Annotated in this window: 44 protein-coding genes, 2 tRNA genes and 1 pseudogene (2 of these 47 only partly in view); 22 read left to right on the top strand and 25 right to left on the bottom strand. The window is 69.3% G+C overall.

Going from position 1 to position 57,671, the window contains the following annotated elements:
* The 6 genes from HS104_21455 to HS104_21430 form a co-directional block, all read left to right on the top strand.
* On the top strand, positions 1-1,179 hold the 3' portion of the coding sequence (locus HS104_21455) for an N-6 DNA methylase (GenBank protein MBE7482535.1). The gene continues 558 nt to the left of window position 1, outside the view; 1,179 of the gene's 1,737 nt are visible here — the last part of the coding sequence; the start codon falls outside the window, past its left edge; its stop codon occupies positions 1,177-1,179.
* A 167-nt stretch (positions 1,180-1,346) separates the two neighbouring features.
* A complete protein-coding gene (locus tag HS104_21450; protein ID MBE7482534.1) occupies positions 1,347-2,900 on the top strand; it encodes a GNAT family N-acetyltransferase in 1,554 nt (517 codons plus the stop codon).
* Between the two features lie 66 nt (positions 2,901-2,966).
* Positions 2,967-4,373, top strand: a complete 1,407-nt coding sequence (locus HS104_21445; GenBank protein ID MBE7482533.1) for a lysine 2,3-aminomutase — start codon at positions 2,967-2,969, stop codon at positions 4,371-4,373.
* Positions 4,374-4,377: 4 nt separating this feature from the next.
* A complete protein-coding gene (locus HS104_21440; GenBank protein ID MBE7482532.1) occupies positions 4,378-5,667 on the top strand; it encodes an aminotransferase class I/II-fold pyridoxal phosphate-dependent enzyme in 1,290 nt (429 codons plus the stop codon).
* Between the two features lie 49 nt (positions 5,668-5,716).
* On the top strand, positions 5,717-7,057 hold the full coding sequence (locus HS104_21435; GenBank protein ID MBE7482531.1) for a cation:proton antiporter: 1,341 nt from the start codon (positions 5,717-5,719) through the stop codon (positions 7,055-7,057).
* A gap of 45 nt (positions 7,058-7,102) precedes the next feature.
* Positions 7,103-9,325 (top strand): sulfatase-like hydrolase/transferase, encoded by a 2,223-nt coding sequence (locus HS104_21430; GenBank protein ID MBE7482530.1) that lies wholly within the window; start codon positions 7,103-7,105, stop codon positions 9,323-9,325.
* 8 nt (positions 9,326-9,333) lie between these two features.
* Here the strand turns inward: HS104_21430 and HS104_21425 are convergent.
* Together HS104_21425 and HS104_21420 are read right to left on the bottom strand one after the other, a co-directional pair.
* Positions 9,334-9,409: transfer RNA gene (locus tag HS104_21425), tRNA-Ala, on the bottom strand.
* 117 nt (positions 9,410-9,526) lie between these two features.
* Positions 9,527-9,841, bottom strand: coding sequence for a hypothetical protein (locus HS104_21420; protein MBE7482529.1), 315 nt, complete (start codon positions 9,839-9,841; stop codon positions 9,527-9,529).
* 81 nt (positions 9,842-9,922) lie between these two features.
* Between HS104_21420 and HS104_21415 the strand changes: the two genes are divergently transcribed.
* Together HS104_21415 and HS104_21410 are read left to right on the top strand one after the other, a co-directional pair.
* On the top strand, positions 9,923-10,714 hold the full coding sequence (locus HS104_21415; GenBank protein MBE7482528.1) for a phosphate/phosphite/phosphonate ABC transporter substrate-binding protein: 792 nt from the start codon (positions 9,923-9,925) through the stop codon (positions 10,712-10,714).
* 122 nt (positions 10,715-10,836) lie between these two features.
* On the top strand, positions 10,837-12,285 hold the full coding sequence (locus HS104_21410; protein MBE7482527.1) for a serine/threonine protein kinase: 1,449 nt from the start codon (positions 10,837-10,839) through the stop codon (positions 12,283-12,285).
* Positions 12,286-12,309: 24 nt separating this feature from the next.
* Here HS104_21410 and HS104_21405 read toward each other — a convergent pair whose 3' ends face one another.
* The 3 genes from HS104_21405 to HS104_21395 all read right to left on the bottom strand — a co-directional run bounded on the left by HS104_21405 (position 12,310) and on the right by HS104_21395 (position 15,185).
* On the bottom strand, positions 12,310-13,038 hold the full coding sequence (locus HS104_21405) for a translation initiation factor IF-3 (GenBank protein ID MBE7482526.1): 729 nt from the start codon (positions 13,036-13,038) through the stop codon (positions 12,310-12,312).
* On the bottom strand, positions 13,035-15,077 hold the full coding sequence (thrS, locus tag HS104_21400) for a threonine--tRNA ligase (protein ID MBE7482525.1): 2,043 nt from the start codon (positions 15,075-15,077) through the stop codon (positions 13,035-13,037). Before thrS ends, HS104_21405 begins: the two co-directional genes overlap by 4 nt.
* A gap of 36 nt (positions 15,078-15,113) precedes the next feature.
* Positions 15,114-15,185: transfer RNA gene (locus HS104_21395), tRNA-Val, on the bottom strand.
* Between the two features lie 464 nt (positions 15,186-15,649).
* Here HS104_21395 and yajC point away from each other — a divergent pair.
* The 4 genes from yajC to HS104_21375 are packed head-to-tail and all read left to right on the top strand — an operon-like array spanning position 15,650 to position 19,974.
* The gene (gene yajC, locus HS104_21390) at positions 15,650-15,922 is read left to right on the top strand and encodes a preprotein translocase subunit YajC (protein ID MBE7482524.1); all 273 of its coding nucleotides are present in this window, start codon (positions 15,650-15,652) and stop codon (positions 15,920-15,922) included.
* A 3-nt stretch (positions 15,923-15,925) separates the two neighbouring features.
* Positions 15,926-18,034, top strand: a complete 2,109-nt coding sequence (gene secD, locus HS104_21385) for a protein translocase subunit SecD (protein ID MBE7482523.1) — start codon at positions 15,926-15,928, stop codon at positions 18,032-18,034.
* 4 nt (positions 18,035-18,038) lie between these two features.
* The gene (gene secF / locus HS104_21380) at positions 18,039-19,268 is read left to right on the top strand and encodes a protein translocase subunit SecF (GenBank protein ID MBE7482522.1); all 1,230 of its coding nucleotides are present in this window, start codon (positions 18,039-18,041) and stop codon (positions 19,266-19,268) included.
* Positions 19,269-19,290: 22 nt separating this feature from the next.
* Complete coding sequence (locus tag HS104_21375) at positions 19,291-19,974, top strand: tyrosine-protein phosphatase (GenBank protein MBE7482521.1); 684 nt, start codon at positions 19,291-19,293, stop codon at positions 19,972-19,974.
* Here the strand turns inward: HS104_21375 and HS104_21370 are convergent.
* Positions 19,968-21,431 (bottom strand): serine/threonine protein kinase, encoded by a 1,464-nt coding sequence (locus HS104_21370; GenBank protein ID MBE7482520.1) that lies wholly within the window; start codon positions 21,429-21,431, stop codon positions 19,968-19,970. The genes HS104_21375 and HS104_21370 overlap by 7 nt on opposite strands.
* 134 nt (positions 21,432-21,565) lie before the next feature.
* On the opposite strand from HS104_21370, the gene HS104_21365 reads away from it, so the two are divergent.
* From HS104_21365 to HS104_21355, 3 genes are read left to right on the top strand one after another with little or no spacing between them, the layout of a single operon-like run.
* Positions 21,566-22,579: a hypothetical protein gene (locus tag HS104_21365; protein MBE7482519.1), complete on the top strand. Its 1,014-nt coding sequence runs from the start codon at positions 21,566-21,568 to the stop codon at positions 22,577-22,579.
* 11 nt (positions 22,580-22,590) lie between these two features.
* Positions 22,591-24,282 (top strand): hypothetical protein, encoded by a 1,692-nt coding sequence (locus HS104_21360; protein ID MBE7482518.1) that lies wholly within the window; start codon positions 22,591-22,593, stop codon positions 24,280-24,282.
* Positions 24,283-24,287: 5 nt separating this feature from the next.
* Positions 24,288-24,527, top strand: a complete 240-nt coding sequence (locus HS104_21355) for a hypothetical protein (GenBank protein ID MBE7482517.1) — start codon at positions 24,288-24,290, stop codon at positions 24,525-24,527.
* Positions 24,528-24,534: 7 nt separating this feature from the next.
* On the opposite strand, the gene HS104_21350 is transcribed toward HS104_21355, so the two are convergent.
* The 4 genes from HS104_21350 to HS104_21335 form a co-directional block, all read right to left on the bottom strand.
* Positions 24,535-26,235 carry a cation:proton antiporter gene (locus HS104_21350; GenBank protein MBE7482516.1) on the bottom strand — a complete coding sequence of 567 codons (1,701 nt, stop codon included), beginning with the start codon at positions 26,233-26,235 and terminating at the stop codon, positions 24,535-24,537.
* A 13-nt stretch (positions 26,236-26,248) separates the two neighbouring features.
* Positions 26,249-27,205 (bottom strand): universal stress protein, encoded by a 957-nt coding sequence (locus tag HS104_21345; GenBank protein MBE7482515.1) that lies wholly within the window; start codon positions 27,203-27,205, stop codon positions 26,249-26,251.
* A 161-nt stretch (positions 27,206-27,366) separates the two neighbouring features.
* Positions 27,367-27,723, bottom strand: a complete 357-nt coding sequence (locus HS104_21340) for a hypothetical protein (GenBank protein MBE7482514.1) — start codon at positions 27,721-27,723, stop codon at positions 27,367-27,369.
* Positions 27,724-27,836: 113 nt separating this feature from the next.
* A complete protein-coding gene (locus tag HS104_21335; protein ID MBE7482513.1) occupies positions 27,837-28,247 on the bottom strand; it encodes a hypothetical protein in 411 nt (136 codons plus the stop codon).
* A 312-nt stretch (positions 28,248-28,559) separates the two neighbouring features.
* Between HS104_21335 and HS104_21330 the strand changes: the two genes are divergently transcribed.
* A complete protein-coding gene (locus HS104_21330; protein MBE7482512.1) occupies positions 28,560-29,198 on the top strand; it encodes a hypothetical protein in 639 nt (212 codons plus the stop codon).
* A gap of 1 nt (position 29,199) precedes the next feature.
* Here the strand turns inward: HS104_21330 and HS104_21325 are convergent, their stop codons facing one another.
* Positions 29,200-30,363, bottom strand: a complete 1,164-nt coding sequence (locus HS104_21325; protein ID MBE7482511.1) for a thiolase family protein — start codon at positions 30,361-30,363, stop codon at positions 29,200-29,202.
* A gap of 67 nt (positions 30,364-30,430) precedes the next feature.
* Between HS104_21325 and HS104_21320 the strand changes: the two genes are divergently transcribed.
* Positions 30,431-32,101, top strand: a complete 1,671-nt coding sequence (locus tag HS104_21320; GenBank protein ID MBE7482510.1) for a formate--tetrahydrofolate ligase — start codon at positions 30,431-30,433, stop codon at positions 32,099-32,101.
* Here HS104_21320 and HS104_21315 read toward each other — a convergent pair.
* From HS104_21315 to HS104_21290, 6 genes are all read right to left on the bottom strand, one after another.
* Positions 32,094-33,932: a hypothetical protein gene (locus HS104_21315; GenBank protein MBE7482509.1), complete on the bottom strand. Its 1,839-nt coding sequence runs from the start codon at positions 33,930-33,932 to the stop codon at positions 32,094-32,096. The genes HS104_21320 and HS104_21315 overlap by 8 nt on opposite strands.
* A gap of 9 nt (positions 33,933-33,941) precedes the next feature.
* Positions 33,942-34,337, bottom strand: a complete 396-nt coding sequence (locus tag HS104_21310) for a type II toxin-antitoxin system VapC family toxin (protein MBE7482508.1) — start codon at positions 34,335-34,337, stop codon at positions 33,942-33,944.
* A gap of 256 nt (positions 34,338-34,593) precedes the next feature.
* Positions 34,594-36,243, bottom strand: a complete 1,650-nt coding sequence (locus HS104_21305; protein ID MBE7482507.1) for a hypothetical protein — start codon at positions 36,241-36,243, stop codon at positions 34,594-34,596.
* 26 nt (positions 36,244-36,269) lie between these two features.
* Positions 36,270-37,142, bottom strand: coding sequence for a hypothetical protein (locus HS104_21300; protein ID MBE7482506.1), 873 nt, complete (start codon positions 37,140-37,142; stop codon positions 36,270-36,272).
* A 51-nt stretch (positions 37,143-37,193) separates the two neighbouring features.
* Positions 37,194-37,595, bottom strand: coding sequence for a hypothetical protein (locus HS104_21295; protein ID MBE7482505.1), 402 nt, complete (start codon positions 37,593-37,595; stop codon positions 37,194-37,196).
* Between the two features lie 14 nt (positions 37,596-37,609).
* Positions 37,610-39,979 carry a 3-hydroxyacyl-CoA dehydrogenase/enoyl-CoA hydratase family protein gene (locus HS104_21290; protein MBE7482504.1) on the bottom strand — a complete coding sequence of 790 codons (2,370 nt, stop codon included), beginning with the start codon at positions 39,977-39,979 and terminating at the stop codon, positions 37,610-37,612.
* 208 nt (positions 39,980-40,187) lie between these two features.
* Between HS104_21290 and HS104_21285 the strand changes: the two genes are divergently transcribed.
* A complete protein-coding gene (locus HS104_21285) occupies positions 40,188-40,628 on the top strand; it encodes a hypothetical protein (protein MBE7482503.1) in 441 nt (146 codons plus the stop codon).
* 687 nt (positions 40,629-41,315) lie between these two features.
* Here HS104_21285 and HS104_21280 read toward each other — a convergent pair.
* The 5 genes and pseudogenes from HS104_21280 to HS104_21260 all read right to left on the bottom strand — a co-directional run bounded on the left by HS104_21280 (position 41,316) and on the right by HS104_21260 (position 48,153).
* Positions 41,316-41,396 (bottom strand): annotated as a pseudogene (locus HS104_21280) (acetyl-CoA carboxylase biotin carboxyl carrier protein subunit).
* 116 nt (positions 41,397-41,512) lie between these two features.
* Positions 41,513-43,102 (bottom strand): hypothetical protein, encoded by a 1,590-nt coding sequence (locus HS104_21275; GenBank protein ID MBE7482502.1) that lies wholly within the window; start codon positions 43,100-43,102, stop codon positions 41,513-41,515.
* A gap of 38 nt (positions 43,103-43,140) precedes the next feature.
* The gene (locus tag HS104_21270) at positions 43,141-44,772 is read right to left on the bottom strand and encodes a hypothetical protein (protein ID MBE7482501.1); all 1,632 of its coding nucleotides are present in this window, start codon (positions 44,770-44,772) and stop codon (positions 43,141-43,143) included.
* Positions 44,772-46,541 carry a hypothetical protein gene (locus HS104_21265; protein ID MBE7482500.1) on the bottom strand — a complete coding sequence of 590 codons (1,770 nt, stop codon included), beginning with the start codon at positions 46,539-46,541 and terminating at the stop codon, positions 44,772-44,774. Before HS104_21265 ends, HS104_21270 begins: the two co-directional genes overlap by 1 nt.
* 169 nt (positions 46,542-46,710) lie before the next feature.
* Positions 46,711-48,153, bottom strand: coding sequence for a hypothetical protein (locus tag HS104_21260; protein MBE7482499.1), 1,443 nt, complete (start codon positions 48,151-48,153; stop codon positions 46,711-46,713).
* A 134-nt stretch (positions 48,154-48,287) separates the two neighbouring features.
* Between HS104_21260 and recJ the strand changes: the two genes are divergently transcribed.
* Together recJ and HS104_21250 are read left to right on the top strand one after the other, a co-directional pair.
* Entirely contained in the window at positions 48,288-50,003 is a 1,716-nt protein-coding gene (gene recJ, locus HS104_21255; GenBank protein ID MBE7482498.1) for a single-stranded-DNA-specific exonuclease RecJ, read from the top strand.
* A 126-nt stretch (positions 50,004-50,129) separates the two neighbouring features.
* Positions 50,130-50,861 (top strand): Uma2 family endonuclease, encoded by a 732-nt coding sequence (locus HS104_21250; protein ID MBE7482497.1) that lies wholly within the window; start codon positions 50,130-50,132, stop codon positions 50,859-50,861.
* Between the two features lie 23 nt (positions 50,862-50,884).
* On the opposite strand, the gene HS104_21245 is transcribed toward HS104_21250, so the two are convergent.
* The 3 genes from HS104_21245 to HS104_21235 all read right to left on the bottom strand — a co-directional run bounded on the left by HS104_21245 (position 50,885) and on the right by HS104_21235 (position 56,361).
* A complete protein-coding gene (locus HS104_21245; protein ID MBE7482496.1) occupies positions 50,885-51,415 on the bottom strand; it encodes a hypothetical protein in 531 nt (176 codons plus the stop codon).
* Between the two features lie 125 nt (positions 51,416-51,540).
* Positions 51,541-55,062 (bottom strand): chitobiase/beta-hexosaminidase C-terminal domain-containing protein, encoded by a 3,522-nt coding sequence (locus HS104_21240; GenBank protein ID MBE7482495.1) that lies wholly within the window; start codon positions 55,060-55,062, stop codon positions 51,541-51,543.
* Between the two features lie 162 nt (positions 55,063-55,224).
* A complete protein-coding gene (locus tag HS104_21235; protein ID MBE7482494.1) occupies positions 55,225-56,361 on the bottom strand; it encodes a DUF4185 domain-containing protein in 1,137 nt (378 codons plus the stop codon).
* Positions 56,362-56,373: 12 nt separating this feature from the next.
* Between HS104_21235 and HS104_21230 the strand changes: the two genes are divergently transcribed.
* Both HS104_21230 and HS104_21225 read left to right on the top strand, forming a co-directional pair.
* A complete protein-coding gene (locus HS104_21230; GenBank protein ID MBE7482493.1) occupies positions 56,374-57,228 on the top strand; it encodes an ABC transporter ATP-binding protein in 855 nt (284 codons plus the stop codon).
* Positions 57,229-57,321: 93 nt separating this feature from the next.
* A protein-coding gene (locus HS104_21225; GenBank protein ID MBE7482492.1) for an MCE family protein crosses the window boundary here: on the top strand, positions 57,322-57,671 show its 5' portion. The gene runs 817 nt beyond the window's last position; only the first 350 of its 1,167 coding nucleotides appear in the window; the start codon lies at positions 57,322-57,324; the stop codon falls past the right edge of the window.

The raw sequence follows: 57,671 nt of genomic DNA, 5'->3' as shown, positions 1-57,671 counted from the left end.
TTGCTCGCCCTCGACGCCCTCGAGCGCGGCTGGGAGCAGCGCCTCCCCGGCGTGGGCGCGCGCGGCTTCGAGCTGGTGATCGGCAACCCTCCGTGGGTCGCTTACGCGGGGCGCGCGGCGCAGCCGCTCGAGCCGAGCGTGCGGCGCCGGCTGAGCGAGAGCTTCCGCGCGTTCCGCGGTTACCCCACGTTGCACGGCTTGTTCGTGGAGCGCGCGGCCGAGCTCGCGCCAAACGGAGTGCTCGCGCTGATCGTGCCCAGCCCGCTCGCCGATCTGGAAGGCTACCGCCCCGTGCGCCGAGCGCTCGGCGCCACGCACGCGCCCTGCGAGCCGCTGCTAGAGCTCGGGCAGGACGCGTTCGAGGGTGTCACGCAGCCGTGCTTCGCGCTGGTCGCTTCGCCCGGCGGCGGCGCCGAAGATGGCCGCCCGTTCCGGCTCGTCGAGCGGCAACGCGCCCGCGGCGCGGCCAGCGAGGTCCAGGCGCCGGAGGTGCTGACGCGCATCGCCAGTCTGCCGAGCCTGCCGCGCGAGCTGTTCGGAGAGCTCGGCTTCCAGAGCGCGGGCGACGTCGCGAAGACGCTGTTCTTGCGGGCCGACGCGCCCGACGAGCGGCATACGTTGCCCTTGCTCGAGGGCAAGCGCGTCAGCGAGTTTCGCGCCGCGCCGCCGAAGCTGTTCCTGAACCCCGACCCCGGCGCGCTGGCGCGAGCGCGCTGCCGGGTGCGCTCCAGAGAGCAGTACCTGCGCGCGCGCTTCGTCGTGCGCCAGACCGCCAAGTACCCCATCGCGGCGCTCCACGACGGGCTGCCATTCCGCAACACGCTGCTCGCGGGCTTCGAGCACGAAGAGATCTCACCCGCGCTGGCCGTCGCGCTCTTGAACAGCACGCTCTACCGCGCGCTGCACCTGGCGCTGCGGCGAGACGCACGCCAGGCGGTGTTCCCTCAGGTCAAGGTCGGGCACCTGCGCGCGCTGCCGCGGCCGCCGCACGACCCGGGCGCGTTTCGGGCGCTCGAAGGGCTCACTCGGCGCGCATCCGCGGACAGCTCGGTGGCGGGCCTACGGCCAGAGCTCGACGGGTTGGTGTTCGGGCTGTTCGGCCTGACGAGCGACGAGCGCGATGCCGTTCGGAGGTTCGTGCTGCGGTGCGCGCCGGAGCTGGCTAGAGCTGGGATCTGAGCGCGCGCAGCGTGGGCGCCACCCAAGCACCAGCTGGGGGTGGCTCCGGGCGGTCGACGTCCCTACCTCTCCGTGATGACATCCAAGTTTCCTGACGACGTCCTGCGCTGCTCTGCACGTGCGGCGACCGCTACGCCGAGGCGCGAGCCTCATGACAGGTGAAAGACATGGCGAACAAACTGGACCTGGCTAGCTTCGAAAAGAAAGTCCGCGTGCGCCGCCTGCGAGCGCGCGACTACGACAGCGTCGTCGCCCTTCAGCTCGCCTGCTTCCCGAGCATGAAGCCGTGGTCGCGCGAGCAGTTCGAGAGCCAGCTGACGACCTTCCCGGAGGGTCAGCTGGGTGTGACCGTGAACCAGGCGCTCGTGGCGTCGTCGTCCAGCCTCATCGTGGACTTCGACATGTACAGCGAGTGGCACGATTGGATGAAGCTGTCCGACAGCGGTTTCATCCGCAATCACGACCCGAAGGGCGACACCCTGTACGGCATCGAGATCATGGTGCACCCCCAGTTTCGTGGGATGAAGCTCGCGCGCCGCCTGTACGAGGCACGCAAGCAGCTCTGTCGTGACCTGAACCTCGCCCGCATCGTGATCGGAGGTCGCATCCCGGGATATCGGGAGCACGCCAAGCGGATCACCGCGCAGCAGTACTGCGACCGGGTCGTTCGCAAGGAGCTCGTCGATCCGGTGTTGACCACTCAGGTCGCCAACGGCTTCGTGCTGCAGCGACTGATTCCGGATTACCTGCCGTCGGACGAGGACTCGTCGGGCTGGGCCACCCACATGGAGTGGGTGAACCTCGACTACCGTCCCAGCGAGCAACGGAACCTGCGCGCGGTCCAGAGCGTCCGCATCGGCGCGGTGCAGTACAAGATGCGCGCGATCTCGAGCTTCGAGGACTTCGCGCAGCAGGTCGCGTTCTTCGTCGACGTCGCCAGCGACTACCGCTGCGACTTCGTGGTGTTCCCCGAGCTCTTCACGCTGCAGCTGCTCGGGTTGGCCAGATCCAAACGCCCCGGTCTGGCCGCGAGAAAGCTCGCGGATTTCACGCCCAGGTACCTCGAGCTGATGACGGCGCTGGCCATCAAGCACGACGTGAACATCGTCGGAGGCAGCCTGTTCAGCATCGAACATGGCAGGCTCTTCAACATCGCCTATCTGTTTCGTAGAAACGGCACGCTCGGCAAGCAGTACAAGCTTCACGTGACCCCCTCGGAGCGCAAGTGGTGGGGCGTGGAAGGTGGCAGCCGGGTCGAGGTCTTCGAAACCGATCGCGGGCGCGTGGCCATCAACGTCTGCTACGACGTGGAGTTCCCGGAATTGGCCAGAGTTGCCGCGAAGTCCGGGGCTCAGATCCTGTTCGTTCCGTTCAACACGGAGGGGCGCCACGGGTACCTGCGGGTCCGGCACTGTGCGCAGGCCCGGGCCATCGAGAACCACTTGTACGTGGTGATCGCAGGTTGCACGGGCAACTTGCCGAACGTGGAGAACGCGGACATCCACTACGCGCAGTCTGCCATCCTGACGCCGGTGGACATCCCCTTCGCTCGCGACGGGGTGGCCGACGAGTGCCAGCCCAACGTGGAGACCATCGTCATGCACGACGTGGATCTCGAGCTCCTGCGACGACACCGCTACACCGGCACCACCACCAACTGGGCAGACCGGCGCACGGATCTCTACGAGATCAGATTCCTGCCCGATGGCTCCGTCGTCTGAGCATTGCGTCCATCTTCCGAGGCTGGTGCTTTGACAGCACCAGGAGCGCGTGTCATTGGGTGAGAGATGGCTGGCCGAGCCCGAATCCGCGCTCGCAAGTACCGCGCGTTGCAGCGCGGCGACATCGATCGAATGCCGGAGCTCGCGCGGCTGAGCGCGGAGCAACGCCTGGAGATGAAGGCGGTGTCCGCGGTCCTACCGTTCCGCGTGAACGAGTACGTGGCCGAAGAGCTCATCGATTGGAGCAAGGTCCCGGACGATCCGATCTTCCAGCTGACGTTCCCGCAGCCGGGGATGCTCGACCCGGAGGCGCTCCGGAGCATGCTCGAGCTGGTGCGGAAGGGGGCACCGGAGGCTCAGATCGAGGCTGCTGCGCGTCGCATCCAGCGCTCGTTGAATCCCCACCCGGCGGGCCAGATCGAGCTGAACGTGCCGCGCGTCGGCGGCCGGCCGTTGCGGGGCTTGCAGCACAAATACCGTGAGACCGTGCTGTTCTTCCCCAGTCAGGGCCAGACTTGTCATGCGTACTGCACGTATTGCTTTCGCTGGGCGCAGTTCGTCGGCATCGACGAGCTGAAGTTCGCGAGCCGGGAGGTCGAGGGGCTGGTCGCGTACTTGCTCGCACACCGAGAGGTTTCGAGCGTGCTCCTCACGGGTGGTGACCCTCTGATCATGAAGACCTCGGTGCTTCGCCGCTACGTGGAGCCCCTGCTCGCGCCAGAGCTCGAGCACATCACCTCCATCCGCATCGGGACCAAGGCACTCGGGTATTGGCCGTACCGCTTCGTCACAGATCCGGACGCCGACGACCTGTTGCGGTTGTTCGAAGAGGTGCGAGCCGCCGGCCGACACATCGCGCTCATGGGGCACTACACTCACCCGCGGGAGCTGGAGACGCCGGTCGCCCAAGCCGCGATTCAGCGCGTGCGCCGAGCGGGCGCGGTAGTGCGCTGCCAGGCGCCGATCGTGCGTCACGTCAACGACAAGGTCCGGACCTGGGCCAACATGTGGCGCTTGCAGGTCCAGCTCGGGGCGGTGCCGTATTACATGTTCGTGGAGCGCGACACTGGGCCCAAGAACTACTTCGAGGTGCCGCTCGCCAAGAGCCTCGAGATCTTCAATCAGGCTTTTCGCCTGGTCTCCGGCCTAGCGCGCACGGTGCGCGGGCCCTCCATGAGCGCCACCCCTGGAAAGGTGCTGGTCGATGGGGTCGCGGAGGTCCAGGGCGAGCAGGTCTTCGTGCTGAAGTTCCTCCAGGCGCGCGACCCCGACTGGGTGGGCAAGCCGTTCTTCGCGCGCTTCGACCCGGATGCGACCTGGCTCGACCAGCTCGTGCCGGCTTTTGGCGTGTCGAAGTTCTTCTTCGAGTCGGAGTTGCGCAAGATCCGCCGCACTCACCGCCAGCAGGCCTGGGGTGATAGCGTCCCCGATCGGCGGCGATCGGTGGTGTTCGGTCACGTGGAGTGGGAGTGAGCCGATGGACGGGAGCAAGCCGGGGGTTCACCTGAACCTCAATGTCTGGGGCCTGGGGCGCTCGCCGACGATCGCCATCGACGCCCGCAGCCGAGAGCTCGCCGCCGCCGGACACCGCATCTATCGCTTCGGCCTCGGCCAGAGCCCGTTCCCCGTGCCCGCTCCCGTCGTCGCAGCGCTGCGGGAGCACGCGCCGGTGAAAGACTACCTGCCGGTGGAGGGACTGCCGGCGCTGCGCGAGGCAGTGGCGCGCTACTACTGCCTGCGCGGCGTCGAGCGCACGGCCCAGGACATCTTGGTCGGCCCAGGGTCGAAGGAGCTGATGTTCCTTCTGCAGCTCACCTTCTACGGCGACCTCGTCATCCCGACGCCGAGCTGGGTGTCTTACGCGCCGCAGGCGCAGATCGTCGGGCGCCCGATCCGCTGGGTACCCACCACCGCGGAGGACGGCTGGCCGCTCACGCCCGCCGAGCTCGATCGAGTTTGCCGCGACGAACCGGAGAAGCCGCGGCTGGTGGTGCTGAACTACCCCGCGAACCCCACGGGACAGACCTACGACGTCGGTCGCCTGGAGGAGCTGGCCGCCGTCGCCCGGCGCTACCGCGCGCTGCTCCTGAGCGACGAAATCTACGGCGAGCTGCACCACCAGGGACTCCACGAATCCGTGGCGCGCTTCTACCCGGAGGGCACCATCGTCAGCAGCGGTCTCAGCAAGTGGTGCGGTGCTGGAGGCTGGCGACTGGGCACCTTCGCGTTCCCGCCGACCCTGGCCTGGCTTCGAGAGGCGATGGCGGCGGTAGCGAGCGAAACCTTCACCTCGACGAGCGCGCCGATCCAATACGCGGCCGTCACCGCCTTCGAGGTCGGAGCCGAAATCCAGCAGTACCTCCGTAGCGCTCGGCGAGTGCTCCGCGCTTTCGGTGCGCTCGTCCATCGCGAGCTCGTGCGCGCCGGCGCCGAGGTGGCCGAGCCGTGTGGAGGGTTCTACGTGTTTCCGGACTTCGGCCCGCTCCGGCAGAGGCTTCGCGAGCGAGGGATCGAAACCAGCACGGAGCTGTGCGAGCGGCTGCTCCTGGAGACGGGCGTGGCCCTGCTTCCGGGTCTGGCCTTCGGACGCCCGCCGGAAGAGCTCACCGCGCGCTTGGCCTACGTGGACTTCGACGGAGCTCTGGCACTCGTCGCGGCCCGAGCGCTCGAGCCCGAGTCCGAGCTCGACGAGGGGTTCGTCGCCCAGCAGGCCCCTCGTCTCGTCGAGGGGCTCTCGCGGCTGACGGAGTGGTGCGCCGCGCGCTGAGCCAACGTCTGCTGGCCGTACGTCTCGGTCTGGGTGACAATCGCTGCGCATGGGAGTTGCTTCGTTCCTTCTGGCCGTCGCCGGGATCTTCCTGATCGGTGCCGCGGGCGAGGCAGTATTCCGCCGGACCAGCGTACCGGACGTCATCTGGCTGATCTTGGTCGGTATCCTCCTGGGTCCGATCCTGCACTTCGTCACGCGCGAGCAGCTCACCAACATCGCGCCCTACTTCGCCGCGCTGACGCTGGTCGTGGTCTTGTTCGAAGGGGGGAGCAAGCTCGACCTGGGGGACGTGTCTCGCGCGGCGCCGCGCTCGGCGCTCCTCGCGCTCGTGAGCTTCGGGCTCGCCGTAGCGGCCGTCACCCTTCTCAGCATGGGCGCGCGCCTGGTGGGAGTGCTGCCGGGCACGTGGAGCTGGACTCACGGGCTCCTGCTCGGGGCGATCCTCGGTGGCTCGAGCTCGATCATAATCATGCCTGCCATGCAGCAGGCGAAGGTGGCCCCCCGCGTCGCCAGCCTGGTCGGGCTGGAGTCGGCCTTCACCGACGCTTTTTGCGTCGTCGGTGCCAGCGCCCTCATCGACATCCTGGCCGCCAGCGCCTTGCCCGGGCAGTCACCGGCGGCCGCGCTCCTGACCTCGTTCGCGATCGGCGCTGGGATGGGAGCCGTCTCGGGCGCCGCCTGGCTCTTGGTGCTGCGATTCCTGCGCGACAGCGAGCACGCCTACCCGATCACGCTCTCGTCGTTGATCGTGCTGTACGTGGCGATCGATCACGCGGGAGGCAGCGCGGCGCTCGGCATCCTCGCCTTCGCGGTCATCGTCGGCAACGCCAAGGGGATCAGCGCCAAGGTCGGCCTGACGGATCAGCGCGGGCTCGGGCGAGACGTTCGAGGCTTCCACACCCAGATGACCTTCATCATCAAGTCGTTCTTCTTCACGTTCATCGGGGCGATGCTGGGGCCTCCCTTAGGCCTGATCGCCTTCGGTATCTTGCTGGGCGCCACGATGCTCGCAGCGCGCGTGCCCGCCGTGCATGCCGCCATGGTCGGGACCGATTTCGGCCCCGCCGACCGCAAGCTGGTCATGGTTTCTCTGCCGCGCGGCATGGCGGCGGGCGTGCTGGCGACGCTGCCCGCCGCTGCGGGCGTGCCTTCCACCGAGCAGCTGCCCACGGTGGTGTTCGCCGCGGTGTTCACCTCGATCCTGGTGTTCGCCGTCGGCTTCCCGCTCGTCCGTCGCGGCGCGCGGCAGGGGCCAGCGGAGGCGTCGGCTCCGATCCCTCCCGCGGCGGGAACGGAAGCAGCGGCCGCTCAGGAGCCGCCGCCGAACGAACCGGTGGGCGATGGGCCGCCGCCACCGCCCGGCGCTCCAGGCGACGAACAAGCTTGACCGGGGAGGCTTCTACGCACGCATGAGTCCGCCTATCCTGGGCCCTTGCCGGACTCCTCGTACTCAGACGGTGCGCGCGCGTTGCCGCGTCTCGCGGGCGCACCGGAAGAGCCCGACTCCACTCGGGCGTCGGCGACCCGCGATCGCGCGCTGGCACGCCGCGCGGTGCTCGCCCGGCAGGTGGACGCGCTGCTTCTCACCGCCTGCATCTGCGTCCTGGTCGGCCTGGCGTTCGCGGGGATCGACGTCACCTGGCGAGCGCTCGGGGCACGAAGCCCCGACCTCGGCCACTGCGTCGCCGCGCTGGCTCTGTACTCGGCTGCGGCCGCGTTGGCCGGCTGCTTCGCCCACGTGCTCATCGGGCTGGAGGACGCGCTTCACCGGCGCGTCGCCGAACGCCGCCCCCGCCTGGCGCTGGCGCTGCGAACGCTCCTCGCCGGGCTCGCCGCAGCAGGGCTCTCCTCGGGCACTGCCTTCTGGGTCTTTGGCGGCGCCCGAGTCCGGACCACGGAGATGGCGCGCCATGGGCCGTGGGCGCTGATGCTCGGCGTCGGAGTCGGCGCAGCGCTGCTCGCCCTCTCTCTGAGCGTCGCCCTACGTCGCTTCAAGAGCGGCCGCCGCGCCGGGCCCACGCTGTTCGCGCTGCTCTTGGCGGTCGCCGCCGTGCTCGTCACCCAGGTCGATCTCCGGGTGTACGTGGCGCTCTACGCCCGGCTGCACACGATGCTGGAGGTGGTGGCCGCGGTGCTGCTGCTCGCGGCGTTCTCGATCGTAGCCCTCTGGTTGCCGCGCTGGGGCGTCCGGGCAGCCGCCGTCGCGGCGTTCGGGTGTCTGCTCGTGCTGGTAGCCGCGAGCGGAGCCAGAGCTTGGATGGAGCGCGAGCTGCGCGGCGTCTGGGTCGAACCCATCTACGCCGGGCGCCTGCTCTCCAGAGCCCAGTCCCTGGAGAGCTACCTGACCGATCCGGCGGGGTGGCGAGGCAGCTCAGCCTCCGGCATCGCTCGGCTGAAGGAGGACTACGACATCGAGAGCACGACCCTCGATCCGATCTGGAACGCGGCGCCGCCGGAGACGCCGGCCGAGCGCGCAGCGCTCGCGGCGATGCGCAGAAGCATCCCACAGCCGAACGTCGCGATCTTCTACGTAGACACGCTGCGGTACGACGTGGCCTCCGATCCCAAGGTCATGCCCAACGTCAGTGAGTTCCTGCGGAGCAGCGTGTCCTTCACCCGCGCCTACGCCACCGGCTCCGACACGCTGCGCTCGCTGCCGGCGATCACCAGCGGCTCCCTCCTGGCCAGACCGGAGGGGCAGAACGACTTCCTGGAGGTGGCGCGCCGCCGTGGCTGGCATCGCGGCTTGGTGATCCCTCAATCGGCCCACGAGTTTCTGGACAAGGAGGCGCCGGCGTTCGGGTTCGACGAGCGGCTGGGCGTGAAGGACTTCGCGCCGGTGCGGATGGACGTGTGGGGATACGGAGCCGACCAACCCGCCTCCGACCGCGTCGTCGATCGCTCACTCGAGTGGATGAAGCAGAACAAGGACAAGAAGTTCCTGCTCTGGAGCTTCCACTTCGACCTGCACAACTGGCGCGAGCTCAGCGACAGGCGAGTGGCGGAGATGGCTCGCACCTACGACATGCCCGAGGGTGCCGGGATGCTCCGATACGCGGTGGTGGCGCGCGGCATCGACGCCGAATTCGGACGCTTTCTACGCGGCCTGGACCAGCTGGGCCTCGCCGACGACACCATCGTGGTCTTTCTCTCGGACCACGGCGAGGGGGTCGGCCGGGAAGGTTTCTGGGTGCACTCGATCTTCCTCTGGGACGTCTTGCTGCGCGTCCCGCTGGCGCTGCGAGTCCCCGGTCTCGCCCCCCGGGTCGTGGACACGCCGGTGTCGCTCGTCGATCTCGCTCCTACGCTGGCGCGCTGGTTCGAGCCCGAGGTCTCGATGCGGGGTTATCACGGCGAGGACCTGCTCGCGCGCCTACTGCCCGGAGCTCCCAAGCGACGGCGCCCGCTCCTGGCGCACAGCGGGACCCACGATTCAGCGCGGAGACTCGGCGTGATCGACCCCGCTGGAACCTCGAAGCTGGTGGTGCAGCTCGAGAGCGGCGTGCCCGAGCTCTACGACCTGAGCGCGTCGGATCCGGACTGGGAAGACCTGGCAGACGCTCAACGCACCCGCACGCTGGAGCTGCTCAACCACCTGGTCCGCTCGCCCGTGTTCCCCCGCGCCGACGAGGCGACCAGCGCGCTTCAGCACTGATCGCGACTTGGTGGAGTCGAGGGGGATCGAACCCCTGACCTCCTGGATGCCATCCAGGCGCTCTCCCAGCTGAGCTACGACCCCGGGAAGGGACGCGGGATATTGCATGAGGCGTCGCCGAATGCGAGCGCTTTCTGTGCGCGCGCCGGCGACCGCCGCTGCTTTTCGTTTCTTGCCCGCCGACCGGCGGGCTCAGCTGCCTCAACCGCCTTTGGGCATGGGCTGCGCCCCGCCCGGAGCCGGCATCGGCGCTGGGGCGGGTGCAGGTGCCGGGGGCGGCGCTGCCTTGGCCTTCGCTTCCTCGGCGGCCGCTTGGGCGGCGCGCTGGAGCTCCTCCGTCGTCTTGCCGGGGGGCTGGGTGGCCACGAAGAAGATCGCGGCGCTCAAGAACAACACGCCGCCGAGCAGAGGCATCCACCCCGGCGTGCGCGGCTCGTCGGCATCGAGCACTTCCGGTTCTTCCGTAGGGTGGGAGACGACGACGCCGTCGGTCTCGTCGTGGTGGTGGGACGCCATGGCTTGGCTCATAGCACAAGTTCGTGGCCCGTCCGCGGGGTGGGGTGACTTCCCGGGCAAACGGGGGCATACGGAGCCCTGGTGTCCCCGCTCAAGTTCGCCGCCGTTTCCGCGGAGTCGGCTACCGCGGACTCCCTCGCTCGCTTCTGCGAGAAGCTCGGCCGCGCCACCGGGCTATCCGTTCAGCCCCGCCTGCTCGGCAGCTACGCGGACCTCAAGGCGGGCACCCTCGCCGGCGAGCTCGACGTGGTCTGGGCTCCACCCCTGGTGGCCATCGACCTGGAGGACGAGTCCGCGGCCCAGAGCGTGGTCGTCGTCCACCGCTCCGCGCGAGCTGGCTACTACTCCGCCCTGTTCGCCAGGACCGAGTCGCGCTTCACCCGACCGGAGGACCTCCGCGGCGCCCGGGCCGCCTGGGTGTCCAAGGACAGCGCCTCGGGCTACTTCGTGCCCCGCTGGCACTTGCGCTCGATGGGTATCCGCCTCGCCGAAGCGTTCGCCAGTGAAGCGCTGCTCGGCACCCACGAGGCGGTGACTCGGGCGGTGCTCGACGAGACGGCCGACGTGGGGGCGACCCACGTCGCGCTCGATCCGGTGACGGGTAATCTCGCCTCGGCGCCGTGGCTCGCGCAGGGAGTCGCGCCGAGCGCCGTTCGGGTTCTGCTCCTGGTCGGGCCTATCCCCGGCGACGTGATCGCCGTGAGCCAGCGCGTCGATGGCTCGACGCGGCGCAGATTGGTCGCCGCGCTCGTGGCGATGAAAGAAGACGCGTCGAGCCGGAACCTGTTCGAGGCGGGGCAGTTCGACCCCGTTCCGGAGGGGCACCTGGATCTGCTCCGGCGCCTGGCGCGCTTTCGCGAGACGAAAGCGTGAAGTCGTTGCACTCCGCCGAAATTCAGCGAAGATCCTCGTTCTTGACCCCCGCTCCCGCGGGCGCCTAGGCTGCCTTTCGCGCTTGGACTCGAGCGTATTCGTGCTCGACGCTGCACACCGCGATGGCCCAACAACAACGGTACCGAGTCCTCGAGAAGATCGCATCCGGCGGCATGGCCGAGGTGTTCCGCGCGGAGAGCGCGGGTCTCGAAGGGTTCAAGAAGACCGTCGCCATCAAGCGCGTGCTCCCGCACCTGTCGGAGAAGAAGCAGTTCATCGGCATGTTCCTGGACGAGGCGCGCCTCTCCGCGCACCTCTCCCATTCGAACTGCGTTCAGGTCTTCGACATCGGCGTCGGCGACAACACCTACTTCATCGTCATGGAGTACGTCGATGGCGCCGATCTCAAGGCGATCATCGACCAGGCGCGCCGCGGCGGGAAGCCTTTCCCGCTGGAGCTGGCAGCGCTGATCTGCCTGCGCATCTGCGAAGGCCTCTCCTACGCCCACGAGGCCAGCGACGGGCACGGGCACACGCTCGGCATCGTGCACCGCGACATGTCGCCCCCGAACGTGCTCATCACCCGCCACGGCGAGGTCAAGATCGTGGACTTCGGCCTGGCCAAGGCGAACAGCCAGCTCGAGAAGAGCGAGCCGGGCATCATCAAGGGCAAGTTCAGCTACCTGTCGCCGGAGGCGGCCCTCGGTCAGCCCATCGACCACCGCACCGACATCTTCGCCGTCGGCATCATCTTGTGGGAGATGCTGGCCGGGCGCCGCCTCTTTCTCGGTGACAGCGACCTGGACACCGTGCGCCAGGTCCAGGCCGCGCGCATCCCGCCGATCAAGCAGTTTCACCCGCACGCCACCGCTGAGCTCGACCGCGTGCTGGCCAAGGCGCTCGCCCGGGATCCGGCTCAGCGCTACCAGAGCGCGCGCGATCTCGGCCGCGATCTGAACGACCTGCTCTTCCACTCCGGGCACCCGGTGTCGTCCTTCGACATTGCGGCGCTCGTCGAGCCGATCGTCAGGAGCCGCGAAGACGTCAAGCAGCGCGACAAGAAGAAGTCGATCATCGGCTCGCTGATCGAGGAGGCGCTCTTCGAGTTCACCTCGCTGCAAGGGGGCGACAGCGCGGACCGCTCCAGCGCGGAGATCGGCGCGGCGCCTCTCAACATCGGGTCCTTCGACGGCCAGCCGGACTGGGGGAGCCAGATCGGTTTGGACCCGGCCTCGACCCCGGCGCCGGGTGCGTCCCCGGCGTCGTTCGAGCTGGGAAACCTCGCTGCGCTGGAGGACGACACGCTCTCCGGCCGGCACCGCACGCCGTCCGGCGCGCCCGGTCCGATGTCATCGGGCCCGTCGTCGGCGGTGGTGCTGAACTCGCCGCCGTCGGGTCCGCTGCCGCAGTTTCAGCAGCAGCAGCCGTTGTCCATGCCGGTGCCGCCCAAGTCCGGCGGCAAGGGCGGGCTGATCGCGTTCTTCCTGGTCCTGGTGCTGATCGGCGGCGTGGTCGGCGCGTACTTCGCCGGCGTGCTGCCGCCGAGCATCACGGGGCTGCTGAAGCGATAGGCGCGCGGGCGCCGCAGCCTTCCGTCAGGTCTTCTCGCCGCCGTCGCCGTCGTCGTCGTCGTCGTCGTCGTCGTCGTCGTCGTCGGGCTCGTGAAGCTCTTCCTCTTCCTCCTCCGGCGGCTCGTGGAAGGGCTCGCTGAGGCCGGCTTCGCGGGCCTTCTCTCGGTCCTTCTCGCGCTGAGCGCGCTCTTGGGCGACGCGCTGAAGGACGGCCGGCTTCGGCGACACGAGGGCGGCCATGGCGCGGCCTTCCATCGTCGCGTACTGCTCGATGTTGCACAGGTCTTCCACCTGCTTGAGCAGGTACTCGACCTGACGCTGCGCGACCTCGGGGTGGGTGATCTCGCGACCGCGGAAGCGCACGGTGAACTTCACCTTGTTGCCGGCCTCCGCGAACCTGCGCGCGGCGCGGACCTTGACCGCCATGTCGTGGTCGTCGGTCTTCGGGCGAAGCTTGATCTCCTTGACCTCGACCACCGTCTGCTTGCGCTTGGTCTCGCGCTGCTTCTTCTTCTCCTCGTACTTGTACTTGCCAAAGTCGAGGATCTTGCACACTGGAGGCGTGCCTTTGGGGTTGACCTCGACCAGGTCGAGGCCGGCCTCCTGTGCCCGCCGGATGGCGTCGCCGGTGGCCAATACCCCAAGGTTCGAGCCGTCTTCTGCGACGACGCGGACCTCCGGTACTCGAATGCGGTGGTTGATGCGGATCTGGGGAGTCCGCGGATCGCGGCTGAATCTTCGCCCGTTGCTCATGTGCTGATCGTCGAGTCCTGTTCTCGCGGCGACGCCGCGTGAGTCTTCAATCTGGGTGGACGCGCGTCTCCGAGCAGACGCTCGGTGAAGGCGAGAATGGTCAGGCTCCCGAGCTCGCCCTGCTCGCGGGAGCGCACCGAGAGGGTGCCGGCGTTCATCTCGTCGTCGCCAATCACCGCCAGGTAGGGGTGGCGCATGTTGCGCGCGTTGCGGATCTTGGCGCCCAGCTTGTCGGCGCCGGCGTCCACGATCACGCGCAGGCCGGCCGCGCGGAGCTCCTGCGCCACGCGCTCGGCGTATTCGGCCTGCTTCTCGCTGACCGTGAGCAACGCGACCTGCTCGGGAGCGAGCCAGACCGGGAACTTGCCCGCGCAGTGCTCGAGGTACACGCCGTAGAAGCGCTCGAGCGAGCCGAGGATCGCTCGGTGCAGCATCACCGGGCGGTGCGCGGCGCCGTCGTTGCCGATGTACTCGAGGCCGAAGCGCTCGGGCATCGAGTAGTCCACCTGGATGGTGCCGAGCTGCCAGCTCCGGCCGATGGCGTCGGTGACGTGGAACTCGAGCTTCGGGCCGTAGAAGGCGCCCTCGCCGTCGAGCTTCTCGAACGGGAGCTTGGAATCGACCAGCACCTGCTCCAGCGCCGCCTCCGCCCGGTCCCACATCTCGTCGGTGCCGACGCGTTTCTCCGGCCGGAGCGCCAGCTTGATGGCGACCTTGTCGAACGCGAACGCGTTGTAGACCTCGAACAGCAGGCTGTTGAACGAGGCTATCTCCGCCACCATCTGCTCCGGCGTGCAGAAGATGTGCGCGTCGTCCTGGCAGAAGGTGCGGACGCGGGCGAGCCCGTGGACTACGCCCCCGCGCTCGTAGCGGTGCAGGCGGCCGAAGTCGGCGACGCGCCAGGGTAGCTCTCGGTAGCTGCGCTTGCGTTGGCCGAAGATCAAGCAGTGGCTCGGACAGTTCATCGGCTTCAGGCCCGTGCGGACCGAGCCCTCGACCCAGCTCGCGAACCAGTCGCGGGCGCCCTTGGCTTCGATGGCCGCGAGCGCTTCCGGGTTGCCGGCGACGACGTCCTGGTAGGCGTCACGCGTGACGCTCAGGAACATGTTGTCCTGGTAGTTCTCCCAGTGGCCGCTGGTCTCGAACAGCTTCTTGTCGAAGACCTGCGGGGTGATGACCTCTTCGTAGCCGTAGTCCACGTAGAGATCGCGCACGTACTCGATGAGCCGGTGATAGACGCTGGCGCCGCGCGGCAGGAAGAACGGCATGGCCGGCGCGTACTCGTGGAACATCGTCAGCTCGAGCTCCTTGCCGAGCTTCCTGTGGTCGCGGGCCTTGGCCTCTTCCAGCTGCTTCAGGTAGGCGTCGAGCTCCGCCTGGGACGGGAAGGCCGTGCCGTAGATGCGCTGGAGCATCGGGTTGCGCTCGTCGCCGCGCCAATACGCGCCGGCGACGGTGGTGAGCTTCACCGCGCCCAAATGCCCGGCGTGGGGCACGTGGGGTCCCGCACAGACGTCGAACCAGCTGCCCTCTTTGCGGCCCGGGCTACCGTGACGGTACACGCTGATGCGTTCGCCGCGCTGCGCGATGCCGTCGATGATCTCGCACTTGTACTTCTCGCCCATGCCGTCGAAGAGCGCCCGCACCTCAGCGTGTGTCATCTCCTCGCGAGTAAAGGGCTTCTTGCCGGAGATGATCTTCCTCATCTCCTTCTCGATGCGCTCCAGATCCTTGTCGGTGAACGGGCCGTCCGGGCGATCGAAGTCGTAGTAGAAGCCGCTGTCGATCGAGGGGCCGATGGTGACCTGCGTGCCCGGGAACAGCCGCTGGACCGCGTCGGCCATCACGTGCGCGGCCGAGTGGCGGATCACCTGAAGCGCACGCGGGTCACCCACCCGGAGCGGCTCGAGCTTTGCGTCCTCGCCGACCGGCGTATGGAGATCGACGATGGCGCCGTTCGCCAGCACGGCGACGACGTCATCTGCGAGCTCCCCGCGGGCCTGCAAGAGCTCGCGCGGCGTGCGATGCACGTCCGCCATCAGCTCAAGCAGTCCCGGTCAGCATGAAGAAAGTCGTAGGCGCGATTGGGATTGAACCAACGACCCCTACCGTGTCAAGGTAGTGCTCTACCACTGAGCTACGCGCCTGGAAGTTGAAACCCTCAGAAAGCAAGGGGGAATCCAACTACCCTCCGGCTAGGTCAGTGTCAAGGCGGCCGCCCTGGGTCAGCTTCACCCCGTGATGAGCGTCGCCGCTCGTCGCTTCCCCCCGCCCCGCGAGGAGAGGGTGCCACCCCTGCACCGACGTTTAGGCCCCGCCGTCTCCTTGCGGACCCCCCACAAACTGGGTATGAGCCGGCGGCTTCGGCGCTTCGAGAGCTTCGCCGCTCCGCCGGGGAGGCGTCTCGCGCTCGCCGTGCGGTCGCCCGAGGACCCCCCGCGACGCCGTGCGTTTTCATCCAGGAGACATCGCGTTGACCTCTTTCTTCCAGGCAGTCCCTCCAGCCCCGGGTCGTCCGGAGGCGCCGGGCGCCCCGCCGCCGCAGCCGGCGCAACCCGCGCCGGGTCAGACGCAGCAACCGCCGCCAGGCGCCGGCGAGCAGCCGGGCGCCATGTCGATGTTGTTCCCGATCCTGCTCCTGCTCCCGCTGCTCTTCATCATGTTCTGGTCGTCGCGCTCGCAGCAGAAAAAGCAACAAGCCGCGATCGTCGCATTGAAGAAGGGTGACCGAGTGCTTACTCAGTCCGGGCTCGTCGGCAAGCTCGTCGAGATGGGCGACCGCTACGCCAAGGTGGAGCTGGCCCCGGGAGTGAAGGTGGAGCTCTTGAAATCGGGGCTGGTGGGGAAAGACACCGGCGACGTCCAGCCAGCGAAGAAAGACTGAGTCGTGCTCGCGCAGATCAATCCCGTCACGTTCGTCCTAGGCGCGTTCGCGCTGATGTTCCTGGCCCTGGGCTGGGTGAAACGCGCGCACCGCATCTCGCTCTGGCTCGCGGCCGCGCTCGCCGCGTCCGGGGCAGCCGGCGCGTATTTCCACGCCTTCTGGCCGATGGTGATGTTCGGCATCCTGGCGCTCTGGAGCGGCTTCATGGCGGTCGAGCTCGTCGACACGCCGTGGCGCCTGCGCGCCGGGCTGGTCTTCACCCTGGTGGTGACCGGATTCTTCGTGCTCTGGCCCTCCCTCGAGCGGCTCACCGGGGGCAAGTTGCCGTGCCCGTCGTACGTCGAGGAGCACAACAAGTTCCGCCTGGTCGCGGGCCTCGATCTGCGCGGCGGCCTGCGACTGGTCTACACGGTGGACGTCGACGAGGCCGTCAAGGACAAGCGCGATCGCTACTACGAGCAGATGCGGGCGGAGCTGGCCAAGGTCTATGGCCTCCACACCGGCGACGAGCTGCCCAGCGAAGACGCGCTGGTCAAGCTGCGCGAGAAGGTGGCCATCGAGGCCCCGCGCAAGCCCGCCAACGAGATCCGCTTCGACGTCAAGGACGACCCGGCGAAGATCGACGAGCGCTTCCTGGAGAAATTCCGCGGCGACCTCACGTTCACCCAGAGCGAGGACAAGAGGAAGTGGGTGTTCCGCGTCCGCGAGGTCGCCGAGAGCGGCATCCGCGAGCGCGCCGTCGCTCAGGCCAAGGACATCATCCTGCGCCGGGTGGACGACCTCGGCTTGCGGGAGGCCAGCGTCTCGACCCGGAACGAGGACATCATCGTCGAGGTCCCGGGCGAGGACGAGGCCAGCTTCGCCACCATCCGCGACATCATCAGCCAGACCGCGCGCCTCGAGTTCAAGCTGCTGGACGACGAGACGGACTACCTGGGTGAGGTGGCCAAGACCGCGACCAAGGAGAGCCTGCCGGAGGGCCTGGAGTTCGCCCGGGAGGTGGCGCCCATCGGCCTGGACGAGAGCGGCGACCAGAAGAACAAGCAGATCACCTACGCCTACCTGAAGAAGAAGCCGGAGGAGAAGAGCAAGGAGACGCTCCAGCGCTTCAAGGAGTGGGCGGCCACGCTGACTCCTCCGCAGGACCGCGAGCTCGGCTTCGAGATCGTCTACGAGACGAACCCGGACACGCTGAAGCAGAGCGAGGCTGGCTGGCGCACTTACCTGCTCAAGTCGCGCGCGGAGCTGACCGGCGCCCAGGTCACCGAGGCCCAGGCCCGGCCGGACCAGCAGGGCGGCAAGAGCATGGGCGGCTGGCACGTGGCGCTGACCTTCACCGAGTCGGGCGGCAAGGCCTTCGAGCGCATCACCGGCGCCAACGTCAAGAAGCGCTTCGCCATCATGCTGGACGGTCGCGTAGAGAGCACGCCGGTGATCTTGAACCGCATCGCCGGCGGTCACGCGCAGATCACGATGGGCGCGCAGGATCCCGACATTCAGCTGCGCGACGCGCGCAAGCTCGAGCTGGTGCTGCGCTCCGGCGCGCTGCCGGCGCCCATCTCACCCTCGAACGAGCAGCGCATCGGCCCGTCGCTCGGCAAGGAGGCCATCGGCCTGGCCGTGCGCGGCGCGGGGCTCGGCAGCGGGCTGGTGCTCCTGTTCATGCTCTTCTACTACCGGCGCGGCGGGCTCATCTCCGACCTCACGGTGTTGATGAACGTCTTCCTTCAGCTCGCGACCCTGGCGATGTTCGGCGCGTCGATGACGCTGCCGGGCATCGCCGGCATCGCGCTCACCGTCGGCATGGGCGTGGACGGCAACGTGCTGATCAACGAGCGCATACGCGAGGAGCAGCGCGCGGGGAAGAGCCCCCGCGCCGCCATCGACATCGGCTTCGGCCGGGCGCTCTCGGCCATCGTCGACGGCAACCTGACGACGCTGATCTCCGGCATCGTGCTGGCTCAATACGGCTCGGGTCCCATCAAGGGCTTCGCCGTCACCCTGATGGTCGGCGTGACCATCAACCTGTTCACCGTAGTGGTGGCCAGTCGCGTGTTCTACGAGCTCTGGGCTCGCGGCTTCGGGCGCAAGACGCACCTCGACATCGGATGACACCATGAACCTGATTCCGCTCGGCCGCGTGTACGACTTCATGGGGCAGCGCCGCCTGTTCATTGCGCTGTCGCTCATCGCGTTCTTCGCCGCGCTCGTGGGCATCTTCGCGCCGGGCCTCGGTCTGCGCATGGGCACCGACTTCAAAGGCGGCACCGAGATCGAGGTCGGCTTCACCGGCAAGGTCTCGGCGAGCGACGTCTCGTCGGCGGTCAAGGCGATCGGCTTCTCGCACCCGGACGTGATCCGGGTGGACGACCCGAACAACGAGAACCACTACATCATCCGCGTCCAGGAGGTCACGACCATCTCGCCGGAGAAGCAGGCGGAGGTCGAGAAGAGCCTGTGCGTCGGCGACGGCTTGCCCGCCGACGTGTGTACGCCGAACCGAAGCGCCACCGAGGTCAAGTTCAGCCCGGGAGGCGACAAGATCACCGCGCGCTTCCGCGACGCGCCCGACATGGCGTTCATCAAGGAACGCATCGCGGCGGTCGGTGGCTTGGCGCTGCGCCCCGGCGCGAACAACCCCTCGCTCCAGAGCGAGCGTGACAACAAGGTCGAGATCCAGCTGATGAGCAAGGGCGACCAGCTCATGGCGGGTCTCCGCGACAAGCTCGGCGCCGACAAGGTGCCGGCGGAGCCGATGCGGTCCGAGTGGATCGGGCCCAAGGCCGGCGCTCAGCTGCGCGACGCCGCGCTCAAGGCCATCGCGATCTCGATCGTGTTCATCATGGCCTACATCGCCTTCCGCTTCGACCTGCGCTTCGCCCCCGGCGCGGTCTTCGCCATGCTGCACGACGCGGTCACCGTGCTCGGCTTCTTGGTGCTGGTGCGCAGGGAGGTGAACCTGACGACGGTCGCCGCCGTGCTCACCATCGTCGGCTACTCGATCAACGACACGGTGATCGTCTTCGACCGCGTGCGCGAGAACTTGAGCAAGCTCAGAGGCAGGAGCTTCCACAGCCTGATCAACCACAGCATCTCGGAGATGCTGAACCGCACGCTGCTCGCCAGCGGGACCACGGTGTTCAGCCTGGGCGGCCTGTTCTTCTTCGGCACGGGCACGCTCAAGGACTTCGCGCTGACGCTGATCGTGGGCATCGTGCTCGGCACCTACTCGTCGATCTACGTCGCGCTGCCCCTCACGGAGTGGCTGGACCACACCTTCTTCGCCAAGATGGGCAAGGCCAAGAAGAAGATCGGTGAGGCGCGCAAGACGGCGCCGGCGGTCTAGCCCAGTGGTATTCTCCCGGTCGGTGGAGACCGCGGCGTGGTTGCTGTTGCCCTTGGCCGTCGCTTGCGCGACGACGCGGGCGGAGGAGCGGGGCGACGCCTCGAGCGCGGCCAGCGTGAGCCCGGCGGTGGCGCCGACGGCGAGCGCTTCTGCGAGCGCTTCTGCGAGCGCTTCTGCGAGCGCGGGCCCTGCCGAGCGCCCGGCGAGCTGGGCCGTGCGGGTGGACAAGCCCGGGCTACCGAACCTGCACAAGCTCGGTGACGGCTACTACCGCGGCGCGCAGCCCAGCGCCGAAGGCATGGCCGAGCTCCAGAAGCTGGGCGTGAAGACCGTGGTCAACCTGCGCGCCGTCAACTCCGATCGCGACGAGATCGGCAAGCTGCCGCTCGGCTACGAGCACATCAGCTTCAAGGCCTGGCACGCCGAGGATGAAGACGTGGTGCGCTTCCTGAAGATCGTCACCGATCCGGCGAAGCAGCCCGTGTTCGTCCACTGCCAGCACGGCGCCGACCGCACCGGGACCATGACGGCCATCTATCGCATCCTCGTGCAGGGCTGGACCAAGCAAGAGGCCATCGCCGAGATGACCCAGGGCAATTTCGGCTTTCATTCGATCTGGAAGAACCTGATCGAATACGTCGAGAAGCTCGACGTGGAGAAGATCCGGAAGCAAGCCGGACTGCCGGCGCCTCCCAAGCGTCAGTAGCCGAAGTCCGTGCCTGGCTGCCCGGTGGGCTTTGGCTTCGGCGGAGGAGGCGCGACCGGCGGGGGCGGAGGCGCCTGAGGTGGCTCGGGCGTCGCCGACGGCAGCGGAGGAGCGGCCGCGCCGCTCGGCGCGGGTGGCGCCCCGGGCACTTGTGGTGGCGCGGGTAGACCTGGGCGCGTGGGAACTGGAGTGCCCGCCGCGATCGGGACGGCCGCGGCAGGCGTGTCGCCCGGCGGGGCGGGCAGCTCCGGCACCGCGGGCGCGCCGGGTACGACGCCCACGGCTGCAGCGGCCTCTTCCGCGGACGGCTCCGGCGTCGCGGTCGCGGGCTGTGTGCGCGAGCCGAGACGCGCCAGCGCGACGACGGCGACGGCAGCGACCACGAGCACCGCCGCGGCGGCGCCGATCAAGAGCCCCTTGGTCTTCTTGGGTGGCTGGGCCTCGAAAGCGTGGGACTGCGCCCAGCTGCCCGCGGCCGAGGTGTCGTTGCTCGCGGTGACGCCGGCGACCGGCGAAGCCTCCTGCACCAAGGTGGGCGCGACGATGCCGGCGAGCGCCGGGTTGACGGTGGACTTGGGCGGGACCACGACGGCCTTCCCGCTCGCGAGCCACTCGCGCAGCGCCGTCGAGAAGGCCGCGGCGCTCTCGAAGCGCGACGCCGGATCGCGCGACATGGCCTTCAGGATGATGCTGACGAACCCGTCGTCGAGCTCGGGGTTCAGCGTCTTCGGGTCCGGCAACTCGCCCAGCACGATCTGGAACAGGAGCTGCTGGAACGAGTCCGACTCGAAGGGCCGCCGTCCCGTCGCGGCCTCGTAGAGGATGACTCCGATGGCGTAGAGATCGGTGCTCGCGTTGACCTCCTGCGAGCCGGCGGCTTGCTCGGGGGACATGTAGTAGGGCGTGCCCAGCACCGCGCCGGTCTGCGTCATCTGCATCCCCTCCGGTCCGCCCTTCTGGAACTTGGAGATGCCGAAGTCGATCAGCTTGACGAAGTCGCGCCGGCCGGCCTTCTCCTTGAGGATGTAGATGTTGTCGGGCTTGAGATCGCGGTGGACGATGCCCGCGGCGTGGGCCGCGCCCAGCCCCTCCAGCGTCTGCAAGGTCAGCTCGGCCAGCTCGCGGGCGGGGACCTTGCCCAGCCGCTCGATGCGCATCGCGAGCGGCTCACCGTCGAGGTACTCCATCACGATGTAGCGGGAGCCGTCCGGGAGCGTGCCGAGGTCCAGGACCTCCATGATGTGGTCGTTGCCGATGCGGCCGGCGGCCTGTGCCTCCCGCTCGAAGCGCTGCACGATGGCGCCCATCTCCGCGACGTGCGGGTGGAGGAGCTTGATGGCCACGCGCCGGTGAATGCGCACGTTCTCGGCCTCGAAGACGGCGCCCATGCCCCCTTCGCCGAGCAGCCGCTCGATCCGGTACTTGCCGTCGATCACCTCACCGAGCGTTACCGGCATCTCGACCCCGAGACCCCCGAGTGTAACCGGTACGGCCCCTAGCGTCCCGCATCGAGCCACACCCGGCGAAATCGCGGAGTTTCCCTGCTGCTCTGTGGTAGCCTCCGTGGTTGGGCAAAGGGAGACGAGTGCAAATGCGGGCAGTGCTGTTCGCGGTGGCTCTGGGGGTCCTGGCGACGCCCGCCGCCGCTCAAACGGATGAGCAGAAGGCGGACGCGCGCGCCGCGGCCGAGCAAGGCGCGACCGCCTTTCAGTCGGGCAACTACGCCGAGGCCGCGGACCTCTTCATCCGAGCCGAGTCGCTCTACCACGCGCCGCCACACCTGCTGTTCCTGGCGCGCGCGCAGGTCAAGCTCGGGCAGCTGGTCAAGGCTCGGGAGAACTACCGAAAGGTCGCCCGGGAGAGCCTCGCTGCCAACGCTCCCGCCGCCTTCGTGAACGCGCAGACCGACGCCAAGAAGGAGCTCGCGGAGCTCGAGCCGCGCATCCCGATGCTCAAGGTCGTGGTGAAGGGCGCCGAGGGGAAGCAGGTGACCGTCACGGTCGACGGAGCCGCCATCCCCGCGCAGATGATCGGCGTGGCTCGACCGGTCGATCCCGGCGAGCGCGAAGTGGCGGCCAGCGCCGACGGAATGAACGGCGCGTCGAAGAAGATCAAGCTGGCAGAGGGCGCCAAGGAGTCCATCGAGCTCGAGCTCACGCCCGGCAGCGGCGCTGAAGCGGGCACGGCCCCCGCGGAACAGGGCCCGGCGTCGTCGGCGGCAGCCAGCACCGGCGTCAGCGCCGACAGCGGGAGCGCAGGCGGCAGCGACGGCATGCGCATCGCGTCCTACGCGGCCGTCGGCGTCGGCGTGGTGGGGTTGGGCCTCGGCACGCTGTTCGCGTTGCAGTCCTCGGGCAAGCGCAAGGACGCGGACGCCCTCTGCGAGGGGGGCTGCCCGGTCAGCAAGAAGTCGGAGATCGACGACCTCTACGATGAAGCCGGCCAGAAACAGACGCTGGCGACCGTCGGCTTCATCGCGGGTGGGGTGGGGCTCGCCGCGGGGGTCACGCTGTTCCTGCTCAGCGGCAAGAAGCAGACGAAAGAGACGGCGGGCGTGACGCCGTGGGTGGGTTACCAGGCGGCGGGTCTCTCGGGCCGGTTTTGAGGAGCACCAGCATGAAGGCGAACAGAGTCATCGGCGTGTTGTTCCTCGCGGGCGCGGGTGCCCTGTTGGCGACCACGGGTTGCAGCGCGGACGAAGGGGTCCCGCGGGAACCGGTAGCCGAGCAGCAGCAAGGGCTGACGTGCTACTGCGTCGGCACGCCGGAGACCTGCCCGCCGGACAACGCCTGCGCCGTCTACACGTGCCAACCCTGTTGCACGCAGAACTGCGAGGAGTGCGTCGCGACTTACAGCATGGGCGCTTGCAACGACGGCGATCCCTGCACCATCAACGACACCTGCGACGGCAACGGAACGTGCAAGGGCGTCCCGAACCCCTGCAACGACAACAACGTTTGCACGGTGGACACCTGCAACTCGTCGGCCGGTGGCTGCATGCACACGCCCGAGCCGAGCACGAAAGCGTGCAACGACGGGAACGCCTGCACGACCGGCGATCACTGCAGCGGAACCGCGCCGGGGGCCTGCATCGGCGGCGGCACCGTGAGCTGCAACGACGGCAAGGTCTGCACGGCCGACAGCTGCGACCCGGCCACGGGCTGCAAGTACACGCCGCTCGCGAGCGGGACCGCCTGCGACGACGCCAACCCGTGTACCGTCGCCACGAAGTGCGACACCGCGGGGAATTGCGGCGGCGGCACGCCGCTGAGCTGCGACGACGGCAACCCCTGCACCACGGACAGCTGCGGTTCCGCCGGCTGCAGCTACACGAACAACACCAACGCTTGCTCCGACGGCAACAGCTGCACGCTGAACGACAGCTGCTCCGGCGGCTCGTGCAAGCCGGGGACGCCGCAGGTCTGCAACGACAACAACCCGTGTACCAAGGACTCGTGCGTGGCCGGCGCCGGCTGCGTCTTCGTGAACGAAGCCAACGGTACGGCCTGCGACGACGGCAACTCGTGCTCCACCGGCGACCAGTGTCAGAACGGCGTGTGCGCCGGGACCGGCGGGCTGAACTGCAACGACAGCAACCCGTGCACGAAGAACACCTGCAATTCGGGAGTGTGCACCTATCCGAACGAGACCAACGGCACGGGCTGCGACGACAACAACAAGTGTACGCAGACGGACAGCTGCCAGAACGGGACCTGCACCGGGTCCGGCGCGCTCAACTGCGACGACAACAACCCGTGCACCACGGACTCTTGCGACCCGACCACGGGCTGCAAACACGTGAACAACACCGATTCCTGTAGCGACAACGATCCCTGCACGCAGGACGACAAGTGCGAGAATGGCAGCTGCAAGGGAGGTGCCGCCGTCACCTGCACCGCGACGGACGAGTGCCACAAGGCCGGCACTTGCACCCCAGGTACGGGCCAGTGCTCGGCGGAGACGCTTCAGCCCGACGACACGCCGTGCACCGGCGGCAAGTGCAAGGCGGGCACCTGCGTGCTGACGGGGGACGGCGGAGTCCCCGACGGCGGCACCGACAGCGGGTCCGGCGGCGCGGCTGGGTCCGGCGGCACCGCCGGGTCGGGCACGGGAGGCGGCGGGGGCTCGACCGGCGGCAGCGCCGGGAGCGACGGCGGCGGCACGGGTGGGGCCGAGCCCACCTTCACGCCCGATCCCCAAGGCTGCAAGTGTCGCGTGCCGTCCGGTAGGGACGCGACGCCGGGCGGCTGGGCGCTGGCGGGTCTCGCAGCGCTCGCCTTCGGAGCTCGCCGGCGGCGCGCGGGGTAGTCGTCGTGGAACGCTACGACGCCTGCATGATCGAGTGGTACTGGGCGCCGTCGTCCAGCCAGGATCCGAACACCTTCACGCCGAGCTTCACGGTGTTCTTCTCGAACGGCCAGCGCGAGTCACAGGCGGGCTCGAACGCCGAGGTGACTCGATACTTGGCGCAGCTCGGCGCGCAGGGCTTCCGGGTGACCAGCGCCGTCTCGCACCAGAACTGGATCCTCTGGACGCTCGATCGGAAGCTCTGACCCCGCGCTAGCGCTCGGCCGCGGGGGCGGCGTAGAGACGGCTCCGGATCTCGAAGCGTTGCTCGACTGCTCGGTCCTGGTCCACCTGGTCGTCGGCGGTCACCGCCTCGGCCAGGGCGACGCCGACCTCGGCCTCGCCGGCGGCCACCACGTCCGCGCCGGCGCGGCGTAGCGCGGAGGCGTCGCGCAGGTGGGTGCAGCGCGCGAGCACGCGCAGGTCGGGGTTCGCGAGCCGCGCTTGCCTGATGAGCTCCGCGCTGTCTTCGACGTCCGCGCTGAGGATCAGGCTGCCGGCCGTGGCGATGCCCGCTTCGTCGAGGGTCCCGGCCCGGAGCACGTCGCCGTAGACCGCGGCGAAGCCCTCGGCGCGAAGACCGCGCACCGTGTCCAGGTTGAGGTCGATCACCGTGACCTCGGCCCCACGCTCCGTCAGCAGTCGGTGGACGATCCGGCCGACCGGGCCGTACCCGACCAGGATGCTGCGATTCGGCTCGATCTCCTGGCGCGCTCGGTCGGTGGCCGCGGCGAGGTCGGGTCCCTTCGACGAGACGCGTCGAGCCCAGCGGTATATGACGGGGTTCAGCACGATCGAGATGATCGACGCACCCACCAGCGCGTTCCAGCCGGCGTCGCCGATGAGCCCGAGCTCGCGGGCGACCGTGCCGACGATGAAGCTGAACTCGCCAATCTGGGAGAAGGCCGCCCCGACCGGGACGGCCGTCGCCCACGGGATGCCGAGCAGCCGGACGCTGAGCATGGCGGCGATCGGCTTGACGACGACCACCACCCCCAGCACCGCCGCGATCACGAGCGGGGCCTGTCCGAGGCTCCGCGGGTCGAACAGCATGCCGACCGAGACGAAGAAGAGCACGGCGAAGGCATCGCGCATCGGCACCGCGTCTCCGGCAGCGCGGGCCGCGAACTCGGAGCGCCCGACGGCGAGCCCTGCGAGGAACGCGCCGAGGGCCATCGAGACGCCGAAGAGTCGCGCGGATCCGACCGCGATGCCCACCGCCAGGACCAGCACCGAGAGCGTGAACAGCTCGCGCGAGCGGGTCTTCTCGATGCGTTCGAGCGCGCCTGGGATCACCCATCGGCCGAGCACCACCACCACGGCGACCAGCCCGACGACCTTCACGCCGGCCAGCCCGAGGGCGGCGCCCGCGCTCGAGCTCGCGACCCCGCTCGGCGCAAACAAGATCGGCAAGAGGAGGAGCATGATGACCGTGAGCAGGTCTTCCACCACGGTCCAGCCGATCGCGATGTAGCCAATCGGGGCGTGTAGATCGCGCCGTTCGGCCAGCACCAGGGCCATGACGACGGTGCTGGCCACGCTGATCGCCATGCCCAAGACGAGCCCGGCGGCCCAGCTCCAGCCGAGCGAGCGCAAGAGCAGCGCCAGCGCCAGCGTGGACATCGTGCTCTGGAGCAGCGCCCCGGGCACGACCACGCGCCACATCGCGATCATCTCTTTCAGGTGAAAGCGCAGGCCGATGCCGAAGAGCAGCAGGATGACGCCGATCTCGGCGAACTGCTCCGCGATGGCGCGATCGGCGACGAAGCCCGGCGTGAACGGGCCGACCGCCACACCCGCTAGCAGGTAGCCGACGATGGGAGAGACCTTGAGTCGATGCGCCAGGAAGCCGAGGAGCAGGGCCCCGGTGAGGCCTCCGGCGAAGGTCATGAGGACGCTGATGTCGTGCACGATGCTGCCCTCTCGCTCAGCTCGTCCGAGATCCCGGCTCGGAGGGTGGGACCACCAGCACGTCGCAGGAGACCTCACGCAGCACGTCGCCGGCGGTCATCCCGAAGAATGCGCGGGTGATGCCCGAGTAGCACTCTGCGCCGAGCACCAACAGGTCGGGGTTGGTCTTCTCGACCGTCCTCACGACGACCGTCTTCAGATCGCCGTGCCGCACGTGTGTCCGCCAGGTGGGCGTGCCCGCGGGCGGGACGCCGGCCCGGGCGAGCGCGCTCTGGAGCACGCTCACCAGCTCGCGCTCGACGCGCTCGCCATGGCGTTTGCGGCCCTCCTCGGCGTCGTCCAGGGTGAGGTCGGTCAACCCCTCGAAGGGGACGTCGAAGGCGTGGATCACCTCCACGCGAGTCCGTGGCGGAGGGATCAGCCGCAACAGCCAAGTGAGCGCGTGCGGGACGGCGGGGTCCAGGGTCAGCGCGAGCGCAGGCCGCCGATACGGAGCCTCCACGGGCAGTCGGACCACCAACACCGGGACCTTTCCACGTTGGATGGCGCGTTCTGCCGTCGAGCCGAGGAAGACGTCGCGCAGCGCTCGGCTACCTCCGCGGCCCATCACGGTCAGCTCGGCGCCGGAAGCGTCGGCGTAGCGGGCGATCTCGACCGCAGGGCTGCCGCTCGTCGTCACGGTTTGGATGCGGAGGCTCCTGGGCAACGCCTGCTCGAGCCGTCGCGCGGTGGAGCCGAGCGCCTCGTGAGCCAGCGCCTTCGCCTTGCGCGCGGAGGCTGGCGGCAAGCCCTTGGGCATGACGTGCAGGAGCGTCAGCTCTGCGCTTCGAGCCAGCGGCAAGAGCGCGGCGCGGCCTGCCACGCGGTCTGCGTTCGCGGACAGGTCGAGCGGGACGAGCAACGAGCGGAGGGCGTCGGGTGCGGGTAGGGACTGCTGGTGGTGTGTCGTCTGGTGCTGACTGCGATCGGTCATTGGGAGAGCTCACTCGTTGGTGGCAGATTGGGGAGGTGGTCCGGCGGCGTGACACGCTCCAGGGTCATCACACCGGTCGTTGGGCACTCCGCCGGACGGCGAAGCGCGCGCCGAGACCAGCAGCGAGCCTGGTCCCGTCGGGAGGCTTGGTCGGTCGAGCGTCAGGCGTCCGCGTGAGCTGGCGGGCGGTGCTGGGAACGACGGAGCTGGCGGATCAGCGCGCGGTGATCGACGAGGCGGGATGGACTCTCGGGGGCTACTCCGAGGACGACGACCCGCGCAGGGTCGTGCAGCGAAAGCAGCTCCACGGAGCTCGGCGCGGGCAGCTGGAACGGGCCGAGCCGCTCGTCGAGCCGAAGGCGAAGCGGCGCCCGGGCCGTCGTACACTGCAGCGCGAGCTCCGGCGTCGCGGAACGCGCCGCGATCAGCTCACGCTCGGAGACGACGCTCGCTCTCCCCGACCCCACGCACAGCAGCACGAGCGCGAACAGGTGGAAGAGGGCGGCCAGCCGAAACACACGAAACCATAGGACATCCGACCAATGCGTCAAGGCTCGGGCGAGCTCGTCCTCCACGCCGCCCGCGGGAGAGACGCGGGAGGCGCGGGCGACGTGGAGACGCTCACCCAGGCTCAGAGGCTGCCGGGACACATCAGGCGCACGCCTTGGCGCTCGTCGAGCTTGCGGTACTCGCCGTCGTTGCACGGCGCCGGGATCACGCGGTCCTTGGTCGGGTCGATGACCTCGACCCTGGGAACCGGAGCCTTCGCCGGCTTCGGTGCGGCGAAGCGTTTCACGACCGCCTTGGTCTCGAACTTCTGCGGTGCGGCGGCGATCTCCACCTCGGGGATGCTCACCACTGCGACCGGCGGCGGCACGGCCGGGATCTGTCGAGGCACGTACGGCACCTCGACCACGCGAGGCTCCGAGCTGGTGAAGAGGAGCGGGTTCTTCTGGATGCCGACCGTGACTGCGACCGCGCCCGCGCCGAGCGCGAGCGAAGCGATCGCCACTGCGGCCTTGATGGCTGCGATTGAGTACATGACGGTCCCTCCTGACTCGGGGATGGGTGACCTGGGTTGTCTCGAAGGGGTGCATCCGTCGTGCCATGGATCCACTTGCGCCCTCCGGAGCCGGAGATCATTGAGGTTGTCGGCGCGGGCCTCGGAGCGTTCCCTGGGCCAGGACGGCAATTCGTGCGACCCCGGCCGGGCGGCCCGCATTTCCGGCGCCAATGTGAGCAAAGCTCCGTGAATGCACCCCAAGGTGGGCGCATCGGAGACCGCCGAACACGGGGATCCGGAGGCGCGGGCGAGCGTGAGTCGCCGTCATGCGTCCGGCGAAAGGAGCTTCGGATGATCGGGAGTGGTCTGCCTCGCGCGACCTTGCTGGTGCTGTTGTGTGCTCTGGGCGCGTGCGCCGAGCCGGTGAACGACCTGACTGTCGGCGCGGGAGGTGCCGCGATCGGCTCGTGTCAGGCGCCGACCTGCGGGGTCTGCTCGACCTGCACGGAGATGTGCTTGTGCTCGGGCTCGACGCTCGCGAAGTGCCAGGCCATCTGCGCCAGCGGCAGCGGAGGAAGCGCATCCGGAGGGAGCGGCGGCTACGGCGCGACGGGTGGAAGCGGCGCGATGGGTGGGAGTGGCGCTACGGGTGGCAGCGGCGCCACGGGCGGCTATGGCGCCACGGGGGCGACCGGCGGTTACGCGGGCAGCGGCGGCGCGACCTGCTCGGTCCAGGTCGGCGATCCGACCTGCGACGCTTGCATCGGTAGTCAGTGCTGCAAGGAGGCCGAAGCCTGCGCTTACGACGCGAATTGCGGCGGCCTGATGAACTGCCTGTCGATGGCACCGGAGTGCCAGTCGGCGCAGACGCTGGGTGATCTGCTCGCCTGCGCGGACACCGCCTGTCCGGCCTACGCCGCCGGCAAGACGAGCTTCACCGGCTACCTGAGCTGCATTTCGGTGAGCTGCGCCAGCGCCTGCGGGAGTTGAGTCAGGCGAGCTCGATCAGACCCGCGGCTCCCATGCCGCCGCCGATGCACATGGTCACGATGCCGCGCTTCTTTCCGCGGCGCTCGAGCTCGCGGATGATCGTCGCGGTGAGCTTGGCGCCGGTGCAGCCGAGCGGGTGCCCGAGGGCGATGGCGCCGCCGTTCACGTTGAGCTTTTCCTCGGGGATCCCCAGCTCGCGCTGCACGTAAACGGCCTGCGCGGCGAAGGCCTCGTTCACCTCGAACAGGTCGATGTCGGCCATCGAGAGGCCGGTCTTGCCCAGCAGCTTGCGGACGGCGGGGATGGGCCCGATGCCCATGATGGCCGGGTCCACGCCGGCGGTCGTGTAGGCGCGGAAGTAGGCCTTCGGTTTCAACCCGAGCTCGCTCGCCTTGGCCTTCGTCATCACCAGAGCGGCGGCCGCGCCGTCCGAGAGCGGCGACGAGTTGCCCGGCGTGACGCTGCCGCCGAGCATGAAGCTCGGCTTGAGCTGCCCGAGCGCCTCGAGCGAGAGACCTTCGCGGATCAGCTCGTCGTTTCTGAAGTCGCGCTTGCTGCGCTGCCCGGCCGCGAACTCGATGGCCTGCACGGTGACGACCTCGTCCTCGAACCTGCCGGCCTTGCGGGCCGCCGCGGCCTTCTCCTGGCTCTCGAGCGAGAACTCGTCCTGCTGCGTGCGGCTGATCTCGAAGCGCTTGGCCACGTTCTCGGCGGTGATGCCCATGGGCGTGTAGGCGCTCGGCATGGTCTCCATCAGCTCCGGGCTGGCGCTGATCTTGTTACCCGTCATCGGCACCGTGCTCATGCTCTCGACGCCACCCGCGATCACGATGTCGTGGTGACCGAGCGCGATGGAGCCCGCCGCCAGGGCGATGGCCTGGAGACCGCTCGAGCAGAAGCGGTTGATGGTCATGGCGCTGGTCTCGACCGGGACGCCGCCCAAGATGGCGGCCAGCCGCGCCACGTTCAGGCCCTGTTCGCCCTCGGGCATGGCGCAGCCGAGCACCACGTCGTCGATCTGGGCCGGTGAGACCCCGGGGACCCGGGCGAGCAAGCCCCGGATCACGTCTCCGGCCAGCTCATCCGGCCGCTTCAGCGCGAGGGACCCCTTGTGAGCGCGGCCGACGGCCGAACGGACGGCTTCGATGATGGCGATCTCGGTCATGGTGAAACCTCTAGGGCCACGCTTACGCCGGCGCAATACGGCGAGCAAGCGCGGTATCATCGCCGGAATGAAGACGGACGCAGAGATTGCTCGCTCGGTCACGCCGCGACCCATCGCCGAGATCGCCGACCGGCTCGGCATCTCCCACGAACGCCTGATCCCCTACGGCCGCGACAAGGCGAAGGTCGAGCTCTCCGTGCTGAACGAGCCGCGCCGGCGCACGCGTCCGCCCAAGCTGGTGCTGGTCTCGGCCATCACGCCGACCCCGGCCGGAGAAGGCAAGACCACCACGACCATCGGGCTCGGACAGGCGCTGTCGAAGCTCGGCGAGTCGGTCTGCCTGGCGCTGCGCGAGCCCTCGCTCGGGCCGTGCATGGGCGTCAAGGGCGGCGCGACCGGCGGTGGCTACAGCCAGGTGATGCCGGCCGACTCCATCAACCTGCACTTCACTGGCGACTTCCACGCCATCACGGCTGCGCACAACCTCTTGGCGGCGGTGCTCGACAATCACATCCACTTCTCGTCCGGAGTGCAGATCAACCCGCGCCGCGTGCTGTGGCGCCGGGTCATCGACATGAACGACCGCGCGCTGCGCAACGTCATCATCGGCCTGGGCGGTGTGATGCAGGGCGTGCCGCGCGAGACCGGCTTCGACATCACCGCGGCCTCCGAGGTCATGGCCATGTTGTGCCTCGCCGACGGCTACGACGACCTGCGCCGCCGCATCGATCGCACGCTGGTGGCCTTCACCTTCGAGGGCAAGCCGGTGACCGCCGGGGAGCTCAAGGCCACCGGCGCCGTGCTCGCGCTGCTGAAGGACGCCCTGATGCCCAACCTGGTGCAGACTCTGGAAGGCACGCCTTGCTTCGTCCACGGCGGGCCTTTCGCCAACATCGCCCACGGCTGCAACAGCGTGCTCGCCACGCGCATGGCCATGCACTTCGCCGACTGGACCGTCACCGAAGCGGGCTTCGGCTTCGATCTGGGCGCGGAGAAGTTCTTCGACATCAAGTGCGCCGGGGCCGGTCTGGACACGGCCGCCGTGGTGCTGGTCGCCACGGTCCGCGCCCTGAAGATGCACGGCGGCGTGAAGAAGGACGACCTCGCCGGAAAGAACGTGGCCGCGGTCGAGGCGGGCCTGCCGAACCTGGAGAAGCACATCGAGAACATCCGCTGCTTCGGCGAGTCACCGGTGGTGGCGCTGAACCGGTTTGGCGCCGACTCGGACGAGGAGATCGCCGTCGTCCGGCGCTTCTGCGAGAAGGCTGGCGTGCCCTTCGCGCTCAGCGACCACCACGCGCGCGGGGGCGAGGGGGCGCTCGATCTGGCCAAGGCGCTGATCAAGCACGCCGAGGCGACGCCCAAACCGTTCAAGCCGCTCTACGACTGGAGCTCGCCGGTGGTGGACAAGATCCGCACCATCTGCCAGCGCATCTACGGCGCCAACGACGTCGAGCTTACGGCGGCCGCGAAGCGCGACCTGGAGGACGTCGAGCGCCTCGGCTACGCGGGGCTGCCCGTGTGCATGGCCAAGACCCAGAACTCGCTCTCCGACGACCCGAACCGCCGCGGTCGGCCCACCGACTTCGAGGTCACGGTCCGCAACATCCAGATCAACTCCGGAGCGGGTTTCCTGGTGGTGCTCACCGGCGACATCATGCGTATGCCTGGTCTGCCCAAGCACCCCGCCTCGGAGAACATCGACGTGGTGGACGGGCGCATCGTCGGTCTCAGGTGAGCGGCTCGCGCCACGCCCCGCGCGCGGCGGTCCAGCACAGCGCTCCGCGCTCGAAGCGAATGGTCTCCGGCTCGCGCGGGTCGTCCGGCACGCTCTGATCGGCGACCGGATGACCGAGGTCGCTGGCGAGCCCACCCAGCGACTGCCAGTGCGCGAAGAGCGAGCCGAAGAGCGCGAAAACGCCGTTCGGCCCGCGGTCGAAGAGCACGCCCCGGGTGCACCAGAGCAGGCGGGTGGAGCCGTCGGCAGCGACCTGCACCGGCGCGCTGGGCCAGCCGAGCGGCGAGCGCCCCTGACCGAGCTCGACCCAGCGAGAGAAGGCGCGCTCGCTCGCGGAGAGCACGAACGGACGCGCAGGCGGGGCGTCGGGTGGCGCATCCCAGACGAAGACGCCGCCCTTCTCGAAGCGCACCACGCTCCCGCCCCAGCCGCTATCGTGCATGCGCACCGGCTCGGAGATGGGCGCGCCGAGCGAGCCCGTGCGGCCGCCCTGCTCGCGCCACACCTCTGCGATGCGGTTCGGCAAGCGGGCGACGAGATCGACGCTCGGTGCCGGCGGGGCCGCCGGCGCAGAAGGCGGCGGTCGCGGCGCGGCAGCCGGAGCGGTCGGTTGCGGTCGCGGCGCCACGGCAACCGCGGCCACGGCGACAGCGGCAGCGGCCGTGCCGGCCAAGCCGGCGGCTTCCTCGTCGAAGCCGTCGTCCCAGGGCAGGCGCTCTCGGTGTTGCGTCGTGCCCGGCCCGCGCAGCATCGCCAGGATCTCCTCGCTGCGATCGCGATCGACGAAGGCGCCCCGGTCGCGCCCCCGCACCACGCGCGCCACGCCCGGCGTGAGCCCGGCGAGCAAGCCGCCCGCCAACCCGCCGAGCAAGCCGCTGCCGGTGAGGGCGCCGACCGCGATCTGCGCGCCGACGTTGGCCACCGTCGCCACGGTGCGCGTCGCGCCGGCACCCTCCGGGGGCGCCCGCGGAACCGCAACGGCGTTCACCGCCGGTGCTTGGTGCGGGTCGAAGGCGTCGCGGGTGGTGAGCCGGATCGCCCAGCCGCTCTGCGTCAGGCGCGGGTCGAGCACGTAGTCGTAGGGCATGTACACGTAGCCGCGATCGCCCCAGTCGTCGCCCCACGAGTTCTTCACGACGAACACGCGCCGCGCGTCGTCGTAGCCCACCAAGAGGAGCGCGTGCCGGCCGTGCCGTGGGTCGTCCGCGCCGGCTGGCATGCCGCACATGCCGCTCGGCGGCGTCTTCACGAACGACTCGGTGACGCGGGTGCCGAACGCGACGGGAAACCCCGCCGCTAGGCAGCCGCGCATCGCGTCGCCGTCCACCGGCACGCTCCACCAGTCGACGGCGCGATGCTGACTCGCCTCCCGAAACACCGGCTCCGGCGGCTGCACCGCGAACAGGTCCTTCTGGTAGGGCCAACTCGCCTCGCGCGGCACCCCCACCCGGGACAGCACGCGGATGCCGCTCACCAGCGAGGCGCCGGTGTCCTCCCGCACGCGGTCGTCCCAGAGCCGCTGGTTGAAGTAGACGAACAGCCGCGACAGATCCACGTGCTGCCCGCGCTCGCGGAAGACCAAGTACTCGAGCGCCGCGACCAGGGCGTTGGCCGTGCAGCTGCCGATGGAGCCCTGCTCCTCGACCGGCGTCATCCAGGGGCGGAGGTCCACGCGCTCCGGCAGCCGGCTCGAGGCGAGCGTGGCGCGAAACGGGCGCTTGTCGATGTCGCCGTCGTCGCCGTCGTCGCGGCAGGCGCCGAGGGCGATCTGCCGGCCCAGGAACTCGCCGAAGCGGAGGCCCACGACCTGTCCGACGTAGCTGCCGAGCACGGGCAGAGGCTACCAGATCTCGACGCGCAGCCCCGGGACCCGCAGGAAGTCGTCGCCGTCCCGGGTCACCAGCGTCGCGCGGTGCGCCAGGGTCGTCGCCGCGATGAGCATGTCGTTGGCACCAATCGGCTTGCCAGCCCGGCGACGCTTGCCAGCGCGCTTCGCGTCGCGCCTCAGGCGCCGCGCGATCTCGTCGGGAACGTAGAAGGTGATCTGGGCCACATACCCAAGTATCCGTGGAACCGTGCCCGGGGCCTTCAGCCGGCCTTCCACCGGCAATCCCCGCAGAAACAGGCGCGTCCGCCGAAGCGCGCCAGGTGATGGTCCGAGCGCTCGTCGTAGACCGCATCGTACAGCTCCGCCTCGGCCTTCGAGCGTGGTCCCGCGGCGCGTCGCTCGTGCCAGTGCCGCGACACGATTGGGGCGAGCCGCCTGCGCAGGCCCGAGTCGAGAGCTTCGAGCTCGCGAGCCATGTCGCGGTCACCCTTGCTCATGGCCCGGAGCCACAAGAGCTCGCGGCGAGCCGGCGCGTCGCGAAACAAGCGTTCGAGAGCCTCGATATCGAGATCGTCGTGCATGGGACGTCCTCCGGCGGACACCCTGAGCAAGCCGTGGGCCAGCGCGCATCTTCGGGATTTCCTCCTCCCGACGGGTGGCGAAGTCAGCGTTCGCCGCTGGCGATCGCCACCTGCCGGAGCGCGGTCTCGAAGCGCGCGTGCCTGGCCAGGAGCCGCGTCGCCTCCGCCTCGCTCGGGCTGCCCTTGCCCCGGATGACACGGATCAGGGCGGCCTTGTCGCTGCGGCTGAAGCTTGGCAGATCCGGTACCAGGTCGAGCACGAGCGCGAGCCGCTCGAGGGACGCGCGCTCGTCGTCCGTCCAGCGCGCGAAGTCGCGGACGTCGAGCGCCTTCCGCGCGCGGGCGCTCGCCTTCCGAAGCGCCGCGCTGCGGTCGCCGTCGTGGCGCGCGGCGATGGATCGGCTCACCGCCAGGCCCAGCGCGCCGAAGTCGAAGGGGCGGCGCCGGCCCGCGGAGAGATCCAGCACGGCCTCGGTGCGCGACAGCCGCCGGAGCGTCTTCCTGTCCGAGCGGTGCCCCGGCTCCCGCGACATGCGCGCCTCCTCTTGTCGCGCGAGCGCCTCGACCTTGGGGTTCGTCGGAACGAAGCCGAGCTTGCGGTAGAACCAGAACGCGCCGCTGGCGATGGCGTCGGGGTTGTCTTCGCCCATGCCGTAGCGAGTCAGGTAGAACAGCTCGACGCCGAAAGCGTGGTGCAGAAGCCGCATGAACTGGGCGTAGAAGAAGCGGATCTCGCCGCCGCGAAACTCGGGGAACACGTTGATGCCGAGCTCGCAGGCGCCGAACAGCGGCGCCGCCGGGCCGTAAGCGGCGGGCACCCCGTTCTTCAGCACCATGAAGAAGTAGCTCGCGCCGAGCGGCGCTCGGTGCTCGGGCAGGACGCCGGCCAACACGATGGACACCCCGCGCTCGAAGGGCACCAAGAGGACGTCGTCCGGCGAGGCGTAGATCAGCGGGTGGATCTCCAACAGGCGACTCGAGAGGGCGGCCGTGCAGGCGTCGAGGACCGCTTCGCCGCGCCGGCATGACAGAGCGCGCGGCAGCCTGAGCGGCTTCTCGATCTCTGGGCGGAGCTCGAAGCGCTCCTTGGGCAGGTCTTCGGCCTGGAAGCACGGAGCCCGGTCGCTGATCTCGATCTCCGCGCGCGCGCTGCCGGGCTGGTTCAGCGCGTAGCGGATCGGGACGTCGCAGAGCTCGAACAGCGCGGCCTGCTCGACGGCGGAGCGGCCCGAGGTCTCGAGCAACCTGAGGAAGAAACCGAGATCGCTGCCGCGGCGCGAGTCGGTGCGCTCGAGCCAGTCGGACCAAGCGTAGGGCCAGTACTCGTTGGCTTCACCCTCGGGAGCCGTGAACGAGAGGTCGAGCAACGCGCTGAGGCGCGCCTGGTCCTCGAACTCGTCCCAGTCGATCTCGAGCGCACCTGGAAAGCGTCGCGACAGGCGTTGGAGCACGGCGTACGAATACGGGTAGCGGCAGACGCTGCCCGGTACGCCGGTGTCGGCGAGCTGTTCGCGGACGCCGGCGCGGAGGCCGGAGATCAGCGCTCGGGTGAGGTCCAACACCTCGGCGTCGTCCGGGTAGGCGCGCAGGAACTCGAGCAGGCCACACAGTCGCGGCAGGTCGCGCGCGTCCACGCTGCACAGGGCGCGAAGCAGGCGCTTCTTCTCGCGCCGTGCCTTGGCGCCGAAGGTCTTGTGGATGCGGTCGAGCTCCGAGACGAGGGACGAGGTCATGGCGCGCGCCACGACTCTCTCCCCGCTCAGCGCACCGGGCAAGGTCCGGGTGCGAACGGCAGCGTCGCGTCGAGCCCGCTCACGAGGTTGGCGCCGCCGTGCATCGCTAGGAGCTCGATCTGCGGCGCGTCGGGCAGGCCGGGCAGCGAGCCTTTGATACACGGGTAGGGGTCGGTGCCCGGGTACACGGTCTGTTGCGTGAAGGTCGGGTACTGGGTGCAGGTCACCACCGGCAGCGCGGAGAACCCGGACGTCACCTGCGCGCCCGGCTCGAACGCGGCGACGAAGAACTGACCGGCGACCGACTCTGGCAGCGCGAGGCTCGCGTTGCAGGTGCCGTTCGTACCGTCGGGCCGCGAGGCGACGGAGACGCGCGAGCCCGAGATCGGCGTCACGCTGGCCGCGAGGTCGAAGGTGGCCGCGGCCACTAGGCCACCGGTGACACCGCTGACCTTGGCGCCGCCGTAGCGAGCCATCACATGGAGGTCGACGGGATGGTCGGCCGGGACCTCGACCAGGAAGTCCGCGCAGCCGGCGTGCTCCGCGTCCGCCGAGCCGTGGTCTGCGCTCGCCTCGTGGCAGCCCACCACGAGCACGCCCTCGACCAGCTCGAGCCGGATGTTCGCCTCGACGTCTGGGAACGCGGCCTCGGCATCCGCCGAGTCGTTGGCGACGACGCTCGGTCGCCCGCTGAGGCGCACCCGGGACAGGCCCTGTACGCCGACCACCTCGACGTCGCCGTGGTTGTTGAGCACCGAGATGCGCTCGCCGGCGAAGTCGGCGCTGGCCTCCCGGGTCACCACCCGGTCGGAGACCCAGTCGCGCTCCGGCCCGTCGAAGCGCATGGAATCACAGCCGAAGCCCGCGAGAGCCAGGAACGCGAGAACGAAGCGGGACAAGGAAGCCACCCCGTTCTACGGGGCGGCGGGGCGCGACCTTCCGGGGGAAGGTCAGGGATTCAGAGCGCAGGTGGCGAGGCACTCCCGGTAGCTCTCGCAATCGCCCGTGCAGTTGTTGGTCATGCAGCCGGTCTTGGCCGGGTCCTTGCACACGAAGCACTCCAGCGTGGGCGGGGCCCCGGTGCAGAAGCTGTCGCAAGGTCCGTCGCACGCGGTCGCGGTGAGGCACGCGCAGGTGTTCAGCGCGGCCTTGAACGCCGGCCCGGAACCCAGCGAGCTGTCACACTCGGTTCGGCAATCGGCGAACGATTTCGTCGCACCGCCCCCCGCGGAGCCGCCGCTGCTCGCGCCCGCGGAGCCACCGCTCCCGTCGGGGTTTTCGGTCGTGGACGAACAGCCTCCAGCGAGGGCCGAGAGGAGCACCGGGAGCGCGAGGCAGACCAACGGGCGCATGCCCCGAGCCTAGCTCAGTTCCTGAGCGGCTTGTTGTTCATCAGCATGTGCTGCATGCGGTCGAGCGTGCGCTGCTCGCCGCACAGGGACAGGAACGTCTCGCGCTCGAGATCCAGGATGCGCTGCTCGGGGACCGGTCCCGCCGCGCCCGCCGCGCCGCCGCACAGGATGCGGGCGAGCTTGCGCGCGATGACGCCGTCGTATTCGGTGGCGAAGCCGCCGGCGACCATGGTGTCCACCAGCATCGAGATGGTGGCCACCCCGCTCTCACCGGGCAGCACGTAGCTCCGCGGCGTGGGCGCGTGGTAGCCGGACTCGGCCATGCCGATGGCCCGCGCCTTCGCGTCGCTGGCGACGCGAGCCTTGTCGAAGCTGATGCCGTCCGTCTTGCGGAAATAGCCTAGCTCCTGCGCCATCAGCGCGCTGGTGGCCACGTTTGCGGTGGCGATGTTCTTGAACACCGCGGCGACCAGCGACTGCACGATGACGTCGGCGCCCTCCGGCACGCCCTCCAGGGCGCGCCAGACCAGGTTCAGGCAGCCGCCACCGGCCGGGACCAGGCCCACGCCAACCTCGACCAGGCCCGCGTAGGTCTCCGCCGCCGCCTGGATGGCGTCCGCCGCCAGGCACACCTCCAGCCCGCCGCCCACGGCCATGCCGTAGGGCGCCGCGACCACCGGGACCTTGGCGTACTTCATCCTCTGACACGCCTGCTGGAGCGCGTTCACCATCTTGTCGAGCTCGTCCCACTGCTTCTGCTGCGCGGCCACGACCACGCCGAACAGGTTCGCGCCCACGCTGAAGTGCTCGCCTTCGTTGGCGATGATCAGCGCGCGGAAGTCCCGCTCCGCCCGCTCCGTCGCCTGGTGCAGCATGGCGATGACGTCGGGGTCCAGGCTGTTGGCCTTGCTCCGATAGGTGATGGACAAGACACCGTCGCCCACGTCCCAGGCCTCGGCGCTCGAGGTCTGGAGCACGGGCTTGTCGCCCTTGCGCAGGAGCGCAATCGGCACGCTCTTCGGATCCGTTTTCTGCGCGACGTAGCTGCCCTTCCCGAGGTCGAAGATCTTCCCGTCCTTGTAGAAGGCGGTGGCGCCGCTGGCCTTCATCTTCTTGACGCTCTCCGGGATGGCCAGGCCGTCCTTCTCCATGCGTTCGAGCGCAGCCGTGAAGCCGATGGCGTCCCAGGTCTCGAAGGGGCCGAGCTCCCAGGCGTAGCCCCAGCGCATCGCATCGTCGATGGCGGCCACGCTGTCGGTGATCTCGCCGATCATCTTGGCCGCGTAGAGCAGCGCGCGCCCCGTCAGCTTCCAGGCGAAGGTGCCCGCGGGCCCCGGGTCCGCGAAGAGCTTCCTCACGCGCTCGCGCGGGTTCTCCTCGCTGGCGATCTCCTTGCACTTGGCGCGGATTTCCTTGCTGCCCCCGCGTCCGCGGTAGCCCTTCTCGTACGGATCGAAGGTCTGGATGTCGTCGCCGGCCTTCTTGTAGAAGCCGCCCTTGGTCTTGTTGCCGAGGTGCCCCGCCTTGACCATCTCGCGGATGTACTCCGGGAGCTGGAACACCTCGCGCTCCGGATCGCTGGTCAGCGCCTGGTAGCAGTTGTCCGCGACGTGCACGACGGTGTCGAGGCCCACCAGATCCGCGGTGCGGAAGCTGGCGCTCTTCGGGTGCGCCATGGGCTCACCAGTGATGGCGTCGAGGTCCTCCGGCGCCAGCTTGTCCGCCAGCATCTGCTGGATGCCCAGCAGCATGGCGTGGGTGCCGATGCGGTTACCGACGAAGTTCGGCGTGTCCTTGGCCCAGACGATGCCCTTGCCCAGCACCTCGCGCCCGAAGTGCTCGACGCGGTCCTTCACCGCCTGGCTGGTCTCCGGCCCCGCGACCAGCTCGAGCAGCTTCATGTAGCGCACGGGGTTGAAGAAGTGCATGACCAGGAAGCGCTGCTTGAAGCTCGCGCTGCGGCCTTCCAGCATGTCCTGGATGCGCAGGCCCGAGGTGTTCGACGCCACCACCGCGTCGGGCCCCAGGGTCTTCTCCAGCCGCTCGAACAGCGCGCGCTTGGGCTCCAGCCGCTCGATGATGGCCTCGATGACCAGATCGCAGCCGCTGAGCGCCGCGAAGTCGTCCTCCAGGTTGCCGGTCTTCACCAGCGCCGCGCGGCTCTTGTGGAAGAACGCCGCCGGTCTGGCCTTGATGGCCTTGTCGAGCCCACCCTCGGCGAAGCGATTGCGCGCCCGCGGGTCCTTCTTCTCCGCGTCGCTCAGGTTCGGGGGAACGATGTCGAGGAGGACGACCTCGACGCTGGCATTGGCAAAGTGCGCTGCGATGCCGGCGCCCATCACGCCGGCTCCGACCACGCCGACGCGGCGAATGGGGGTAGTCATGCCGAGGACCGTTAGCCGTCTCCCGAGAGGCTTCAAGCGAATAGGCTGCGCGACCCGTCAGGGCTCCGGGGCCGCCATGCGCGAGACGCTGTCATCGTTTGCTGCGTCGGGTACGCCGTTGGCGTCCACCGCGGGCCGGTCGGCTACGACCCGGAAGACTGAGCCGCTGGAGTCGCCAGGGGGGCGACCGGCGTGGTAGACAGGCGTGATGCGGCGCGGGGTTTGGGTCTTCGCCATCTTCGTCACCTCGGTCTGGGGTTGCGGCGGCGCGGCGAAGCAACCCGAGCCGGCGACGGCAGCGCCAGCTCCCGCGGCGTCCGGTGATGAGCCCGCGGAGTCCTCCGAGGCCGAGCCCGCCGTGCCGCGCGCGAAGATCGTCGAAGTGATGCCCGGCAAGGAGAGCGCGGACGACCGCCGCGTGAAGATCAGCTTTCACAACCCGACCACGAGCTCGTGCACCTTCACCAGCTACACGCTGGTGTGGCCGGGCGGCAGGAAGACGGTCGAGGAGAAGCCCTTCGAGATCCCGGCCGGGGGCAGCCGCCAGCGCGTGCTCCTGATGCACCCGAACGACGGCGACCTCGGCAAGCTCCGCCCCGAAGGCTCGGAGATCGAGGTCAACGCGGGCTGCTCGAACGCTCCGCAGTGATCAGAACGTCCCAGCCAGCGCGATGCGGAAGAACGGCCCGCTGGTCGAGAGCTCGCCCAGATCGAGGGCGGCGGTGCGCTCCGGTGCGCCCGAGTCGGCGTCGGGCTCGAGCAAGAGGTCGCTCGACTGCGTGAAGCCGTAGCCGCCTTCGGCCACCAGCCAGAACATCAGGTCGAGCTTCTTCTGGCGCACGTCCCAAAACGACCAGGCGGCGCCGACGCTGCCGTCTACGGCGAGGAGCCAGTCGCGCGCGGCGAGCGTGGTGCCGCTGGAGCCTTCCTCCAGCGTGGCGACGCTGCGCTGCACGCCGGCGCTCGGCCGCACGAAGGCGTACAGCGAGGGCAAGAGGTGGTAACGCGCTTCCGGCCCCGCGGTGAGCCGGTAGGTTTCGAGCGCCGTCGCCTCTCCCCGGGCGTCGGCGCGCTTGGTGCCGAAGTCGAAGCCGAGCGCGGCTGCGAAGGAGAGCTTCGGCGTGGTGTAGAGGCTGCGCGACGCGCCGACGCTGCCCGCGACGAAGACGTCGTCTTCGGCGAAGGGATCGAAGCCCTTGCTCCCGAAGAACGAGGTGCGGACGCCGAACCAGGCCTGCCACGCGGGCGGTCCGGCGGGGGGCAGCGGCTCTTCCGGCTCCGCGTCCGCCTCGGGTGCCGCGGGCGCTGCTGCCGCTGCCGGAGGTGCCATCACCCACGGTGCGTAGGGCGCGGGCGCCGCGGCCGGTGCGGGCGCCGGCGCCGGTGCGGCTGCCGGCTCGGGCTTGGCTGCCGGCGCTTCGCTCGGCGGCGCCTCGACGGCGGGCTTCTCGTCCACGGGCGGCGAGACGACCTGCGCCTGGGCCGTTACCGTGAGCGAAACCAGAACCAATAGCGAGGTGAACGCGCGCGTCATCACTGCAGCCCTCCCAGCAAGATCCCTGGATAGAAGCGCGTCTTTGCCGTGTCCGGATCGAGCGCGTCGAGGACCGTGGCGCCCACCGACAGCGCCTCGCCCTTCTCGTTCACGTGCAGCGCGATGGCCGCGCGTCCGGTGTCGCGCCGCGCGATGTCGTACACGGCAGCGACGTCGCGCTCCACCTGGATCGAGGTCGGGTGCAGATTGGCGAGATCGATGCTCGCGAAGTCCGGTGTGCCGGGCCGGAGCGCCCAGGCGCGCTCGCCGTCCGGCGAGACGCCGAGCTGGAAGCCCGAGGCGTTGGTCAGCATCGGGAAGCTCTGCCGCTTGTCCAGGTCGAGCACGTAGAACTCGCTGGCGCTCGTGCTCTGCAAGAGCTTCAAGTGCGCGTATTTGTCCCCGGGCACGCTCCTGACGCTCTGGACGGCGATGCCGATGTCGTAGTCGTCCACGCTGCGGAACGGTGTGCCGCTGGTCTTGCCCAGCGACCAGAACGCGATGCCCGTGGTCGAGTCGCTCCACAAGAGCGCCACGTCGCTCTTGGCCGGCTTGTCCGAGACGTCGTCGGTGACGCGCGTGATGCGGGAAAACGGCTTGGGGAAGTCCACGAACTCGGGGACGGTCGTCGCCGGGTCCACCAGCGTCGCGCCCTTCGCCGAAGGCACCAGCGCCGCCAGCCGCAGGCCGCCGTCCGTCTGCACGAAGGCGATGCTGCTCGGCACGCCGCCCACGTCGGCGATGTTGATGGTGGCCTTGAAGGGCTTTTCGTCGCCGTCGGGCGGCGGAGCCAGATCCACGAGCATCAGGTTCGTGTCGTTGGCCAGGCGCACCGCGATGCGCGCGTCCGTCGCGTCGTCTACGGCGCCGTCGTGGAAGGCGACCTCCATCGGCTTCCCGGTCGCACCGGTCGGGGTCTTCGGCAGGATCAGCGTGACCTCGTCGCGAGCCAGATCGGACAGATCCACCAGGCTCACGTCCTGCCCGGTCTCGACGATCACGAAGCGGCGCGGGGCGCCGTTCGGCACCGTGAGCTGGCTGGTGAAGGTGATGCGCTCTGGCCGGCCGCCGAAGCTGCGCAGCGTCTTCGATACCGGCTCGGCGTTTGCGTCGCTCAGGTCGACGAAGATCAGCTCGTTCGGGTTCACGACGATGCCGCCGGCGTCGTAGACCACGGCCCACTCCCCCTGCGGGTCGATGGCGATGCCCTGAAGCGGATCGGTCAGCGTGTAGCGCGCGTTCACCTTCGGCTCGGTGCTGCCGTCGATGACCGTGAGCGAAGGCAGCTCGTCGTCCGGATTGCGGCGCGGCTGCACGCCGCGGGACAAGACGAAGAACGACGAGCTGTCCCGCGACACCTCGGTGGCGACGATGTTCTTGCCGACACCGAGCGGCGTCGTGCGCAGCGAGCGGTTCGACGACGCGGTCAGCATCAACACGCGGTCGAGGGCGGTGTCCACCAGGGCCACGGAGCCGGTCAGGCCCGCGCTCTTCACCGGCAGCTCGCCCCGAGCGTCCCAGGCGCTGGGACGCTCGCCGCAGCCGGCGAGGGTCGCGACGAGTACGCTTGTCACAGCCAGTCGTTTCATGTTCGTTCCTCTCACCCCTTCGGGTGTCACGCAGCGCGTCACTCGACGACCTTGGCTCCGAGCTCGAAGCCGGTGAGCGTCCGCACCTCGCCGCTGGCGAAGTCGACGAAGGTGATGCGCCCTTCGGGGTGAAGCTGCGCCACGTAGCCCTTGTTGGCGGCGGCGACGATGCCGGTTGCCAGCGGGGGGCTCGCGAGCTTGGTGTAGTCCACCTGAAGGTTCCCGAGCTTCACGCGGTAGACCCCGAAGACCTTCTTCTGGTCGTCGCGCACGCTGACCAGCGCGTGCTCGCTCTTGGGCGCAGGCTGGATGGCGACGGCGTTCGGCGCCGCATCGGTGCCCAGGATCTTCGGCGAGAGCTGCGCGACCGTGGAAACCACGCTGAACGCGCCGGCCTTGGTGCTGCCTGGCGCGGTCTTCTGGAGCACGATGGCGTGTTTGGCGTCCGGCGCCGGGAACACCGCGCTGACGGCGGCCTTCAGCGCCACGGTGCGATGCGTGAGGTAGTCCGGGCCGGGGCCGAGCTTCAGGATGGTGAGGTGATCGCTCTCGATGGCGTTGGTGTAGAGCAGCGCGACGCTCGCGTCCGTCGAGAGCGCGACGCTGCCGAAGAACTCGCCGCTGATGGCCTTCTTGTCGATGCTGTTCGGATCGGTGGCCGCGCCCGGCACCGGCAACACGAAGACCTCCGAGGTGTCGCGCACCACTGCCACGGCGCGTTGGCCGTCCTCCGCGAGATCGAGGTCCGTCACCGGGCCGGTGAGCTGGATGTCCGTGCGCGTGCCGGTCGCCAGTGACACGTACGACACCGCGGCGTTGCCGTCGCGGCGCACCAGAGCCCATGCGCCGTCCGGGGTCAGGGTGACGTCGCGCGAGGCCGGGTTCTCCAACGGGTCGTCGGTGACCTCGACCAGCGCGCTGACGCTGGGCTCGATGCCGTCGAGCGTGAGCACCGAGATGCCCGGCTCGGTCACCGCGAAAGCTCGCGTCTCGTCCTTCGCGAAGCCGAGCCGCGTGGGCCGGTAGCCGACCGTGAGGATGGTCGAGACCTCCTTGCCGATCGTCAGGTCGATGACCGTGACGTCCTGGAAGCCGTCGGTCGGATCGGGGCTCTTCATCGCGGTCGCGTCCGTCCAGGCGATGGCCCACTTGCCGCCGGGGCTGACCGCCCAGGCGTTGGCCCCGGAGTGCGTCTTCAGCGTCTTCTGCGAGACCTCGCCGTTGCCGGCCACGCGGAACAGCGTGGCGTCGTGGCTCTTCACGTTGAGCACGACGGCGGCGTTGGAGCTGGGATCCGGCACCGCCGCGAGGTAGGTCGGGCCGTTGCCGGCCTCGGCGATCTTCACGTCGTAGGTCTGGGCGTCCACCAGCGCCACGCGCCCGCTCTCGGGGTTCGCGGCCCACACGTATTTGCCCGTCGCCACCGGCGAGCGGAAGGAGCTCTCGATCTCCTGCTCCGGGGGCGCGTCGATGCCGGCGTCGCCGATCGAGCCGCCGCCGACGGCGCCGCTGCCGCCGGTGCTGCCGCCGGCCCCGCCGGCCCCGCCCAGGGTTCCGCCCCCCGAGCCGCCCATCGGCGCGCCGGCGCCGCTGGCGTCGCTCCCGCCGCAGTTGAGCAGGAACGCCGCGAACCCTGCGCCGAGCACCCCGAAGCACGAAAGTCGCAGCATCACTGGCTCCCGTCCACGACCTTGGCCCCGAGCTCGAAGCCGGTCAGCGTGCGCGCCTTGCCGTCCGCCAGGGTCACGAAGGTGATGCGACCCTCCGGGTGCTCCTGCGCTACGTAGCCCACGTCGGCAGCCGACACGATGCCGGTCGCGAGCGGCGGGCTCGAGAGCTTGAACGGATCGACCTGGAGCTGCGGCATGCGCACCAGATAAGTTGCGTAGATCTTCTTCGCGTCGTCGCGCACGGTGACCAGCGCGCGGGCGCTGGGCGCCGACTGGATCGCGACGCCGACGGGCGGCGCGTCCGTGCCCTGGATCTTCGGCGGCAGGTCCGCAGTAATCGGCACTACGCTGAAGGCGCCGGCCTTGGTGCTCGAGCTCGTCGGGGCGAGCAGCGCGACGGCGTGGGAGCCGTCCGGCGACGGAAACACGGCTTTCACCGGGGCTTTCAGCGACACCGTGCGGTACTTCAAGAAGCCAGCGCCAGCGGCGGTCCCGAGCATGGTGACGTGATCGTTGGGCGTCGCGTTGGTGTAGAGCAGCGCCACGCCGCCGCTCGCGCTGACCGCCACGCTGCCGACCGACTGACCGCTGATGGTGACCTGCTCGAACGCGGTCGGGTTGGTGAAGATGCCCGGGATCGGCAGGAGCACGACGTCGGAGCTGACGATTGCAGGAGGTGCGGTGTCGGGCGGCGCGCTTGCTTCGGCCTCTTCGCCGGCGTCGTCGGCGGAGGCCTCGGTGCCGCCGTCGTCCTGCGCGGGCGCGTCGGGTCCGGCGTCGGTGCTCACACCGAAACCGGGCACGCGTACCACGGCGATGGCGCGCGTGCCGTCGTCGCTCAGATCGAGGTCGGTGACCGGACCGGAGAGCTTCACGCTCACCCGCTGGCCATTTGCCAGAGACACGATGCCCACCTCGCTCGAGCCGTCTCGGCGCACCAACGCGTACGCGCCGTCCGGAGTGACGGATACGTCCCGCGACGCCGGGTTCTCCAGCGGGTCGTCGGTGACCGGGACGTCCGAGCTCACGTAGGGGCCGAGCCCGTCGTCGAGCTCGATGACCGAGACGCCCGGCTCGGTGATCACGAACGCGCGCTTCTCGTCGGCCGCGATGAACACGCGTGTGGGCCGGTAGCCCACGCTGAGTCGCGTGGATTTCAGAGTGTTTCCGGCCAAATCGAGCACGGTGACGTCCTGGAAGCCCTGCGTGGGATCAGCCTTCGGGATCTGTGCCGCATCGGTCCATGCGATGGCGTAACGGCCCTTCGGACTGACGGCCCAACCGTTGGCGTCCTCGTGCACCTCTGCCGTGAGCGTGGTGACCTTGCCCTTGGCGTCTGCGACGAGAACGGTCGCATCGTGGCTTTTCACGTTGAGCACGATGGCGCGGGCCGCGTCCGGCTGGCTCGGATCGACTAGCGCGGCGAGGTGGGTCGGACCGTTGCCCGCCTCGACCGTCTGCACGTCCAGGGTCTTGGCGTCGATGAGGGCTACGCGCCCACTCTCCGGGTTGGCCGCCCAGACGTATTTGCCGGTGGCGACCGGCGACCGGAACGAGCTCTCGAGCTCCTCCTCCGGCGGCGGCCCGCTGCCCGCCGCGCCGCCCGTCGCAGCGCCACCGGAGCCGCCGCAGCCGACGCCGATGCAAGGACTGGCGTCGAGGCCACCCCCGCCGCCTGCGGCGCCGCTCTCGTCGCTCGATTCGCCCGCTGCACAATGCAGCACCCCGGCCAGCACTGCTGGCAGCGCGAGGAGCCACACCCGCAGCATTTTCGGAGCCAGCCACTGATGTGCCACGCCGCTCACGAGAGGGCGAAGGCATGCAATCCACGAGCCACGGCCGCTCGAATGAATAATCACGAGGGATCGGCGTCGGCCCTCCGCGCGTGGGACGCGCGCGGCATGACAGCGCTGTCGCGCCGCAGGTTTTCCGCCCGATTCAGCGCTCGAGGACCTCGAGCTTGCCGCGCGCGCGGTGCTCCACGCGGGCCAGATCGCCGACCTCGGCGGGCACCAGCAGCCAGCCGCCGTCCAGGTGGTCGTAAGGCGTGTACCAGCCTCGGGTGGTGATGCTCGAGCTCGCGCGGGTCTCGGCCGTCACCTCGACCTCGCGACCGCTCGGCAAGCCCGTGAGCTCGACCTCGCGCCAGTCGTTGCCGCCGAGGCCGTCGTCGGCGATCAGCCAGTAGCGTTTGGGCTCCGCGATCACCTTGGGCTGGTTCACGTTCTGGCCGCGGTCGAACAGCTTGGTGTAGTTGTACCCGGAGATGAACTGGTTCTTGCAGTAGCTCATGATGTCGGTGGCCACCGCGGGATCGTGGAGCTGCCCGTTCGTGATGTCGTAGCCCCAGTCGCCGATGGACCCGTTCGGGTGCGGGAAGCTCTGGTCGATGCTGCTCGGGTCGAGGCCGGGCCCGCAGTTGGCGTGCGGGCGCCCGTGGGCGTGACCTAGCTCGTGCGCGGCCGTGTTCAGCGCCACGTCCGGGTAGCCGACGCCGAGCGCCAGGCGCAGCGACACCTGGCCCACGTCCAAGGGCTTGTCGTTGAGCAGCGTCACGCCGAGCAGGCAGCTGGGGAAGCAGAACTGCGACAGGGTCTGGGTCGGCATGAACACGCCGTACAGGTAGACATCGGGCGGGATGCCCTCGGCGTTGCGCAGGCTGTAGAGCTTCAGGCCGACGGCCTGCCAGCCCGAGCCGGTCGGGCTGATCGCCGAGCTCCACGGCACCGGCTCGTGGGTGGTGACCTCCACGTTCGACGCCGGGTAGAGCGAGAGGAAGCGCTTTCGGTAGAGCTCGACCTGCTCGGGCGAGGTGTCCGGCAAGCGACCGGACCCGTCCGCGTCGTAGGCGAAGGGCACGAGCATGACGCGGAAGGTGTTCTGCTTGCCCGCCACCGCGACCTTCTGCGAAAAGCGCGAGCCTGGGTTGTCCGCGCGGCCACCCGCGGCGGGCTGGCTGAAGCTCAGCTCGTAGTTGAGCTCCGGCCCGATGCGGCTGCCGGGGATCTGGAAGGTGACCGTGCTGGCGAGATCGGCCTCGTTGGCGGCGGGCGAGAGCGGCAAGGTCACCTCGAGCGGTGGCTGCCCATCCAACAGGTCGAGCTTCGCGGTGACGGGCTGGCCGTCGTAGTCCGGCGTCAGCGAGTGAAAGACTCGGAACAAGCCGTCGCGCCCCGCGATCAGCGGCACGCCCTCCGCCGGCGCGCCACCGACCATCACTTGGCGTTTGGGTCCCTGATAGATCGCGATCTCGTTCAGCACCACGCCGGGCGCGCCGATCGACGCGGGGCCGCCGGGCTTGCCGCCTCCGCCGTCGTCCGAGCTCCCGCAGCCGGTCACGATCAGCCATCCCACGAGAGCACACCCGATCGCACGCTTCATGCTCCGCACATGACACGAGGCCCGGGGCGTGACAACTGGATCGCTGCGAACCCGGCGTTTCCGCCTCCTCGGTCACTGTCTGTCCGAGCTTCGTTGACGCTCGGGGATCGGTGTGTTCCATACCCCGCGTCCCCATGCCGAGCCCCGAGGTCGCCGAGCTTGTTCCGAGTCCGCGACCCAGCCTGCCGGCGGAGGCGCCTCCCGAGGCGCACGCGTTGGCTCGCGCCGCCGGGCTGACGGTCACCATCGCCGACTTGATGCAGCGGCGCGGGCTCACCGATCCGACGGAGCTCGCGCGCTTCATGGACCCGAAGCTGTCGCACCTGACTCCTCCCGACGGCATGGCGGATCGCGACGCCGCGGCGGAGCGCATCGCCTTCGCCATCCAGCAGGGCGAGACCATCGCCGTGTTCGGCGACTACGACTGCGATGGCATCACCTCTGCCGCGATCATGACCGGGATCCTCCGCGCTCTGGGCGGTACGGTCGTGCCGCTCCTGGCCAGCCGCTTCGATGGCGGCTACGGCGTCTCGCCGGCCGCCGTGGAGCGCATCGCCGCGAGCAGCGCCAAGCTGCTCGTCACCTGCGACTGCGGCTCGTCCGATCACGTGACGTTGACCGACGTGCGGGCGCGAGGCCTCGACGTGATCGTGATCGATCACCACCTGGTGCCCGACGAGCCCCTGCCCACGGTCGCGTTCCTGAACCCGCACCGTCCGGAGTGCGCTTTCCCGTACAAGGGCCTGGCATCCTGTGGGCTCGCGCTGAGCGTCGGCGCCGCGGTGCGCGCTCGCCTGGGCCAGAGCCTGGATCTGCGCGTGTGGCTCGATCTGGTCGCCATCGGCACCATCGCCGACGTGGCGCCGCTCGACGGGGACAACCGCGCGCTGGTGCGCGCCGGGCTGCGCACGCTGGCCGAGGGCCGCCGCCCCGGCGTGCGTGCGCTGCTCGAGCTGGCCCGCTTCGACGCCGCCCACGCGCCGAGCGGCGAGGACGTGGCCTTCCGCATCGCGCCGCGCATCAACGCGCCGGGTCGCCTGGGCAAGCCCGATCTCGCGCTCGAGCTCCTGCTCGCCACGAGCCACGAAGAGGCCCGGGCCATCGGCGCGGAGATCGAGCGGCTCAGCACCGAGCGGCGCAGCATCCAGGAGAAGATGATCGTGGAGGCCGTGCGCGAGATCGAAGAGGCGGGCTACCACGAGCGGCCCGCCATCGTGGTCGGGCGCGCAGGTTGGAACCACGGGATCGTCGGCATCGTCGCCGGCCGCCTCGCGTCGCGCTACGGCAAGCCGGTGATCGCCGTCGGCTTCGAGCCCAGCGGCCACGGGCGCGGCTCGGTGCGCGGCCCCAAGGGCTCGCGCCTGCACGACGCGCTCTCCCAGGTCCAAGACGTGCTCGAGCGCTTCGGCGGACACCAAGCCGCCGCAGGAGTCGAGCTCCGGCTCGATCGCCTCGAGGATCTGCGCGAAGGCTTCGAGAAGGCCTGCGAGGCGGCGCCGGCCTTGGCGCCGGAGGACGAACACGCCGACACGGTCTGGCTCCACGCCGCCGACTCACCGGCGCGCGTGCTCGGCGACGTGGCGAGGCTCGAGCCCTGCGGCCAAGGGAACCCCGCTCCGCGCGTCGCGGTGCAGGCGGAGCTGGTCGCCGCGCGCGAAGTGAAGGGCGGTCACCTGAAGCTGGAGCTGGAGCTGCCCAGCTCCGGCCGCATGAGCGGCTTTGGCGTCAGCATGGGCGCGCGAGCCGGCCAGCTCAGTGGCCGCGTGGTCGTGCTCGGGCGCTTGCGCCGCGACGCCTGGCGCGGCGGCGACGCGGTGGAGATGCGCGTCGAAGACGTGATCGGCGACTGACTTTCGCCAGGCCGGCGTCGCCACTCTTCGCCACCCGCGCCGAGGCGCGCCCCAGCAGATCCCGGCGTTTCGGCGCTGGCACCCGGCTTGCTCTCCGCGTTGCTGACCGAGCATCACGGAGGCACAATGCGATGGACGGATCGAGGAGCCGCGACGGACTTGACCACGGGAGCCACCAGCCTGGGCCGCGACGAAGTCGAGTATCCGTCGCGCGACGGCCGGCCGATGGCTGAGACCGACACCCATCGCGACGAGCTGATGGCTGCCATCGAGTCGCTCTCGGCACGCTACGCCGACCGCGACGACGTGTACGTGGCCGGCGATCTCCTCATCTACTACGAAGAAGGCAATCCGAAGGCTCGCTTCGCCCCCGACGTCTTCGTGGTGTTCGGAGTGCCGAAGCGGCAGCGCAGGGTCTACAAGCTGTGGGAGGAGGGCGTCGCCCCGGCGTTCGTTCTGGAGCTCAGCTCGAGGGGCACCTGGCTCGACGATGCCGGCAACAAGAAGGCGCTCTGCGCGCGCTTCGGTGTCGCGGAGTACTTCCTGTTCGACCCAGAGGCCGACTACCTGGACCCTCCTCTTCAGGGCTTCCGGCTCGTGGACGGCGACCTCCGCCGCATCGAGCCGGACGACCGCGGCGTGTTCGTGAGCGAGACCCTGGGGCTTTCGCTGCACCTGGAGAACCTGCGGCTGGTGCTGATCGATCTCCGGACCGGCGAGCGCCTGCTGCGCTATTCGGAGCTGAACCACGCTCGGCAGGAGGCAAATGTCGCTCGGCAGGAGGCCGAAGCCCGCGCCCGAGCCGCGGAGGACGAGCTCGCTCGGCTCCGAGCCGAGCTCGCGAAGCGCGGCGGTTGACGTTGCCCCTCGCAGGGGCCGGCTCACTCGACCTTCACGCCCTTGCGCCACTCCGCGTACCAGAGGTCCATCGTGGCCTGATCGTACGGACCCATGTCGCGCTTCATCTCGCGCCAGTATTCGGTCTGGCAGTCTTGCGCTGCGCCCACCGGCGGGGCCACGCCGGCTTCGGCACTCGGTGGCTTGGGTGCCGAGGTGCCCATTGCGGAGCTCGCGCCCGCGGGCGGGCCCGCGCTGGCGCTCGCCACGGGGGCGGGGCTTGCCTTGCTGCCCGCGTCGGTGCCCGAGCGCTTCCCGGCATCGGCGGCCGCGTCGGCGGCCGCATCCGCCGGTGCGGTGGCGCCGGCATCGAGCGGTTGACTGGAGGGCGGCGGCGGGGCGGCGGCCTGCTCTTTGGCCATGAGCTTCTCGCAACGGATGTAGGCCGCCTTGTGCTTCTCGAAGACCTGAAACGCCTCGTCCTTCGTCTTCGGCTGCGGGCCCTTCTTGCCGCAGGACGCGACGGCGACGAGAGCGGCGGCGACGACCGAGGCCCGAGCGATGCTCCTCCGCATGGCGGCTCGGACCGTGCGCGCCTCGGGTTCGCGAGTCAACCCATCCTGCGCACAAAAAGACTCCGGGGAGCGAGGCTCCTGGGTAGGAACCTGCTCCCCGGAATTCTGTTTGTTATCGCGCTACGTCAGGGGATGCCGACGTAGGACGACGGTGTGCTCGCTGCGGTGAGGTCGAAGTTGAACGAGTTGGCGTTCATCGTACCCGGAAGCGTGCAGGGTACGCCCGTGATCCACCCGCCGCCCCAGATCCAGACGTTGAACCTCAGGTTCGAGGGGCTGCCGATGTCGCTCCGGAGGAACGAGAACTCCACGTAGGCCGGGCCACCCGTCCCCCCGGTGTAACCGAGGACGACTGGGATGGTGGAGTCTTCCCATACGGAGTTGGTCACGTTCCACTTCCGCAACACGGGGTTCAGAGTCGTGTTCTGCCACCTCAGGTGGTAGAGCATCTTCGCCCCTGGCATGATGGTGCGCGCCGGCGTGTCGGAGATGTTCGTCCCCTGGACGCCATCGCCGAAGTAGGCGCTGATGACCTCGCCCGTGCTGAAGTAGGTGCCGTCCCAGCCGAGGTAGATCCGGTTTGCGTCCCACGACAGGTACGCCTGGTCGGGCCAGGTCGAGCACATCGTCTGGAGAGCGTCCGCGGCGTTGAAGTCGTTCTGCCCGTCCACGACGATGGTGTGCGAGTAGGGGTTCAGCGAGTAGATCTTCGTGCTCGTCGACCAGGTCATGCCCTCCTTGCAGGCCACGGCGTGAACCGTGGTCGTCGTGGAGATCGTCCCCAGCGAGTTTGCTGCACCAGTGGTCTGGAACGCGCAGGTCCAGGCGTTGTTGCCGGAGTTCGCCTCGAGGTAGGCCTCGAGCCCCGCGCAGGTGTTCGGCTGCGGCGGGATGCTCGCGGTGCCCTTCGCCCAGCAGGCGGTGTAGCCGGTCGCGAGCCCGGTCGGGACCGGGTTCGGAACGAACGACACGCTCTGCGGCGTCGAGAACGGGTTCGTCGGATCCGGCGTCCAAGCGATGGGGCCGACGTTCAGCGTATAGGTGCCGGACGCCTGGGCCGAGCTCGGCAGGCCGGTCGCGTTGCAGGCGATGACCTTGACCGTTTCGGTCTTGGTCACGTTGATGCTGCACGAGGTCGAGGTGCAGCCCGCAGACAACGAGCCGAAGCCACACACCCCACCGGTGCAGCTCGGGTTCGAGCCGTCGGTGGTGTAGCAGAACTTGTTCGACGGAACGAGGCTGGACGGCGCGTTGGTGACACCCAGAGTGAAGTAGTCGTTCAGCGTGGCCGTGGCCTGCGAGAGCACCGGCGTCTGAACGAAGTACGAGTAGGTGAACGTGGCGACGTCCGAGGGGATGAAGTTCGGCCGGCACGAGATGGCCTTGATGGTGGTCTGCGCCGGGTTCAGGATCGTGACCGACTTGCCGAACACGCCCGAGCCACCGGTGCAGTCCGGGGTGCTGCCGTCCGTGGTGTAGTAGCTGGTGGTCGTCGACGTGGCCGAGTCCCACGCGATGTTGGTGCCGATGGGCACGCTGCCGGGCGCCGGGATGCCGTTGTTCAGCGTCGGCGTGGCGACCTTGAGCGTGTACAGCACCGTCACGACGTCGGAGTTCGTCTTCACGTCGGGGCTCGCCGAGTCGCAGGCCCGCGCCTTGATGGTGGCGTTGGTCTGCGTGGCCAGGTTGTTGACCGTCGCCGAGTCGCCCGCGCCGGCCTTGGCCACGGTGACGCAGGTGCCGGTGCAGCCCGGGTCACTGCCGTCGGTGGTGTAGCAGATGATGGCGCCCTGAGTGGTGTCGTTGTTCTCGAACGTGACGTTCACGTTGTTGTTCAGCGTGCCGGTGCCGGGCGTGATGGTCGGGTTGGCCATCTTGTTCGCCGCCTGGTACGTGGCGCTATCCGACGCGCTCAGGTAGTCCGCCTTGCAGGCCATCGCGTTGATGGTGGTGCCCGCCGAGACGTTGACCGTGGCCCACCCGGACGGGAGTGCCTTGGTCAGCCCCGAGGCCGTGCAGGTGCAGTCCGGCACCGCAGCGGTCGTCGAGTAGCAGATGAAGTCCGGCACGGCGCCCGCGCCCGGGTCGATGTCGACGTTGAGCGTGCCGTTGGCGTTGACCGGGGTGCCGGTCGGGGGCGAGAACACCGGCTTGTTCAGCTGGAGCGTGTAGGTGGTGCTCGCCTCGTCGGAGACCTCGAAGGCAGGGCCGCAGGCGACGCTGCGCACGTTGGTGCCCGTCTTGGTGACGTTGATCGACGTGGCGTTCTTGGTGCCCGTGCCGCCGCAGCTGCTGGACGCGCCACAGGTCGGCGCCGTGCCGTCCATGGTGGTGCAGGTGTAGGCCCCGCTGGCGCCGGCGTTGGCGGCGTGCGCGATGTTGACGGTCACGGTGTTGGTGTAGGTGCCCGTGGCCTTGTCGTGGGTCGGCGCGTTGAGCTTGTACTTGTACTCCGCCGTGTAGGCATCGGAGCCCAGGTAGCCAGCCTTGCAGGCGACGAAGGACCACTTCTTGTTACCGGTCTTGGAGTCGAACGCCCAGTTGGTCGGCAGGTTGTTGCCGCCGTTGACCAGCTGGCCGCTGACGCAGGTCGGGGCCGCCGCCGGAGCGGTGGTGAAGCGCCCGGTGACCGCGCCGTTGGTCGCCGAAGAGAGCAGCGGGCTCTGATCGTTGCCGGTCGGGGTGGTCACGTAGTCGTAGTCCCCCGGCGCCGGCGTATTGAGCTGAGGCGTCGCGACCTTCAGGGTGTACTTCTGGGCCGGCGTGACGCCGTCCTTCGCACCGCCCGCCTTGCACGCGATGGCGGTCACCGTGACCTCGCCGGTGTTGGCGTTGGTCACGTTGCCGTTGATCGGTACCTGGGTCTGCGAGTTGTACGTCTGAGACGTGCCCTGGCAGACGCCGTTCGTGCAGACCGGAGTCGAGCCATCGAGTGTGAAGCAAATCGTCGCCGCCGGCGTCTTGCTGGTGAGCGAGAGCAGGAAGTCGTTGTTCTGCGTGCCCGCCGCCGGGTTGAACGTAGGCGGATCCACGTCGCCGACCGGAATGTTGATGTCGTAGATGGCTACGCCGACGAGCGAGTCGGAGAAGCCGGGCGCGTCGCACATGGCGCGGAGCGTGGTGTCCTGCGTGATGGCGAGCGGCGCGCTGTAGACGACGCTGTTCTTGTTCGGGTTCGTTCCGTCCGTGGTGTAGTAGATCGTCGCGCCGGACGTAGTCGTCGAGATGGTGACGCTCTGCGCGCTGGTGTACGTGCCCGCCGGGGGCGCGAACGTCGGGGTGTCGCAGGGCTGGAGCTGGCCGCCACCGGTGCCGCCGGTTCCGCCGCCGCCGGTTCCGCCGCCGGCTACGCCGCCGGTTCCGCCGCCGCCGGTTCCGCCGCCGCCGGCTACGCCACCGGTAGCGCCGGTTCCGCCGCCGCCGGACACGCCGCCGGTTCCACCGCCGCCGGTTCCACCGCCGCCGGTTCCACCGCCGCCGGTTCCGCCGCCGCCGGTTCCACCGGTTCCGCCTTTGCCGCCCCCGGAGCCCCCGCTGCCTTCGTCATCCCCACCGCAACCTACCGTTCCCCCAACCCCAAGCGTGGCTGCGAGCGATAGGGCGGCGAGCTTCTTCAGCCCATGTGCCGTCCACAATCTCAGTTTCATTTAGAAACCTCCAACCGCGCTCGATAACACGGCGGGCAATTCGGATTCAATCGATTGCGTCCGCAAAGCGACGGGCGTCATGCTCGAAATCACGTGACGTAGTCACTTGTCTTTCCGCCCACGCCAGCGTTGGGTTCGACGTAGTCACTTTTTGCAACACCTCTAACGCGACAGCGTGAGTCGCACGAAGCGCGGCCAGTACAGCTGCTCTTGTCCAAGAGGCGTGAACAGCGCCTCGAAATCGAACGCGTTGGTCGCGTAAGTGACCGCGAGACCGTCGGAATGCCCGGTGTCGAGCACGGGGTGCGCCTTCGCCGCGTACACGAAGGCGTCGCTCTCGCGCGACTCCGGCGGTGTCATCACGTCCTCTTGGGGAGACCAGGGACCGGTGAGCTGCTTCGAGCTGCGCACCGCGATGGTCGTCGCGCCGAAGCCGCGGCTCGCGACGTGGAGGTGGGAGCCGACCCGGGGCTCGAAGTGCAGCGAGCACTCCGAGCCGACGTCGCTCATGATCTGGCTGGGAGCCTGGTTTTCCAGCTGATTTGCTCGCGCCCATCCGAGCGACGGCCCCGCCCACCACTCGGGCTCGAGCGGCCCGGCCGCGAGGTCGGATGTTGCAAATCGCGCCAGCCAGCCGGCGTGTGCAGAGCCCCGCGCGCTCGCAGTCGCGTACACGTGCGACCCTTCGAGCACGACCGCGGTGCCCAGCGTCGCCGTGGGATCGGCGGCGAGCTCGGGTCCGTCGCGCCAGCTCAGCTGCCACGCCAGCGGCTCGTCGTCGGGGTTGTCGATCGTCACCAGGCGCCAGCCGGCCTCGGTGAAGCCGAGGCCCTGGCCCGGCGTCGCGCGTTGTGCGGCGAGGAACACGAAGAGCGGACCGCCCGGCAAGCGAGCGCCGTGGGCCGGCCAGTGCCACTCGTCGCCTTGATCGGAGAAGAACGGCGCCGGAGAGCCGTCGGGATCGGTGCGCCACGCGAAGCTCAGGGTGGCCGAGGTCGGATCCGTCCCGATCTGGATCGCCACCGTGTTCCTGACCATCTCCGACTCGTGCCGATCTCCCTTGTCGCTGGTGGCGACGAAGCTGTCGCCGAAGAGCCAGAGGATGCGGTCCCCTCCGAGCGGAATCGAGAGCGCGCCGTCGCCGCCGAGCCAGCGTGGATCGCTTCGAAACATCGCGTCCGCCTCCGGCCAGGTCTCCGCCGCGACGACGGGCACCCAGGCGTCGTCGGCGCAGCCCAGGAGCACGAGCGCCGCGAGCATCGGCAGACATCGGTTCCTGCGCTGGATCCGCGCGGGCATGCGCTTCAGAGCATGCCACGGCTGACGCTGCCCGGGTGGGGCGCTACGCTTCCACGCCTGGTGCAGCAAGAACCCGTCATCCGCGAGGTCACGCCGCTCATCTCGTTTCGCGGCGTGTGCAAGGCCTTCGGTCAGAAGGTCGTGTACCGCGGGCTCGACCTGGACGTGTACCGCGGCGAGGTGATCACCATCGTCGGCGGCTCCGGCGTCGGCAAGAGCGTGATGTTGAAGCTCCTGATCGGCCTCCTGACCGCCGACCGCGGCAGCATCACCTTCAACGGGCAAGAGATCACCAAGATGAGCGAAGACGAGCTGTCGAGAGTGCGGCAGCGCATCGCGATGCTGTTCCAGAGCGGCGCCTTGTTCGACTCGCTGAGCGTCGGCGAGAACGTCGCCTACGGGCTCGAGGAACACTACCGCGAGAAGATGAGCAAGGCCGAGATCAAGGAGCGCGTGCACTGGGCGCTCGGCCTGGTGGGGCTCCCCGGCGTCGAGGAGATGCGGCCCGCCGATCTGTCGGGCGGGATGCGCAAACGCGTCGGGTTGGCCCGGGCCATCGCCGTGCAGCCCGAGGTCGTGCTCTACGACGAGCCGACCACGGGGCTCGACCCCATCAACACTGCGCGCGTGAACCACATGATCATGGGCCTACAGGAGAAGCTGCACTTCACCAGCATCGTGGTGACCCACGACATGAAGAGCGCCTTCACCATCAGCGACCGCATGGCGATGGTGCACTCCGGCACGGTCATCTGTCAGGGACCGGTCGCCGAGTTCCGGGCCTCGACCGATCCGCGCGTGCACGACTTCATCGAAGGGCGGGCGCCGGTCAAGGAGTCCGTCGAGGCGCTGCTCAGCACGGGCTGAAGGCCTAGACGGCCCCGGCCCGCGGTTCGGCGCCCGTTCGGGGCGGTGCCTTTCCGCGTTCCCTTCCTGGTACTAGACTTTCGGACCCGCCCTATGTCCCTCAAGCGCGAGATCAAGGTCGGACTGTTCGTGCTCGTGGGCATGACCGTCTTCGGCCTCGTCATCTTCTTGATTGGAGACGAGCGGCAGGCCTTCGAGCGCAAGGACACCTACCGTGCGGTCTTCGACGACGTGCAGGGCCTGAAGCGGGGATCCACCGTGCGCATGGGCGGCGTGGACGTGGGCGCGGTGTCGGACGTGCGCTACTCCGACGACCCGGACGACCTGAAGCTGTACGTGAGCTTCACCGTGGTGAAGGACGAGGCGCGCCGCATCCGAGCCGACAGCTGGGTCATGATCGACAACAAGGGCCTGCTCGGCGACAAGATGGTGACGCTCAAGGC

The organism is Polyangiaceae bacterium (genome assembly GCA_015075635.1).
Taxonomy (GTDB): Bacteria; Myxococcota_A; Polyangia; order Polyangiales; family Polyangiaceae; genus JADJKB01.
Note: the sequence above shows the minus strand (reverse complement) of the source record. Positions and strands in the feature narration are given on the sequence as shown.

Bases quoted from the DNA above. Each gene is read 5' to 3' on its own strand.
- HS104_21450 (MBE7482534.1), top strand. From the start codon at position 1,347: ATGGCGAACAAACTGGACCTGGCTAGCTTCGAAAAGAAAGTCCGCGTG.
- HS104_21445 (MBE7482533.1), top strand. From the start codon at position 2,967: ATGGCTGGCCGAGCCCGAATCCGCGCTCGCAAGTACCGCGCGTTGCAG.
- HS104_21440 (MBE7482532.1), top strand. From the start codon at position 4,378: ATGGACGGGAGCAAGCCGGGGGTTCACCTGAACCTCAATGTCTGGGGC.
- HS104_21435 (MBE7482531.1), top strand. From the start codon at position 5,717: ATGGGAGTTGCTTCGTTCCTTCTGGCCGTCGCCGGGATCTTCCTGATC.
- HS104_21420 (MBE7482529.1), bottom strand. From the start codon at position 9,841: ATGGCGTCCCACCACCACGACGAGACCGACGGCGTCGTCGTCTCCCAC.
- HS104_21410 (MBE7482527.1), top strand. From the start codon at position 10,837: ATGGCCCAACAACAACGGTACCGAGTCCTCGAGAAGATCGCATCCGGC.
- HS104_21405 (MBE7482526.1), bottom strand. From the start codon at position 13,038: ATGAGCAACGGGCGAAGATTCAGCCGCGATCCGCGGACTCCCCAGATC.
- thrS (MBE7482525.1), bottom strand. From the start codon at position 15,077: ATGGCGGACGTGCATCGCACGCCGCGCGAGCTCTTGCAGGCCCGCGGG.
- yajC (MBE7482524.1), top strand. From the start codon at position 15,650: ATGTCGATGTTGTTCCCGATCCTGCTCCTGCTCCCGCTGCTCTTCATC.
- secF (MBE7482522.1), top strand. From the start codon at position 18,039: ATGAACCTGATTCCGCTCGGCCGCGTGTACGACTTCATGGGGCAGCGC.
- HS104_21370 (MBE7482520.1), bottom strand. From the start codon at position 21,431: ATGCCGGTAACGCTCGGTGAGGTGATCGACGGCAAGTACCGGATCGAG.
- HS104_21365 (MBE7482519.1), top strand. From the start codon at position 21,566: ATGCGGGCAGTGCTGTTCGCGGTGGCTCTGGGGGTCCTGGCGACGCCC.
- HS104_21360 (MBE7482518.1), top strand. From the start codon at position 22,591: ATGAAGGCGAACAGAGTCATCGGCGTGTTGTTCCTCGCGGGCGCGGGT.
- HS104_21345 (MBE7482515.1), bottom strand. From the start codon at position 27,205: ATGACCGATCGCAGTCAGCACCAGACGACACACCACCAGCAGTCCCTA.
- HS104_21335 (MBE7482513.1), bottom strand. From the start codon at position 28,247: ATGTACTCAATCGCAGCCATCAAGGCCGCAGTGGCGATCGCTTCGCTC.
- HS104_21330 (MBE7482512.1), top strand. From the start codon at position 28,560: ATGATCGGGAGTGGTCTGCCTCGCGCGACCTTGCTGGTGCTGTTGTGT.
- HS104_21325 (MBE7482511.1), bottom strand. From the start codon at position 30,363: ATGACCGAGATCGCCATCATCGAAGCCGTCCGTTCGGCCGTCGGCCGC.
- HS104_21320 (MBE7482510.1), top strand. From the start codon at position 30,431: ATGAAGACGGACGCAGAGATTGCTCGCTCGGTCACGCCGCGACCCATC.
- HS104_21305 (MBE7482507.1), bottom strand. From the start codon at position 36,243: ATGACCTCGTCCCTCGTCTCGGAGCTCGACCGCATCCACAAGACCTTC.
- HS104_21295 (MBE7482505.1), bottom strand. From the start codon at position 37,595: ATGCGCCCGTTGGTCTGCCTCGCGCTCCCGGTGCTCCTCTCGGCCCTC.
- HS104_21290 (MBE7482504.1), bottom strand. From the start codon at position 39,979: ATGACTACCCCCATTCGCCGCGTCGGCGTGGTCGGAGCCGGCGTGATG.
- HS104_21285 (MBE7482503.1), top strand. From the start codon at position 40,188: ATGCGGCGCGGGGTTTGGGTCTTCGCCATCTTCGTCACCTCGGTCTGG.
- HS104_21275 (MBE7482502.1), bottom strand. From the start codon at position 43,102: ATGAAACGACTGGCTGTGACAAGCGTACTCGTCGCGACCCTCGCCGGC.
- HS104_21270 (MBE7482501.1), bottom strand. From the start codon at position 44,772: ATGCTGCGACTTTCGTGCTTCGGGGTGCTCGGCGCAGGGTTCGCGGCG.
- HS104_21265 (MBE7482500.1), bottom strand. From the start codon at position 46,541: ATGCTGCGGGTGTGGCTCCTCGCGCTGCCAGCAGTGCTGGCCGGGGTG.
- HS104_21260 (MBE7482499.1), bottom strand. From the start codon at position 48,153: ATGAAGCGTGCGATCGGGTGTGCTCTCGTGGGATGGCTGATCGTGACC.
- recJ (MBE7482498.1), top strand. From the start codon at position 48,288: ATGCCGAGCCCCGAGGTCGCCGAGCTTGTTCCGAGTCCGCGACCCAGC.
- HS104_21250 (MBE7482497.1), top strand. From the start codon at position 50,130: ATGCGATGGACGGATCGAGGAGCCGCGACGGACTTGACCACGGGAGCC.
- HS104_21245 (MBE7482496.1), bottom strand. From the start codon at position 51,415: ATGCGGAGGAGCATCGCTCGGGCCTCGGTCGTCGCCGCCGCTCTCGTC.
- HS104_21240 (MBE7482495.1), bottom strand. From the start codon at position 55,062: ATGAAACTGAGATTGTGGACGGCACATGGGCTGAAGAAGCTCGCCGCC.
- HS104_21235 (MBE7482494.1), bottom strand. From the start codon at position 56,361: ATGCCCGCGCGGATCCAGCGCAGGAACCGATGTCTGCCGATGCTCGCG.
- HS104_21230 (MBE7482493.1), top strand. From the start codon at position 56,374: ATGCCACGGCTGACGCTGCCCGGGTGGGGCGCTACGCTTCCACGCCTG.